Source organism: Paenibacillus sp. FSL H8-0260, assembly GCF_045040625.1.
Taxonomy (GTDB): Bacteria; Bacillota; Bacilli; order Paenibacillales; family Paenibacillaceae; genus Paenibacillus_AQ; species Paenibacillus_AQ odorifer.
In genome coordinates this window covers 3,171,929-3,229,599 of sequence record NZ_CP150298.1, presented here as the reverse complement: position 1 = coordinate 3,229,599, position 57,671 = coordinate 3,171,929, and the positions used below count along the sequence as shown (strand labels likewise).

The 57,671-nt window shown below is 41.1% G+C and carries 56 protein-coding genes and 1 pseudogene (2 of these 57 running past the window's edge); 8 read left to right on the top strand and 49 right to left on the bottom strand.

Going from position 1 to position 57,671, the window contains the following annotated elements; genetic code table 11:
- On the bottom strand, positions 1-875 hold the 5' portion of the coding sequence (locus tag MHI51_RS14460) for a cell wall-binding repeat-containing protein (RefSeq protein ID WP_405173983.1). It extends 316 nt beyond the left edge of the window; 875 of the gene's 1,191 nt are visible here — the first part of the coding sequence; it begins with the start codon at positions 873-875; its stop codon lies beyond the left edge, outside the window.
- A gap of 169 nt (positions 876-1,044) precedes the next feature.
- Positions 1,045-1,557 carry a peptide-methionine (S)-S-oxide reductase MsrA gene (msrA, locus tag MHI51_RS14455; protein WP_076219097.1) on the bottom strand — a complete coding sequence of 171 codons (513 nt, stop codon included), beginning with the start codon at positions 1,555-1,557 and terminating at the stop codon, positions 1,045-1,047.
- Positions 1,558-1,718: 161 nt separating this feature from the next.
- Between msrA and MHI51_RS14450 the strand changes: the two genes are divergently transcribed.
- Positions 1,719-2,627 carry an aldo/keto reductase gene (locus MHI51_RS14450; protein ID WP_248548207.1) on the top strand — a complete coding sequence of 303 codons (909 nt, stop codon included), beginning with the start codon at positions 1,719-1,721 and terminating at the stop codon, positions 2,625-2,627.
- Between the two features lie 336 nt (positions 2,628-2,963).
- Here the strand turns inward: MHI51_RS14450 and MHI51_RS14445 are convergent, their stop codons facing one another.
- From MHI51_RS14445 to MHI51_RS14340, 22 genes are all read right to left on the bottom strand, one after another.
- Entirely contained in the window at positions 2,964-3,656 is a 693-nt protein-coding gene (locus MHI51_RS14445) for a class I SAM-dependent methyltransferase (RefSeq protein WP_076219095.1), read from the bottom strand.
- Positions 3,657-3,764: 108 nt separating this feature from the next.
- Positions 3,765-4,163, bottom strand: coding sequence for an Rrf2 family transcriptional regulator (locus tag MHI51_RS14440; protein ID WP_036678138.1), 399 nt, complete (start codon positions 4,161-4,163; stop codon positions 3,765-3,767).
- 89 nt (positions 4,164-4,252) lie between these two features.
- Entirely contained in the window at positions 4,253-4,435 is a 183-nt protein-coding gene (locus MHI51_RS14435) for a hypothetical protein (protein WP_405173982.1), read from the bottom strand.
- 19 nt (positions 4,436-4,454) lie between these two features.
- Positions 4,455-5,537, bottom strand: a complete 1,083-nt coding sequence (locus MHI51_RS14430; RefSeq protein ID WP_405173981.1) for a CHAP domain-containing protein — start codon at positions 5,535-5,537, stop codon at positions 4,455-4,457.
- Positions 5,538-5,613: 76 nt separating this feature from the next.
- Positions 5,614-6,303, bottom strand: a complete 690-nt coding sequence (locus MHI51_RS14425; protein WP_076275686.1) for a hypothetical protein — start codon at positions 6,301-6,303, stop codon at positions 5,614-5,616.
- A 1-nt stretch (position 6,304) separates the two neighbouring features.
- Positions 6,305-7,693 carry a serine hydrolase gene (locus MHI51_RS14420; RefSeq protein WP_076219093.1) on the bottom strand — a complete coding sequence of 463 codons (1,389 nt, stop codon included), beginning with the start codon at positions 7,691-7,693 and terminating at the stop codon, positions 6,305-6,307.
- A 116-nt stretch (positions 7,694-7,809) separates the two neighbouring features.
- Positions 7,810-8,046 carry a DUF3977 family protein gene (locus tag MHI51_RS14415; protein ID WP_076219092.1) on the bottom strand — a complete coding sequence of 79 codons (237 nt, stop codon included), beginning with the start codon at positions 8,044-8,046 and terminating at the stop codon, positions 7,810-7,812.
- Positions 8,047-8,077: 31 nt separating this feature from the next.
- Positions 8,078-8,593: a GNAT family N-acetyltransferase gene (locus MHI51_RS14410; protein WP_076219091.1), complete on the bottom strand. Its 516-nt coding sequence runs from the start codon at positions 8,591-8,593 to the stop codon at positions 8,078-8,080.
- Positions 8,594-8,743: 150 nt separating this feature from the next.
- Positions 8,744-9,400 carry a CatB-related O-acetyltransferase gene (locus tag MHI51_RS14405; RefSeq protein WP_405173980.1) on the bottom strand — a complete coding sequence of 219 codons (657 nt, stop codon included), beginning with the start codon at positions 9,398-9,400 and terminating at the stop codon, positions 8,744-8,746.
- Positions 9,401-9,584: 184 nt separating this feature from the next.
- The gene (locus tag MHI51_RS14400) at positions 9,585-10,361 is read right to left on the bottom strand and encodes a DUF817 domain-containing protein (protein ID WP_405173979.1); all 777 of its coding nucleotides are present in this window, start codon (positions 10,359-10,361) and stop codon (positions 9,585-9,587) included.
- 2 nt (positions 10,362-10,363) lie between these two features.
- Positions 10,364-10,579, bottom strand: coding sequence for a helix-turn-helix transcriptional regulator (locus tag MHI51_RS14395; RefSeq protein ID WP_076129351.1), 216 nt, complete (start codon positions 10,577-10,579; stop codon positions 10,364-10,366).
- Between the two features lie 10 nt (positions 10,580-10,589).
- A complete protein-coding gene (locus tag MHI51_RS14390) occupies positions 10,590-11,072 on the bottom strand; it encodes a DUF2975 domain-containing protein (RefSeq protein WP_038570783.1) in 483 nt (160 codons plus the stop codon).
- 208 nt (positions 11,073-11,280) lie between these two features.
- Positions 11,281-12,495: a hypothetical protein gene (locus MHI51_RS14385; protein ID WP_076275689.1), complete on the bottom strand. Its 1,215-nt coding sequence runs from the start codon at positions 12,493-12,495 to the stop codon at positions 11,281-11,283.
- 24 nt (positions 12,496-12,519) lie between these two features.
- On the bottom strand, positions 12,520-13,365 hold the full coding sequence (locus tag MHI51_RS14380) for a hypothetical protein (RefSeq protein WP_341002472.1): 846 nt from the start codon (positions 13,363-13,365) through the stop codon (positions 12,520-12,522).
- Positions 13,362-14,048, bottom strand: a complete 687-nt coding sequence (locus MHI51_RS14375; RefSeq protein ID WP_076275691.1) for an ABC transporter ATP-binding protein — start codon at positions 14,046-14,048, stop codon at positions 13,362-13,364. Before MHI51_RS14375 ends, MHI51_RS14380 begins: the two co-directional genes overlap by 4 nt.
- The gene (locus tag MHI51_RS14370; protein ID WP_076129346.1) at positions 14,045-14,461 is read right to left on the bottom strand and encodes a GntR family transcriptional regulator; all 417 of its coding nucleotides are present in this window, start codon (positions 14,459-14,461) and stop codon (positions 14,045-14,047) included. Before MHI51_RS14370 ends, MHI51_RS14375 begins: the two co-directional genes overlap by 4 nt.
- Before the next feature lie 138 nt (positions 14,462-14,599).
- Positions 14,600-16,108, bottom strand: a complete 1,509-nt coding sequence (locus MHI51_RS14365; protein ID WP_076129345.1) for a malate:quinone oxidoreductase — start codon at positions 16,106-16,108, stop codon at positions 14,600-14,602.
- 216 nt (positions 16,109-16,324) lie between these two features.
- The gene (locus tag MHI51_RS14360) at positions 16,325-17,365 is read right to left on the bottom strand and encodes a hypothetical protein (RefSeq protein ID WP_076129344.1); all 1,041 of its coding nucleotides are present in this window, start codon (positions 17,363-17,365) and stop codon (positions 16,325-16,327) included.
- A 236-nt stretch (positions 17,366-17,601) separates the two neighbouring features.
- Complete coding sequence (locus MHI51_RS14355) at positions 17,602-18,603, bottom strand: Gfo/Idh/MocA family protein (protein ID WP_076275693.1); 1,002 nt, start codon at positions 18,601-18,603, stop codon at positions 17,602-17,604.
- A 19-nt stretch (positions 18,604-18,622) separates the two neighbouring features.
- Positions 18,623-19,723: a Gfo/Idh/MocA family protein gene (locus MHI51_RS14350; protein ID WP_076219692.1), complete on the bottom strand. Its 1,101-nt coding sequence runs from the start codon at positions 19,721-19,723 to the stop codon at positions 18,623-18,625.
- Between the two features lie 32 nt (positions 19,724-19,755).
- A complete protein-coding gene (locus tag MHI51_RS14345; protein WP_076219693.1) occupies positions 19,756-20,517 on the bottom strand; it encodes a sugar phosphate isomerase/epimerase in 762 nt (253 codons plus the stop codon).
- Between the two features lie 25 nt (positions 20,518-20,542).
- A complete protein-coding gene (locus MHI51_RS14340) occupies positions 20,543-21,706 on the bottom strand; it encodes a Gfo/Idh/MocA family protein (protein WP_405173978.1) in 1,164 nt (387 codons plus the stop codon).
- A gap of 154 nt (positions 21,707-21,860) precedes the next feature.
- Here MHI51_RS14340 and MHI51_RS14335 point away from each other — a divergent pair, with 154 nt between their 5' ends.
- Genes MHI51_RS14335 through MHI51_RS14320 form a run of 4 tightly spaced genes read left to right on the top strand, consistent with a single transcriptional unit; the run spans position 21,861 to position 25,005 of the window.
- The gene (locus tag MHI51_RS14335; protein ID WP_305953559.1) at positions 21,861-22,697 is read left to right on the top strand and encodes an AraC family transcriptional regulator; all 837 of its coding nucleotides are present in this window, start codon (positions 21,861-21,863) and stop codon (positions 22,695-22,697) included.
- 26 nt (positions 22,698-22,723) lie between these two features.
- Positions 22,724-23,203 (top strand): GNAT family N-acetyltransferase, encoded by a 480-nt coding sequence (locus MHI51_RS14330; RefSeq protein WP_256718899.1) that lies wholly within the window; start codon positions 22,724-22,726, stop codon positions 23,201-23,203.
- Between the two features lie 34 nt (positions 23,204-23,237).
- The gene (locus MHI51_RS14325; protein ID WP_076275697.1) at positions 23,238-24,092 is read left to right on the top strand and encodes an SDR family oxidoreductase; all 855 of its coding nucleotides are present in this window, start codon (positions 23,238-23,240) and stop codon (positions 24,090-24,092) included.
- 22 nt (positions 24,093-24,114) lie between these two features.
- Positions 24,115-25,005: a LysR family transcriptional regulator gene (locus MHI51_RS14320; RefSeq protein WP_405173977.1), complete on the top strand. Its 891-nt coding sequence runs from the start codon at positions 24,115-24,117 to the stop codon at positions 25,003-25,005.
- 24 nt (positions 25,006-25,029) lie between these two features.
- Here MHI51_RS14320 and MHI51_RS14315 read toward each other — a convergent pair whose 3' ends face one another.
- The 9 genes from MHI51_RS14315 to MHI51_RS14275 form a co-directional block, all read right to left on the bottom strand.
- Positions 25,030-25,713 carry an ABC transporter ATP-binding protein gene (locus MHI51_RS14315; protein WP_076129337.1) on the bottom strand — a complete coding sequence of 228 codons (684 nt, stop codon included), beginning with the start codon at positions 25,711-25,713 and terminating at the stop codon, positions 25,030-25,032.
- Positions 25,710-26,828: an ABC transporter permease gene (locus MHI51_RS14310; RefSeq protein WP_076275698.1), complete on the bottom strand. Its 1,119-nt coding sequence runs from the start codon at positions 26,826-26,828 to the stop codon at positions 25,710-25,712. The genes MHI51_RS14315 and MHI51_RS14310 overlap by 4 nt, the downstream gene beginning before the upstream one ends.
- Before the next feature lie 69 nt (positions 26,829-26,897).
- The gene (locus MHI51_RS14305) at positions 26,898-28,274 is read right to left on the bottom strand and encodes a cell wall metabolism sensor histidine kinase WalK (RefSeq protein WP_076185929.1); all 1,377 of its coding nucleotides are present in this window, start codon (positions 28,272-28,274) and stop codon (positions 26,898-26,900) included.
- Entirely contained in the window at positions 28,271-28,948 is a 678-nt protein-coding gene (locus MHI51_RS14300) for a response regulator transcription factor (RefSeq protein WP_076129334.1), read from the bottom strand. Before MHI51_RS14300 ends, MHI51_RS14305 begins: the two co-directional genes overlap by 4 nt.
- Before the next feature lie 71 nt (positions 28,949-29,019).
- Positions 29,020-29,826: an NmrA family NAD(P)-binding protein gene (locus tag MHI51_RS14295; protein ID WP_405173976.1), complete on the bottom strand. Its 807-nt coding sequence runs from the start codon at positions 29,824-29,826 to the stop codon at positions 29,020-29,022.
- Between the two features lie 17 nt (positions 29,827-29,843).
- A complete protein-coding gene (locus MHI51_RS14290) occupies positions 29,844-30,293 on the bottom strand; it encodes a MarR family winged helix-turn-helix transcriptional regulator (RefSeq protein ID WP_076129332.1) in 450 nt (149 codons plus the stop codon).
- 142 nt (positions 30,294-30,435) lie between these two features.
- On the bottom strand, positions 30,436-31,629 hold the full coding sequence (locus MHI51_RS14285; protein ID WP_341002458.1) for a metallophosphoesterase: 1,194 nt from the start codon (positions 31,627-31,629) through the stop codon (positions 30,436-30,438).
- Positions 31,630-31,781: 152 nt separating this feature from the next.
- Positions 31,782-32,192, bottom strand: coding sequence for a bacteriohemerythrin (locus MHI51_RS14280; RefSeq protein WP_051491008.1), 411 nt, complete (start codon positions 32,190-32,192; stop codon positions 31,782-31,784).
- A 135-nt stretch (positions 32,193-32,327) separates the two neighbouring features.
- Positions 32,328-33,197 carry a cation diffusion facilitator family transporter gene (locus tag MHI51_RS14275; RefSeq protein ID WP_076129330.1) on the bottom strand — a complete coding sequence of 290 codons (870 nt, stop codon included), beginning with the start codon at positions 33,195-33,197 and terminating at the stop codon, positions 32,328-32,330.
- A gap of 249 nt (positions 33,198-33,446) precedes the next feature.
- On the opposite strand from MHI51_RS14275, the gene MHI51_RS14270 reads away from it, so the two are divergent.
- A complete protein-coding gene (locus tag MHI51_RS14270) occupies positions 33,447-34,805 on the top strand; it encodes a PQQ-binding-like beta-propeller repeat protein (RefSeq protein WP_076275700.1) in 1,359 nt (452 codons plus the stop codon).
- Positions 34,806-34,842: 37 nt separating this feature from the next.
- Here the strand turns inward: MHI51_RS14270 and MHI51_RS14265 are convergent, their stop codons facing one another.
- Complete coding sequence (locus MHI51_RS14265) at positions 34,843-35,346, bottom strand: ferritin (protein ID WP_076129328.1); 504 nt, start codon at positions 35,344-35,346, stop codon at positions 34,843-34,845.
- A 127-nt stretch (positions 35,347-35,473) separates the two neighbouring features.
- On the opposite strand from MHI51_RS14265, the gene nagZ reads away from it, so the two are divergent.
- Positions 35,474-36,772 (top strand): beta-N-acetylhexosaminidase, encoded by a 1,299-nt coding sequence (nagZ, locus tag MHI51_RS14260; RefSeq protein WP_076275701.1) that lies wholly within the window; start codon positions 35,474-35,476, stop codon positions 36,770-36,772.
- A 19-nt stretch (positions 36,773-36,791) separates the two neighbouring features.
- Here nagZ and MHI51_RS14255 read toward each other — a convergent pair whose 3' ends face one another.
- From MHI51_RS14255 to MHI51_RS14200, 12 genes and pseudogenes are all read right to left on the bottom strand, one after another.
- Positions 36,792-37,880 carry an efflux RND transporter periplasmic adaptor subunit gene (locus MHI51_RS14255; RefSeq protein WP_076129326.1) on the bottom strand — a complete coding sequence of 363 codons (1,089 nt, stop codon included), beginning with the start codon at positions 37,878-37,880 and terminating at the stop codon, positions 36,792-36,794.
- A 30-nt stretch (positions 37,881-37,910) separates the two neighbouring features.
- A complete protein-coding gene (locus MHI51_RS14250; RefSeq protein WP_405173975.1) occupies positions 37,911-39,299 on the bottom strand; it encodes an ABC transporter permease in 1,389 nt (462 codons plus the stop codon).
- Entirely contained in the window at positions 39,289-40,008 is a 720-nt protein-coding gene (locus MHI51_RS14245) for an ABC transporter ATP-binding protein (RefSeq protein WP_076275702.1), read from the bottom strand. Before MHI51_RS14245 ends, MHI51_RS14250 begins: the two co-directional genes overlap by 11 nt.
- A gap of 39 nt (positions 40,009-40,047) precedes the next feature.
- Positions 40,048-42,645: a hypothetical protein gene (locus MHI51_RS14240; protein WP_405173974.1), complete on the bottom strand. Its 2,598-nt coding sequence runs from the start codon at positions 42,643-42,645 to the stop codon at positions 40,048-40,050.
- A 132-nt stretch (positions 42,646-42,777) separates the two neighbouring features.
- Positions 42,778-44,106: a hypothetical protein gene (locus MHI51_RS14235; protein ID WP_076217907.1), complete on the bottom strand. Its 1,329-nt coding sequence runs from the start codon at positions 44,104-44,106 to the stop codon at positions 42,778-42,780.
- Positions 44,103-45,191, bottom strand: a complete 1,089-nt coding sequence (locus MHI51_RS14230; protein WP_076217908.1) for a DUF58 domain-containing protein — start codon at positions 45,189-45,191, stop codon at positions 44,103-44,105. The genes MHI51_RS14235 and MHI51_RS14230 overlap by 4 nt, the downstream gene beginning before the upstream one ends.
- 3 nt (positions 45,192-45,194) lie before the next feature.
- A complete protein-coding gene (locus MHI51_RS14225; RefSeq protein ID WP_076217909.1) occupies positions 45,195-46,172 on the bottom strand; it encodes a MoxR family ATPase in 978 nt (325 codons plus the stop codon).
- 131 nt (positions 46,173-46,303) lie between these two features.
- Positions 46,304-47,392: a GerAB/ArcD/ProY family transporter gene (locus MHI51_RS14220; protein WP_076217910.1), complete on the bottom strand. Its 1,089-nt coding sequence runs from the start codon at positions 47,390-47,392 to the stop codon at positions 46,304-46,306.
- Positions 47,393-47,413: 21 nt separating this feature from the next.
- Positions 47,414-48,565, bottom strand: coding sequence for a Ger(x)C family spore germination protein (locus MHI51_RS14215; protein WP_076217911.1), 1,152 nt, complete (start codon positions 48,563-48,565; stop codon positions 47,414-47,416).
- A complete protein-coding gene (locus tag MHI51_RS14210) occupies positions 48,562-50,004 on the bottom strand; it encodes a spore germination protein (protein ID WP_405173973.1) in 1,443 nt (480 codons plus the stop codon). Before MHI51_RS14210 ends, MHI51_RS14215 begins: the two co-directional genes overlap by 4 nt.
- Positions 50,005-50,203: 199 nt before the next feature.
- Positions 50,204-51,382, bottom strand: a pseudogene (locus tag MHI51_RS14205) (right-handed parallel beta-helix repeat-containing protein); the annotation flags it as partial.
- A gap of 911 nt (positions 51,383-52,293) precedes the next feature.
- On the bottom strand, positions 52,294-53,154 hold the full coding sequence (locus MHI51_RS14200; protein ID WP_076217913.1) for a DUF421 domain-containing protein: 861 nt from the start codon (positions 53,152-53,154) through the stop codon (positions 52,294-52,296).
- Between the two features lie 212 nt (positions 53,155-53,366).
- Here MHI51_RS14200 and MHI51_RS14195 point away from each other — a divergent pair, with 212 nt between their 5' ends.
- On the top strand, positions 53,367-53,573 hold the full coding sequence (locus tag MHI51_RS14195; protein WP_036678243.1) for a DUF1657 domain-containing protein: 207 nt from the start codon (positions 53,367-53,369) through the stop codon (positions 53,571-53,573).
- Positions 53,574-53,610: 37 nt separating this feature from the next.
- Here the strand turns inward: MHI51_RS14195 and MHI51_RS14190 are convergent, their stop codons facing one another.
- From MHI51_RS14190 to MHI51_RS14180, 3 genes are all read right to left on the bottom strand, one after another.
- On the bottom strand, positions 53,611-55,404 hold the full coding sequence (locus tag MHI51_RS14190) for a sensor histidine kinase (RefSeq protein ID WP_076217914.1): 1,794 nt from the start codon (positions 55,402-55,404) through the stop codon (positions 53,611-53,613).
- A 16-nt stretch (positions 55,405-55,420) separates the two neighbouring features.
- Positions 55,421-57,001: a response regulator gene (locus MHI51_RS14185; RefSeq protein WP_076217915.1), complete on the bottom strand. Its 1,581-nt coding sequence runs from the start codon at positions 56,999-57,001 to the stop codon at positions 55,421-55,423.
- 171 nt (positions 57,002-57,172) lie between these two features.
- Positions 57,173-57,671 carry the 3' end of an extracellular solute-binding protein gene (locus MHI51_RS14180; RefSeq protein WP_179087440.1) on the bottom strand. 1,187 nt of this gene lie beyond the right edge of the window, so only the last 499 of its 1,686 coding nucleotides appear in the window; the start codon falls outside the window, past its right edge; the stop codon is at positions 57,173-57,175.

Below are 57,671 nucleotides of genomic sequence, written 5' to 3'. Positions count from 1 at the left end.
CCCCAGCCGAATCCGTTATTGGCATCCTTAAAACTTGCAAAAGCTATAGCGTTCTTAAAAACATCTTCTCCAGCTATACGGGTAACTGTTCCGTATTCTTTTAATTGCTTTTCTACATCTGCTGAGACAATGTCTTCTGGTCCGAGGATGTAAATGGTTGCGCTACCTCCACGTTCTTTTAAAGCCTCGACCGTTGAATTAGGAATTTCGTCTTTGGTTACAAAGAGAAGAGGTTCAGGCATATGTGCGATCCAATTCACTGCTGGCAACGTGTACTCAGGGCTATCCATAGAACCAATAATGACCGACTTTGGAAGTTCACCCGCTGCTTTGGCGTAATAAGTATCTATAGCCTGAGCTACTGCCGCTGGCTCATCCCCTTCTATCCGGTCTACTTTTAAATCAATGGCCTTTAATTGTTGTTCGACATTGGATGCCATAAGCCCAACAAGCACTACCTGAACCCCTTTATTGCCTTCAGCACCTATTGGATTCAGTCGCTTAAGTTCAGCGAGAGTAACCTCAGGAACCCCTTCTTTTGTGGTATACAGTACAGGCCCATTACTGGGATGATGAATCAAATCTGCACTAACTGCGGCGATCTGCCAATTACTCACATCCGTCAAAACTACACTTGAAGGTCTATTATTCTTTGTTTGCGCAGTCCATAAAGTCTGAGAAACTAACACTGCGGCTTGAATCGGATCTGAAGTGTTAATACGAGTAGTATTCTTCGTAGCTATCCATGGTTGCTCCACCGTTGCAGAACTAGCTTGCGAATTAACCTTAGATGGAACATTATTGCCTGATTGGCAGCTTGTTAACACTGTACTCAAAAGCAAACTAACGGCAACAAATGGTATGATTTTTTTCATCCTAAACCCTCCTGTGTGATGTTCTCGCTTGATTTAGAGTAGTTTAGTCTACAAATGTGTGGAAAGTATGTAGAATTTAAAATAAATAAAATTTGTATATAATGCAAAAAGAGCATCCCGTAAGCCATGAATGACTCAGGATGCTCTTGGTTTAAAGTTTTTTCAACACTTACCAGTGTTTAGCGATAAAAGTATCCCGACCGGATTGCTCCCGATCTTCTTTGTAGTGCTTGGGATTCTTATGATGATAATCCTGATGATACTCTTCTGCACGATAAAAAGTTGGCGCCGGAAGAATTTCCGTAATGACTGGACCGGAGAATCTGCCACTGCCCGCAACCTGTTCCTTCGAGGCAAGAGCTGCTAAACGCTGTTCTTCATTATAATAGAAGATCGCTGTCCGGTACTGAGTTCCTCGATCCTGAAATTGCCCACCATCATCGGTAGGGTCAATCTGAGGCCAATATAATTCAAGCAGCTTCTCGTATGAAAAAAGCGCTGGATCAAACGTAATCTGCACAACCTCGTAATGCCCCGTTGTTCCGGTTTTGACTTCTTCGTAGGTTGGATTCTCAGTTATCCCTCCCGCATATCCCGATACAATTCCATGAATGCCTGGTAATTCCTCAAACGGTGTCACCATGCACCAAAAACATCCGCCTGCAAACATCGCTTGTTCCATATGATCCAATCTCTCCCTATCTATCTTCATCTAATTAAGAATATATGCTATGACGATAAAGCCAAAAGATCATAAAGTCAATGGAAGTCCGAAGCACCATTAGAATTCAATTCTCCAAAACGTTATAATATAACAACAACAGAAGTAGAAAGGAATGCGCTATGAGAAAAAATCGTTTAGGACAATCTGATTTATATGTTAGTGAGATAGGACTTGGCTGTATGTCTTTGGGTACGGATGAGGCGAAAGCCATTTCCATTGTTCATGAAGCACTCGATCAAGGAATCAATTTTGTTGATACAGCAGATCTTTATGATGAGGGCCGTAATGAAGAAATTATTGGCAAAGCCATTCGTCAACGTCGACAGGATGTAATCCTGACCACAAAAGTTGGCAACCGCAGAATTCCCGGCCAAGAAGGCTGGAGCTGGGACCCTTCAAAAGCCTATATTAAAAATGCAGTCAAAGATAGTCTTAAACGGCTGCAAACCGATTACATCGATCTATACCAGCTGCATGGCGGCACTATTGAAGATCCAATTGACGAAACGATTGAAGCTTTTGAAGAACTTAAGCAAGAGGGTCTTATCCGCTATTATGGGATCTCTTCTATTCGTCCTAATGTAATTAGAGAATATGTGAAAAAATCAAATATCGTAAGTGTTATGAGCCAATATAGCATTTTAGATCGACGTCCTGAGGAAGAAATCCTTCCTCTGCTAGCTAAGCATGGAATTAGCATGATTGCACGCGGACCTTTAGCAGGGGGCATACTGTCAGAGCGTGGTCGCAGCAAGGCGGAGAAGAATTACTTAGATTACAGTAGTGAGGAACTTCTGAATTTGCATGATCAGCTTTCGCAGGAAACTAGTGACTCTCGCAATCTTGCACAAACAGCGCTTCATTATCCACTAGCTAATCCATCTGTAGCCGTTATTATTCCTGGGGCAAGCAGTCTGGAGCAATTAAAAAGCAATGTAATGGCTGCTGATGTAGCTCCACTCACTTCGGAGGAACTTGCAGACATTCAGCGGATAAGCAAAGCAAATCGTTACAAGCTTCATGTATAGATTAGTCACTTTCGTTAAAAACAATGGGGTGTCCATAGCCATACAATGGCTGTTGGGCACCCCCTCCTTTTTGAAGCTACCTGATCGCTGATCTAATCCTTAAACTTGGTTTAATTAAGTACTAATCACACTTATGAATCGCACTATAGGACACAGTTGACCTTATACGCTACTTTTTCCTATATTAAGGGTGCTCGCGGACTCCATAGCCGCTATGAGCATGATAATCACCATATATCATCCTCTATTTAAGGAATAGCAGCACTGGAGTCCGAAATCATGCTCCAACGCCTAAATATATACAAATAATGTCATCTGGGTCCGAAAGTATTCAAGTCACTCCGCGTGACACATCCAGCCTGCCATAATTCCAGTAGAATAAAATCGAGTGATTCTTGTGAAGCCTGATTCTTTCAATAACTCTTCAATTTGTTTTTCAGGAAGGAAAGAGATTTTCGTAATATTGCTACTTACATTATCAAACGCTTCGGGAGATTCATATCCTGCAACCCAAAAGCTTTTCCATACGTTTATTCTGTCGTGGAGTTCAGGATCATCCAAATCTCCATATGCACTTACGAGAACAAATGGAGCACCCGGTTTCAGATTATCCTTTATGGAGCGAAGTAATTTCAATTTTTCTTGAACATCATGGATGAAATGAAGGACCAAAATACAACTTGCCACATCGAACTTTGAGTCCTGCTGAGGAAGATCATCGATTGTCCCAGGAATCAGACTGACACGGCTCTCTAAGTCCAGTTCATCTATCTTTAATTTCGCGATCTTAAGCATATCTTCCGAAGGATCCACTCCAGTAAATGTCCAGTTTGGGTTAGATGGCCCCCATGCCGAAAATTCATTTCCTCCGCCCGCACCGACCACGAGCATAGATACAGGGATGTCACCTAACTCGAAGCGAAAATAAGATTGGATCATCGAAAATAATGAATCATAAGATGGAATCGAAATATGAGTGGTTTTTTCATAGGTCGCCCTCTTGGCATTTAATTTTTGCTCTTCAGTCATTGTAATCATCCTCCATTGTTTTAAACTTCACATTTTAGTATCAAAACCCACAATAAAGTCATTACGGATTTATATTGTCTCTAATAACCCCGAAAAAAGAACGGATCTTTACTCCGTCTTCATCGTTTTTGCCAAATCTGCAATTTTCGTGTTCTCTAAGTACTGCTCCATCTGTCGCTCAGCGTCAATCACAACCTGTTGAATCAGACACTCACTTCCGTGATCTAGACTGCATTCAAAAAAGGAAGCCGTTCCTTCGATTGCATGGATAATATCCAAAAAAGAGATTTCTTCCGACTTGCGTCTGAGACGATAACCACCATTAGCACCAGGTGCAGATTGAATCAATCCAGCCTTCACTAGCTTAGTCATCATTTTGGACAGATAGGTTTGGGAAACACCTAACTTCTCAGCAAGCAATTGAACACCCACCGGCTTATCAGACGCCACCGTCACCATATAGAGCATTGCATGAAGTGCATAATCTGTCGCTTGGGAATATTTCATTCAGCACCTCCATTAACGACTTTAGAAATCTATGATAACTCTAACATTGCTAAAAGGCAAGTTTGTTCGCTTTTTAAAAGAGAAGAAGCTCAAGAACCTTTGTCCCAAGCTGGCTCATTTTTCCTTTCAAAAGTAACGATAAAAACCGGAGTTTTATATAGATGTTTTTGCTGTTGCAGCGTATTTTTTTCCAGAACTTGTTCTGAAAATAATTCAAAATTAGGGTTAGACATTAATAAATACTCAGCCATAATATTCTTAACTGTGATCATCCGAATGAACTCCCCTCAACTAAATTGGAGTATACTCACCACTAAACTCAAATTCATAGTCATTAGCGATACGGATATAGCCATATACGCAATGCCAGCGATCTCTGTAGAAAACACTGGAATAATTCTGATTATCCCTATTTCCTTCAGCAACTAAGATCTCCTTGTCATCGCATGCTAAAACAATACCTGTATGATCGTGAGGGTCATTAGTTAGCAATTTTTCATAAATCACAATATCACCACGCTGAGGAGTAAACCCCTCTTGCCCGTCAAAATAAAAAAATGCGGTCTCAGGTAGTTGCGCCCACTCTAACCAAGCCCCTACGCCAGCTAATCGAAAATCAGCATTCGGATATCGAATCGGCAGCAGAAATCCAGCTTGCATACAGCAGTAATATACAAATGCTGCGCACCAATTGTTTTGTAATACTTTATAAATCCCTTGGTCAGGCCAATATTTACAGATTTTTCGATATCGTTCGTTTCCTGGTATTCCAACAATGTTTTCTTTTCCAAATGCTTCAGCAATATTAGCTAACTTGCCACGTTTATCCGTAGGCTGGAGAACTTCAGCCCCGCTGCTGTAATCTATCTCTTCCAAAAAATCCTCTGGAATCGTCATTTCACGAAGTACATTCCGAAGCCTATTCGTGTCCTGTAGTGTTACATTACATCCCCTATTCTGCAAGTGTAATTGTAGAACTTGAGCATCCTTTAGAATCTCTTCATAGGGACCCTGAACTTTATTCCTGTCCCCTTGATGGAAGATTGCCCTTAGAATTTGAGTCAGCTCTTCTTTGGTAAACATATTCAAGTCTTTTAATAAAGGCCTTACGGTATCAGCACTGTTGGGACCTGGAAATTCCTTGACTCCGGTTTTGAAGAAATAATAATTATGAAGCAGTCCTATAATGGCTGCCAATTCCTGATTTTGTTCTCTTTTCATGGCAAGCAATGAAGCGAAACTAGACACTCCGTACAGATGAACACACGCTTCCTGTTTCCGTTGTTCGCTACCTATAGACATGATCATATCTTGAACAAGCACACGCACACTATCAAGGCGCTGGTTTACTTTTGTTATCAGGCGTTGAGTCACTGGAAACCTTCCCTTCCGTTACTACTCAGCTGTAATAATATTAAAGCAAATAACTCACATATTTATTTTTATCAATTCATTCCCTAAAGACTACCTTTTTCTGTCCATCCTTGACGAACTCCACACCAAAATAATCGGTATTACCGTCCGCCCCGAATTCAGCGATCCGAGCATCAGGCTTACTCTCAAAATAAATGTGATGTCTAATATTAGATCTTGGTAACAAGGTGATTTCTTGCGGCTGAACCTCTGCGAATGACCAGATCCCTTGAGGATTAACATACTCTCGAAAAATTGGACGAATCTTAATGGTTTCATTTTGCCCGCCATAGTTGATTAGCCTGATTGTACATTGAACCTGCACAATATCCTCTTGAGTACCGTACATACAGTGCGAATCTTTTTCCAGGAAATCCACAACTTCAATTCCATCATTGTTCATATTCACAAGATAATACAATCGTTCTGTTAGAAATGGATACAAATAATAAAAAATTATAAAAAAAAGAATAACCGTTCTGCCTACATATTTTTTATAGCGCTGCTTAAAGTGCATTATAGTTAAATTCCCACTGAAAATTAACAAAATGATCCCGAATATTGCTGAATAATGTAAACCATGGTTTGTCGCAGGCTCGCTCCAAGGTGGAATTCCAATAGTTCTGAAGAGGTAATCCCCCAACATAGTTCCCTGATGTGTGATTCCCACAAAAACTAATGAAAACAGCAAAAATAAAACAGTTATCCAAGCTTTACCCTTGGTCATTTCATCCCTCCCAACCAATAACAGTTATGTCTTCTCTAACCTCCAAGGAAAGATTCCTATGCATATACAGTTCAATTTTTTTACCGCTAAAGCTCAAGGTGTAATCAACTACGTAAGGGGTTTCAATGTAATATACCGTGAGGATTAATTTGGAATCATCATATTGCCAGCTTGCAGATGTACAAACTTCCTGCTCACTAAGGGATAAGTCTTTAATAAATAAACTTTTTGCATGGGTAGTCCTTGAAAAATCGAACGGAAATTCATCTAAATGATCGTCGTAAAGTAAAGAAAAACTAAGGTGCTCATCTTCAAACTTCAATGTTAATTCTTTGATTTTATGCTTATTGTCTTCAAAGATATAGGTTCCACCATACGATCTATAATCTACTTTAACTATCCTGTCTACTAAGGAGGTAAATGTAGGAGGTTTAATAATGTTAGATGCAACCGTTGGCCAATCAAAGTTCAGTAAATTTGCATATATGATATCTAAAAAATCCTGTAACTTCTTCATCTCGGTAAAACTTGAAGTTGCAGCAATCACAATCTCTTGACTCGGATCAATGAAACACAATTGACCAAAAGCTCCATTCCCCATCTTACATCCATTCCTGCACATAAAGAACTGATAACCATATCCGTTTGACCAGTCAGCCTTATTTTGTCCCCAACGATTATCGCTTTGTTCATTTAGCGCCAGCTTTAAATAATCTTTCGAAACAATTCTACGACTATTGTAAACCCCTTGATTGAGGAGCATCTGGCCAAATTTCGCGATTCCATCTGTTGGTATGCTTAGTCCCATTCCACCAGCAACAATTCCTAACGGGCAAGTCTCCCATTCCGGTCTTTCTATGTCCAACGGGGCAAATAATCTTGGCATTAGAAAATCAACAAGATTTTCTCCAGTCGTCTTTTCGATAATAGCCGAAACCATATAAGTGGCGTGTGTATTGTAATTGTAATAACTTCCCGGTTCATCTTCTAGGTCCAAAGCTAAAAAGGCACGAACCCAATCATTTTGCTTGGCTATCGCACCATATATATTATTGTTATGTCCTGTATTCATGGAAAGAAGATGATGTATCGTCATCTTCTCTAAATTAGGTGAAATTGAGCTAGGAAGCTGATCCGGGAAAAAAGAAACCACTTTATCCGTTAATTCAAAATAACCGTTATCCCATGCTATGCCTGCTGCAATAGATGTAAAGCTCTTACTTAGAGAAAATAAAACCTGGGGAACGTTTTTGCGGTACGGTTGACGATAAAACTCGGTAATAACTTCTCCCTTACGCAATAGCATAAAAGTATTAACCGGTAAATCAGATCGTTCAAGTTCTTCATAAAACTTAGACAGCGCTTGGGTCAAATTCTCTGGATTATCCATTTAAACCTCGCTTGTCGTTATATTTTGAGTTTTTAATAATTCTCAGGTAGAGCACTAAGTCTCGTGTCAGGTCTCCTCCATTTGTTCATTTAGACGGCAACCTTGTCATACTTAACCTAAAGACTTGTTATACCAAAAATAATCTTCAACGTTTTACGACTCTTCTTACATATTTTCAAGCCTTGTTTTAAGTCTAGAATGATTACAGTTTTGCCAATCCAAATCCTAAAATATAACGAGCGGAACTTTACCGGTGTCACTATGCCTTTTTCTTCATATTCCGTTCCATCCTCTAACTCCGTTTCAGTTCTAATAAGCCATGTATTGCCGATACCAAATTCGATATACTTCAGAATCTATCTCCCCCCCGTACAAGAGCTGCTTTTATTGCTCAATAGTTTTTATAAGATAAAGGCAGAGATCATCGTCCACACAAACATGTGCCCCAGGCTCAATAGGCTTATTATCGTACATGATTCCCCGCCCATCAGGGATAAAACCACGCTTTATATACATCCGTTGTGCGGTTCCATAGTCAGCGTATAATCCAAATCCAATACCAATAGTATTAGATATAGTAAAAGCATCTTTTTCAAGAGCTTCAATTAATACACTTCCTACCCCACGTTTCCTAAATGGCGGGATGACGTCAAAGTTTTGAATTTCAGGTATATTATTCTCTGCAAAATAAGGATATTCCGACCTGTATACCACATGTCCCCATCCAACAAACTCATTTTCACAAAAAGCTAAAAGTGTAACTCGCTTTTCATTTTGATTTTCTTGCCAACAACGTTGGACATAATCAAGAGGTTGGCTTACGTCATGCTCAGATAACCCCATATGTATAATATCAATATCGTTTTGTGTCATTCGACGGATTTGTAAAGGTAAGGCCATAATATAATTTCCTCCTAACTTATTAAATGAGTCCATTCCTATATTAACATACTAATTAGGATTAATCTGGTAAAAAACAATTATTGTTAAACTAACCTGTCAGATAAAAGAACAGGCTGCCGAATATACCGGCAGCCTGTTCTGATTTTGTTATTTTTTTATTTCTTTAAGGTAAAAGTCATATAATTGATCAATAGATGAACTGGAAAAGATAGACGTGGCTTGTTCAATTTTCTCACGTTTCCAATCGAACCAGCGCATTTCCTTTAACTTTTCGATTTCTTGATCTGTAAACCGTTGCTTGATCACTTTAGCAGGATTGCCGCCTACTATCGTATACGCTGGGACATCCTTTACAACAACTGATCCTGCCGCAACAATAGCACCTTCGCCTATTTTCACACCGGGCATAATCATTGCATTCATCCCAATCCAGGCATCACTAGCAATGATTGTATCCCCTTTGGATTCGTAAGAGTTTGCAATCTGGTCTACAAAAGGATACACGGTAATCCATTCAGGATGATGATTGTGATTCCCACCCATGAGAATAATTACACCACTAGCAATACAAACATAATTTCCTATAATCAATTTATCTAAATGCCAGCCATAATCTTCACTGGGATTAAACAACTTTCTTGATTGTTCATCACCCCAAAGGTATCTGACACACCCATCTTCAAAATCAAGATTATCGTAATAACCAGAGTAGTATGAGTACTCTCCTACCTCTATCATTGGGTTGGTGACAATATCCTTTAAATACTTAGTTTCAGACCAGTGGCTAAACTGATGTTGTTTCATTTTCTTTCCCTCGCTTCTAAGTAATGTAATTCATTTATACTTAGAAGCTTGATGCAGTAGCGACATTCTTAAACCTTTTCAAACGACGAACCATCGTCCTCATCCTTTTCCTAATTGATGCCGTCATTGTAACAAACGAATGATTTATTCGTCAAATCAACCGTATTGTCCGAACTCAGCTCAATTATGAATTTATCGGATTACGGCTAGCCTTAACATGTTTAAGCTGGGCAACTATAATGACGCTAATGATCACTAGAAGGAACCACGAACTGATCTTACTGAAACTAACCAGTTGCCACGTTTGATATTGATCAGGATATTTCCATGCATTAAAAAATGTAGCGATATTTTCAGCTAACCAGATAAAAAATCCTACAATAAAAAAGGCCAGTGTCAAGGGCATTCGATAGGTAACCGTCCGTACCCTATAAATGATCCATGTTTTCCAGAAGACAACAACCACAAGCGCTGTCAGCCACCAACGAAAATCAGGAATGAAATGATGTGTGAAAAAATTTAAATAGATGGCTCCTCCCAACAATCCCGCTGAAGCAAACCCCGGCCAACCGGTCATATCCATTTTCAATCTTCGCCATATCTGGCACATAAAGCTTGCGACACTTGCATACATAAATCCACTATATAGGGGTACACCAAACACCTTCGTAAACCCTGGCTCAGGGTATGCCCATGAACCCATCTTTACCTTATAGATTTCCAGCAATAAACCAATAACGTGGAACACACAGATTACTTTTATTTCATCCAGTGTCTCTAATCCAGTACGGTACATGAGGTACTGCACTGTAAGCAGTATTAGAAGAATGGCATCATAACGGTAAAGAAAAGGCATTTCTATTATGTTAGAAAGAGCTAAAGTCCCAAAAATCGCAACAGGAAATATGCAACTCATCGCCTGATGATATCCGAAATGCAGTAATTGTGTTATTGACTTCATTCTTATGTTTCCTCATCATTTTTGTATTCTAATAGATCTCCAGGCTGACATTCCAAAGCCTTACAAATTGCCTCTAACGTTGATAATCGCACCGCTTTTGCTTTTCCATTTTTTAATATAGAAAGATTAGCCATTGTTATTCCAACTCTCTCCGAAAGCTCAGTAACACTCATTTTTCTTTTAGCCAGCATCACGTCGATATTAATTATAATCGCCATTGTTTTCACCTCAGACAGTTAAGTCATTTTCTGATTTTATATCAATAGCTTCTTTTAAAAGCTTTTGTAGAACTGCAGCAAAAACGGCAATCACCATGGAGGCAAAAATGATAATCAAGCCGATGACTATAATCCCTGGGGCATCATCTTTCTCCGCCATGAGGTAAAAGAGTGGCATACCAACTACATACAAGCAACTGATGATGATTGCACAATATTTTATTTTCTTTAAAACCTGCACAGACATTTCCGAGAAAGCATTGTTTTTGTCAATATAGCCTAACAGTTTAAAAGCTTGATACAGTGCAAAGTAAAAAGGTATCGCCGAGGCATACAAATCAATGGCAATGAGATATTTCAATAAACTATAATCCGGATACAGTTCTGCTGCGAAACTCGCTATTTCCGGCACCACAAATATGCACAAAGCAAGCACCGGGATACCAATAAGAATAACCGCTGCCCTTAAAAAAAGTGTTGATCCTCTTTCCATAAAAAACACACCTCACAGATTTATTGTGAATTGAATTTATCACATTATTTATCGTTTTACAATATATTTTAATCGATATACAGTGATTATTGGTTGTTTTATAATTTTCGACTAAAAGGCCGAGCTAATTGACTATTAGAAGTCATTAGCTCGGCCTTGGTACCTTTTCATATCTCTTTATCTCTATTTTTCTATTCTACAAGTAATTCTAATACTGACCGAGATCGATAAAATTCAAATCCATGTTAGCTTCATCTTCAGCCTGATTTGTAACCTCTGTTGATACTGCTTTTCCTTCGTATTCAAGGTTACCGCTTGTCAAATTGAATACATACAGACGATTACCTTTGAAGTACTTATTACCCATATTCTTATAACCCACAATATAGAGATAGTCTTGTTTAAAATCATAGGTAATGTTTTCACTTAAATCTATATTTGTATTCTTCAGAGTAGTCTCATATTCTTTACTCACGAGATCGTAAGAAATCACAGTAAATCCTATATTCTCCTTACCCGATACAGCTTTTTGCAGGAAATAAATTTTCTGTCCATACGCATTCATAATATTATTCAATAACATTTCATGCCCTTGGAACGCGAGCGGCGAGATTTGTCCTGTTGCAACATCTACTTGATATGCCTTTTTATGATTATCTTTACTAACCGTTAAAATCCATTGATCCGAGTGATCCAGATTTTGATTGGCTAACCTAACGAATTGATTATCCCCATTTGCTGCTTCAGATTTAGCTCCTGGTAATACGAGCGGCTCATTCGTAATCTCCTTTGTTGTTAGATTAACACGGATAATCTGCGGTTCAGTTACATAACCTTTGGCGCCGTGATTCAAAAACACCATTGCAACAAGCTCTTGATCAACAAGCTGTACATTTTGTACATAGATATCTGAAATATCATGATCCACATTGATATCGGATCTGATTTCCTGCGTATTATCCTTCTGCTTATTAAGCACAGAAATACTGAGTCTAGCATTTTTCTTCGCTGATGAATCATTTGATTGCTGCTTATCTACGGTCCAATTCACGTAAGCAAGCATATCCTGATTTTCATAGAACCCAGCTAAGTTCTTCTTTCCACGCATGAACTGACGATGCTGATCCCTCCATTTATCCAATTGTGTATTCACTGGTCTTCGGTTTAAGCTTTGGCTGATCGTTAACTTTTCATCTGGATAATCTGTACCATTTGTAGTGATATTAGCTCGTTTGATGCCAAAAACACTATCCTTAGTCAGATAATTTCCGTATAAGGCTATACCTTCAACGAGAGAAGCATCCCCTTGAACCATCGTCAGCTTATAATTAGGTAGTGTCTCTTGTGAGGCTTGTACATAATACGTCCCGATTGTAACAACCGAGAACACTACAAGAACGGCGGTAACCATATATTTTCTCATTCCCTAACCTCCATACCCCTTCAATTATACCGATATTTTCTTACGCAATAGATACAAGCTGTACCAAAGCGAACCTCCAGCAATAATCACTATTAATCCGAGACAAGCACCTATGATTTCTCCGGGATAAAAGTAGCTATCATATCTGCTATAACCCATAAGATAGGGTATTGAGGCTAATCCAGCTAGAACCGCTAAGTATAATAAGATAAAGCCGATCCCTTTCAGTCTGTAGCTCCGCTCCATTAGAATCGCTGTGAACAAGACGATCAAGCCCGTAATGCCCAGTCCATAATATAGAACAAACTCAGAAAAGTAGGGCGGAACCAGAACTTTAAGCACAGTAGAATACTTCAAATAATCAAATACCGAGATGTTCCGATATAGTTCAGCAGGAAGAATCGACTGTGCTATCAAACGCTCCAGTGGCACAAGGACAATTTGCAGGGCAACAAGTCCAAATGCGAATAGCAAGATCGTAACCAGCTTGGCAAAATACAAATTCGCCCGATTGGATGGCAAGGTGAGCAGGCGATATACTATCGTATTTTTACCTCTCCAGTCACGGTACCAGATGAAGCAGCTATATATTAGCAACACTGTTATGCTCAAAAATATGGGTCCGAAATATAGAAGTCCATTATAGCGAGCATACAGCATACTGTTTAGCTGAATATATCCAGTCACATTGTGATATTGCTCAAGCGTCCACTGATTCACTCTCATTGCCTCATTCGCAGAATCCAGCCAATGATTAGCACCGATGGTGACTGCTGCAAGCTGCAAGGCAACTGTCAGCACCATGAGTCCAATATATATTTTGGCAAATCGGTTCATTTCAAAATTCAATAGCTTCACAAAAGCTCTCATTTCATGTACACCTCTCTCATTACGTCCGTAATGGACTTACCTTCCTGCTCGCGAACTTCTTCACAGTAGAATTCACTTTCTACCTTCCCGTGCTGTAGCAAGACCGCTTTATCAATTAAATGCTCAATATCGTTAATTTCATGAGTTGTAATAATCACACCACGATCCTCGATCAATTCACTCGTGAACACATCAGTAATTTGCTCGCGGCTGAACATATCAATTCCCGAGAACGGCTCGTCCATTAGAATGTAATCACAATCCAAGGCAAGTCCCAGCAACAAATTCACCTTCGCAGCCATCCCTTTCGACAATGAGGATACGCGATCTGAAGAGCTCAGTCGGAAGAACTTAAGCATTTCCTTTGCACGTTCAGCGTTCCAATTCCGATAAAAGTCAGCCATAAAGCTCAAGCAATCAGCAATTCGCATATTAGAGGGCATCGTTAACGAATCTGGAATGAAAGTGATTTTCTCATACATCGCAGGTGTTAGTGATACATTATCGATTAAGACTTCCCCTTTGAATGGTGTCAGTCCCATGATAGACTTCAGCACTGTTGACTTCCCGGCACCATTGATTCCGATCAGGCAGGTAATCTCTCCCTTGGCAGCAGTGAAGCTAACGCCATTTAGTACCTTCTTGAAACCATAATTCTTTACCATCTGATTCACTTGGATCATCTTGTGTCACCACCCTCTGGAGATAACTTGCGCTCGGATGTATATTTTGTCTTTATGATCTCTACCAGTTCTTCAACTGGAATTTGAATATTCTGAATGGAGCTGATGAATATATCCACTGCACTTTCGATTAATTCAGCTCGAATCGAGTTTAGGATTTGCTGATCCTGTGTAATTCGGCTCGGGGAATTCCCTTCTGTTACGATCAAACCCTGTTCCTCCATTTCCTTATATGCCTTCTGCGCCGTGTTCGCATTAATCTTCATTACTGATGCCAGTTCACGCCGTGAAGGAATTTTGTCTCCCGCTCCGATTTGCCCTGTGGCGATCTGTTCCTTGAAATGACGCACAACTTGAATATATACCGGCTCACGAATATTAAAGCTGACGCCTGATTTCTGTTCTTCTGTCATACAACCAACTCCATATACTAAGTGTGTGTACTAAGTGGTTCATACATCTCATTTATGTACTATACGTGTAATACACTTTTGTGTCAATAGTTCAGATTTGAGCAAAAAAAAAACTGCCTCTCGGCAGCTCTTTTATTACTAAAACACCTTTTGATTAAAAACATGTTCTTTTCCACCTAAACCCAGTGTATCTGCTGTTGTAGTGTGAATTTTCTGCAGAAGCACGGGATTATCCATTAGTGACAAACCATAAGAAGGAATCATTTCTTTAATTTTGGGTTCCCATTCTTTTATATATTGAGGGAAACATTTGTTAAGCACTTCAAGCATCACGTGAACAGCCGTAGAAGCTCCAGGGGAAGCCCCTAACAATGCGGCGACCGAACCATCAGCGGCACTAATAACCTCCGTACCAAATTGAAGTGTGCCTTTGCCAGCTTCTGTATCTTTGATAACTTGCACACGCTGACCAGCTACAACAAGATCCCAATCTTCAATTTTGGCATTGGGGATAAACTCTTTCAGTTCTTCCAGACGTTTTTCTTTCGATAACAGCACTTGTTCGATCAGGTATTTTGTTAATGACATATTTTTAGCACCTGCCGACAGCATTGTTATGAGGTTATCCGGTTTCACAGAAGTTATTAAATCAAACATTGAGCCCGTTTTTAAAAATTTAGGTGAGAAGCCGGCAAATGGTCCAAATAGCAGTGATTTTTTATTGTCGATAAATCTTGTGTCTAAGTGCGGTACGGACATTGGAGGGGCTCCAACTTTAGCTTTGCCGTATACTTTGGCATGATGCTGCGCAATAACTTCCGGATTATTACACACCATAAAAATACCGCTTACTGGGAATCCACCGATATGTTTTCCTTCAGGAATACCGGATTTCTGCAGTAAGTGCAGGCTTCCTCCCCCGCCACCAATGAACACAAATTTCGCTGTATGTTGTTCAATGTTACCGCTGGCATTTCTGATTTTTAGATCCCATAAGCCAGCACTATTGCGTTTCATACTATTGACACTATGTTTGTAGTGAAGATCGACGTTTTTACTCTTTAAATGCTCAAATAAGATACGCGTTAAAGCACCAAAGTTAACATCCGTTCCAGAGTCAATTTTTGTAGCCGCAATGGATTCGTTCGCAGGACGATTTTGTATAATAAGCGGAATCCATTCCATCAGTTTTTTAGAGTCAGCAGAAAATTCCATCCCTTGGAATAATGGGTTTTTTGAGAGCGCTTCAAATCTTTTCTTTAAAAAAGCTATATCCTTCTCCCCTTGCACCAAACTCATATGAGGTAACGGCATAATAAAGTCCTGGGGAGTATGTATCAGCTTGCGATTTACAAGATAAGACCAAAACTGCATCGAAAGCTGAAACTGTTCATTAATCTGAATAGCTTTGCTAATATCTATAGATCCGTCTGGCTTTTCAACAGTATAATTAAGCTCACAGAGCGCCGCATGCCCGGTTCCTGCATTATTCCATTCATTAGAGCTTTCTTCCCCTGCTTTTTCAAGCTTTTCAAATACTTTAATTTTCCATTCCGGTACTAATTCCTTCAAAAGTGTTCCTAAAGTCGCACTCATGATTCCGGCACCAATTAAAATGACGTCTGTATCAGTTGCACTTTTGCCCATTATTACCATCCTTATCCCCTGAATTTTGCAGAAAGGATGTGGGCGCTCCTTCTTAGGCGTCACACCTTTTCTGTATCAATTATAACCTTATCATGGTGTATTACAATTATTTATAAATTTAATATCTACTATTATATGAAAAAAATAAAATATTTAAAAGCTTGTAAAAAAGATAGAAATAAGTCCTCAAGATTTATGGAACAAAAAAAGGCTGCATCATGCCCTGTTCTCATTGTAGACAATTCCGTTTTGATAGCCCAACCCCACTATTGTTTTTTGAATTTCCTGATCTACTTTTCTTTTAAAAGTTGCAAACTCTATTGTGGTTAAGCCGATTGGAAGCTCTTGTTCTATAAATGAATCAAAATCGATCGCCGTTTTGAAAATACGAAGCTTATGCAGAAAAGGTAATTGCTCCATTCCCGTCAAATGAGCCAATGTTTTGCAATTCATAATCGTTAGCTCTTCCAGTGCCTTCATCTGCTGATCAAAGTTAATCTCACGTAGCTGGATTTGATCTTCAATCACAAGCTTTTTTAACGCACGAAAAACCGAAATATTACTCAGGTCATGAAAGCCACGGACTCTACAAATTTCCAGGCTCTCGATTTCATTTTCTTCGATGTCCTGAATATGTTCTCTGCCTCCAAGTAAAATACGTAGGTCTTTCAATTTCTTTAGCCGATTAATAAAATGTAAGGGTTTGTTGCTGATGGAGTGCAGCGCGAGATAGGTAAGATCCTCCAGATCTCCAATAGCATCAAGGTTTTTAACCTTACCTATAACATGCAACTGTTCTAAACGGGAGAATTCTTTTAGGTATTCCAGATTAAGCATCTTTTTCTCCGAGCTAATATTTAAAATACTTAGAGACCGTAACGTATCTATACTCAGAATTTCCGGATTTTCAAGCTCATATATCCCCACGCTCAGACTATACAGGTTATTCAGCTTAGCCAATACGTTCGTGTTATGTGCCTGGTGAAGACAATTCAGCAGCAGCATTTTAACATTTGGAATCTGCAGGAGTGTCTCACAATCAAAGGATACAGAATAGTGGCCATAAAAACGCACTCCAAAATTTTCATCAAAACGCGCGCAAAGCTCATTTACTTCATCCAGAATCGAACCATAGGTCGATGGATCAGAGAACTGGACAATAACTTGGTTGCCGCTGTACAAGTCTTGCTGAATCTGAACTGGATCTAGTGAAATAGGATCATTGATCAGAATCCTTCTTTTCCATGTAACACTCATTCCTAATCCCTCCTACTTGCCGTTAATCATCAGTGTATATTTATTGTAAATCTACGAATTACTTACCCAAGAACATAATTACATAAATCACCCCCATGGACAAGCTACCAAGGAAGGTTACAGGTTATTTAGAGTTTCGTTGATTTAGGAGGATTGAGTACAAGTGTTTTACATTAAAATACAATAAGCTGTATCATTCGTAGATTACTCTACTTTTGATACAGCTTATTTATCATTTATTCAGCCTTCTGCGATGAACTATAAATCCCCGCCACCAACTCCAGCGCTTTTATCCCTTCAGCACCATCCAACCAAAACTTTTGACCCCTGGCGACATGCTCATAGAAGTCCTCAATCAGTCTCTTATGCCCGGTGCCCCAATAGGATTTACCTTCCGTGGCACTGAAACTAGGCTCGCACAGCAAGGTTTCCTTTCCATCCTTCCAAAGATATAAATGATCTCTGCGGAGGTTGATAGTACCCTTTTCAAAAACTAGCTCCAGCTCCACTGGAGAATTCTCCAGATAGGTATTTGTACCATAAAAAAGCCCTCTGACATTACTAGTGAAATCGATGCAGGCATGGGCGGTATCTTCTACCTCTATGACCCCATTTAGCACATCCGTGGTAATACTCCCTTTCACCGATGCCACCTCTCCACCAAACCACTGAAGTAAATCCAGTGTATGAATGGTTTGGTTAATTAGCAGACCTCCACCTTCCGTAGACCAGCGTCCTCTCCAGTTACTATCGCTATAATAACTTTCGCTACGGTGCCAGGTCACGATTCCTTTCATACAGAGCAGCTTCCCATATATTCCTGAGTCAATCACCTGCTTAATATACATCGAGGCATCATTATAACGGTTCTGAAACACCACACCAAGCTGACCTGTGCTTTGCTGTGCGGCTTCAAGTATTCGTCTGGCTGAAGGAAGATCTGCCGCCATAGGCTTTTCGGTAAGGACATGTTTTCCTGCTTGTAACAACTCCGTAGCCATCTCTGCATGTAAATAATGAGGCGTACAGAGATGTACAACATGAATACGGTCATCCTTTAAAATTTCTCTATAATCATTAGTGGCTTGGCAGTCATATTCATTAGACGTCTGCAATGCTTTAACAGCATCAATATCTGCAACCGCAAGTAGTCTCACACCATCGATGCCTGTTAATGTTTTTGCATGAAGAGGGAAAATGGCTCCGCATCCAATAATGGCTGCTCCAAGTTCTTTCATCTATATTACCCTCCGTTCATCATTCCATCGTTATCTGAGTATTGCTGGGGGTTAGATTGATCGCTTGCTCTTGAGCCTTCAGACATAGCTCGGCAGCTTTGAACACATGGGTCTGTGTCATCGCCAGCTCTGTCCGATTCAGACAGTCAAGGATTAGCTCACCAAAGAAAGGAAAACCAACCTTCCCTGCTACATGCTCATAATGTTCCCCTTCCCCATTGACCCAGTACACATGATCCGGTGTATTTGAACGACTTATATCAGTATATTTACGCAGTTCAATGTATCCTTCAGTCCCCATAATCATCGTGCGCCCGTCTCCCCAAGTGCCCAGCCCATCAGGGGTAAACCAATCCACGCGAAAATATTGTGTTGCCCCATTGTCCCCTACAAGAGTAGCATCACCAAAATCCTCTAATTCGGGATAAGTCGGATGATTGTAATTGGCCACTTTACTATGAATAACCGAAGCATCCTGACAATCTGCATAATACAAAAATTGTTCTATTTGATGACTGCCTATGTCACATAGAATCCCACCATATTTCTCCCTTTGGAAAAACCATTCCGGCCGGTTAGGAGCATTTAGACGATGTGGCCCTAATCCAATGACTTGCAGGACACGGCCAATAGCGCCTTGTTGAATCAGCTGCCCCGCATAGATAGCGCTTTCAACGTGAAGGCGTTCACTATAGTAGACCATATATTTCTTATTGGTTGCAGCTGCCATTGCTCTAGCGGTTTCAAGCTGTTCCAGGGTCGTAAAGGGGGCTTTATCCGTAAAATAGTCCTTACCGTGAGCCATTACTCTATTGCCTAAAGGTCCTCGTTCAGATGGAATTGCGGCCGCTGCAATTAATTGTACTTCGGGATCTTCCAGAACTTCTTCCATTGATCCGGCAGCTTTGACACCGGGATATTTACTAATAAAACTTCTGACCTTTTCCTCGTCCGGATCATATACCCATTTCAGCTCTGCCCCTGCCTCAACCAGTCCGTTACACATCCCGTAAATATGACCGTGATCTAGGGCAATAGCGGCAATGATGAATTCCCCCGCCTTCACTACGGGTTTGGATTCATACGTTGGTGCATAGGTCATCCCATTTTTTCGATTCATAGAAACCCTCCTTCTATTAGTATTACTCCATTCTATAAGGTATCAAGAAGATACCGCAGACTGATCTCCAAGCTTTCAAAAGGATCACGGCGGCAAACATCCTGCTCCACTACGAACCATTCAACACCCGTTTCGCGACAGACATTGATAATTTCTTTATAGTTCATATTCCCTTCACCGATTTCAGCAAAAATCTGTTTTCTATTAACAATCGCCATATCTTTTAAATGCACAACCTGCATTCGACCTGCAACTTTGCGTATCCATTCGGCTGGACTCCCTCCGCCCGCTTGAACCCAATATAAATCCAGCTCAAAACCAACGGCAGGATCAGACTCAGTGAGCAGAATTTCCATGCCAGTCAATCCATCAAACCGTTCAAATTCAAAATCGTGATTATGATAAACAAATTGCAGATCATGTTGTTCTTTTAGTGTAACTGCAATGCCTGACATCAGCTTGGCGAATTCACGGTAACCTTCTTGCCCCGTACGGAATTTTTCCGGTAAACTTCCTAGTCCAATATTTTTGCAGTTCCACAGCTTATGTTCAGCGGCTAAAGCATCCAAATCGCTCACTAGCCGATCCCAAGACACATGGGTTGCACATATTGCCAGACCTGCTTCATCCGCATACTCTTTTACGAGCTTCGGATCGATTGGCCCGATGCCTGAAATCTGAATAGCTTCATAACCCATAGCAGAGACCTTTTGAAAAGTGGATCTTAAATCCTCCGCAGTTTTAGTAAAATCACGTAATGTGTACATTTGAGCAGCAATGGTTGAACGATTCATAGGATCTTTCCTCTCTGATTAAAATTTAATGAGTTCCCTTAACATCAAAGGTTTGGGCGGCTGTGGTTTCTTTGTTGAAGTTAGAATTCTCCACCTTTTCCATGAGCTTCTCATAAAATAAATCTTCATCAATCGGTAACTCCACCCAATCGTCGGTCCAAGCCGATAAATACATCCCATTAGATAGCGTTAGACCGTGAATGCCTTCCTCACCCGGAGCTAACAATTTCTCATCGTGTAGAATGGCATTCGTAAAGTTCCGCAAAATTCCTTTATGCTGTTCCCCGCCACCCTCTTCTACAGGAATCTCACATTTCCAACATTCTGGACTGCCGAATCCTCCCGTAAACTCTGCATTGAATTGCGGCTCCGGCGTGCGTAGACGCCAAAAGGTTAATTTCCCGTCTTCCACTACGATTTTTCCATGATCACCAGTAATTTCGAAACGGTTAGTTCCCGGTGCTTCACCTGTTGTGGTGATAAAAAGCCCTGTCGCACCATTTTCATATTCCACATAAGCGGTTACATCATCTTCAACCTCAATATTGCGATATTTACCAAAATGACAAAACGCTCTGATCCGCTTAGGCATCATACCTGTCGTCCACTGCCATAAATCTAGTTGATGAGGATCTTGATTCAGCAGCACCCCACCACCTTCGCCTGCCCATGTAGCCCGCCAACCACCGGAGTTATAGTAACTTTGTGATCTGTACCAGTTGGTGATAATCCAATTTGTGCGGCGGATTTCGCCTAGTTCACCAGACTGTATGAGATCCCTAAGCTTTTGATACAAAGGATTCGTCCGCTGGTTATACATGATTCCGAATTTACGATCAGACTTTGCTGCAGCTTCGTTCATCTGCTTAACAGCTTTGGTATAGACCCCAGCCGGTTTCTCTACCAATACATGATAGCCATATTGAAAAGCCCCGATAGCTAAAGTTGGATGATCATAATGTGGAGTACAGATTAATACTGCATCTATGAGATGAGACTCATATAACTCTTGGGGTGTTGCAAATTTCTGTACACTTTCCGGTAAATGCTCTTCTGCCCATTTCAAACGTTCTTCCCTTACATCACATACAGCTGCAAGCTCAGCATCTTTAATATGATTCAACAGACTTTGTGCATGTGCACTCCCCATATTCCCAATTCCAATAATGCCATACCGTACTTTATTCAATCAGATCACTTCCCTATTTGAGGTTATGTTATGAGAATATACTTAATTAATAGACATGAACATGAGCGAAACTAAGCATTATTTGCATAATAATAAGATGATTTAGTTAAATTAATTCGTTATAATAAGGATAATCAAGTCATAGAGGAGCTAGATGATGAATAATCCAGGTAACCTTACCGGCAGATTCCTCCAGAATCTTACCGTAAAAGTGACCCATGCCCAACTTAGAAGCGGATATAGCGGGTGGAATCGTACGTTGGAAACTCCAACCTTTAATCGGCTGTATTTTATTGACCGCGGTGAGGGAAAAGTTATCATTAACGGTGTTACTTATTATCCGAGAGCAGGTCAGCTAATGATCATGCCCGCAGGAAGCACTCAAACTACAGAGACGTCAATGAATGATCCCTATACACGCTATTTCTGCCATTTTGATGCTGATATTGGGGAGTGGCCCTTATTCCATTCGGCAAACAAACTGTTTATCTGTGATGCGCCCAACCCAGATTCCGTACGGGTTATTTTCACAGAAATGATCGAACAGTTTCAAAAAGATGATGTATTGTCCATTCTGCGTACTCAGGCGAACGTCCTCAATCTAATTGCTACTTGTCTTGAATCGAACGAGAATATCAAAACAGACTTTATGCAAGAATTTATACATACGGGGGATCAAGGAAAGCTCGCCTATGTGCTTCAATATATTGATGAGCGGCTGGATAAACCCATAGAAATAGAAGAGTTAGCAGAAATTGTCCACTTACATCCGAACTATTTCATCCCCTACTTCAAGAAATTTATAGGGGTTCCCCCCATGCATTATGTACAATTGAAAAGAATGGAGCATGCTAAAAGACAGCTTTCTTATAGCAATTTCAGCATTTCAGATATCGCGGAGCAAGTAAGTATGGAATTAGCCCATTTCTCTAAATATTTCAAAAAGACAATAGGAATCTCCCCTTCTGCCTATCGTAACAGCACTAAGTAAATTTATTAGGGAATGTCCTAATCTATGTGTTGAACTATAATAAAAAGGCTCTAACCTACAATTTTGAGGTGGTGAACGATATTCTTATCAGAACAGCATCTATAAGCGACATTCAAGAGATAGCAAGACTCTCAAGCCAGCTTGGATATCCTTTGAATATCGAACAATTAGGAGAAAGACTACAAGAAATCGGAACACACAAAGATCATACTGTATATGTAGCTGAATCAAATCACCAATTGGTAGGATGGATACATGCGACCGTTCGAATCTTACTTGAATCTCCTTCATTTATTGAAATCGGAGGTCTTGTTGTTGATCAGACTTGCCGCGGAGAAGGAATTGGCAGACAGCTTGTAGAAACCTGTGAACGATGGGCAATCCAAACAGGGTTTAGCAAAATTAGAGTACGTACCAATCAAACCAGAGAAGATGCTGTACAGTTCTATAATCATATAGGATTTTCGCAAAAAAAATCACAGCATGTACTTGATAAGGAACTTTAATCACACTCAGGACTTTTAGGGAGGTTCAATGGTTATGCTAGAATTAAATTTGCATCCAGCATTAGAAGGAAAAATCGCTGTGATTACCGGAGGAGCCGGTGTATTATGCCGGGTTATGGCGCTAGAGTTAGGTCGGCAAGGAGCTAAAGTCGCGATTCTAAATCGCACCGCAGCTAAGGGAGATTTGGTTGCCGCTGAAATTACAGCCGCAGGCGGTCAAGCGATTTCACTCTCCTGTGATGTTACAGATCAACAGAGTGTTGTGAAAGCCGCAGAAGCTGTTAAGAATCACTGGGGTCCTTGCGATCTATTAATTAACGGTGCTGGCGGAAATGATTCCTCAGCAAATACGACCCAAGAGATTTTCAAAAATGATGACCTGGAGAACCCGGACATATTCACTTTTTTTGACCTTAGTGTAGATGGATTTCGCAATGTGATGGACCTAAATCTGATTGGAACATTGATTCCAACCCAAGTTTTTGCCAAGCAGATGCTCGGCAGAACGGGCACATCTGTTATTAATATTTCATCCATGAGTGCACCTTCTCCAATGACCAAAGTACCTGCCTACAGCGCTGCCAAAGCAGGAATTAATAATCTCACCCAGTGGCTCTCCGTTCATTTCGCTGAGTCTGGTATACGTGTGAATGCCATTGCCCCTGGCTTTTTCCTTACTAAACAAAATGAGAAGCTGTTGGTTCGTGAAGATGGCGAGCTTACAGACCGTTCCCAAAAAATCATCTCTCATACTCCAATGCGCCGCTTTGGAAAGCCGGAGGATCTGCTTGGCACACTACTCTGGTTAGCAGATGAAGCAATGTCCAGCTTTGTGACCGGAGTTACCGTCCCCGTTGACGGTGGATTCTTGGCTTATTCGGGAGTATAGACTAATCTAATGAGGGATTACAATGATTGTAGATCCATTACGCGTATTCGTTACTGTAACTGAACTGAGTCATTTTTCCAAAGCAGGAGAAGCGCTGAATTTATCTCAACCCGGTGTCAGTCTGCATATCCGGAATCTTGAGAATGAGCTCGGTGCTAAACTCCTGCATCGTTCTTCTAAACAGGTTAGATTAACAGAAGCGGGCAGTATTCTTTATAAACACGCCAAACAAATATTGGCTCATTTCGATGAAGCAAGTCAGGAAATCCATATGCTTCAGGACGAAGTCACTGGGAGTATACATATCGGCGCTAGTTTTACTATAGGTGAATATATTTTGCCGGCAAGACTTGCTGATTTTGCCAATCAATATCCGCAGGTCAAGCTGCAAGTGACGATAGGCAATACTGAGGAGATTATTGGAGGCGTTAAATCCAACGAACTGGACATAGGGTTTATTGAAGGTGAGGTCCATGAGAATGATCTGAATGTCACTCCTTATATGAAAGACGAGATGATTATGGTCGCTCCTGCTACCCACCCTCTGTCAAAAGCGATTTCTGTGGAGCAGAGTATGTTGCAGGATCAGGTTTGGGTGCTTCGCGAACACGGCTCAGGTACACGAGCTTTCAGTGATCATTTCCTACAGGAGGAAGATATTTCTGTTAAAAGATCCTATGTCTTCAACAGCTCTCAAGGTGTTAAAGAAGCTGTGGCCTCTGGCCTCGGAATCGCCATGCTCTCCAGATGGATTGTACGGAAGGAACTAGAAAGCGGTGAGATCAAAGAGCTGCCAATCAGGCAACATCATCTGGAAAGGCAATTCTCAATCATCCGACATCAAGAATGTTCTTCTTCCTTAGCTACCGATGTCTTTATAAAAAAGCTACTTGTCTTTAGAAAAGACAAGTAGCTTTTTTTCTTCCACACTATGAAATTATACTTGATGTTCAACCAAATGCCCGTCTTCCAGATGCAGAACCCGGTCACACCATTCGAGCATCCGTTCATCATGAGTGACCATTACCGCTGCTTTACCTTCACTCTTCACCTCATCAGCGATCATTCGTACAACTTCTCTTCCGCGTTTGAAGTCCAGACTGGCTGTCGGCTCGTCTGCAAAGAGAATCGCTGGTTTATTCATCCACGCTCTAGCGATAGCTACACGCTGCTTCTCCCCACCGGAGAGCTGTTCCGGATAATGATTACGCCGTTTCCAGATATCCAGCCGCTTCATCAAATCAGCAGCCCGTTCCTTCGCTTCCTTAGCACTCATTTTCGCCTGCTTGGCTACAAAAAGGAGTTGCTCCTCCACCTTCAAATAAGGCAACAACTGAGCGCTTTGGAACATAAAACCTATCTTCTCTAAACGGAGCTCTGTCAGCTCACTTTTACTTTTATCTGTAAGTGATTCCCCATCTATAAAAATTTCACCACTAGTAGGTGTTAGAAGTGCACCAGCCGCTGAAAGGAATGTACTTTTCCCTGTTCCCGAAGGTCCAAGGACAGCAACGAATTCCCCTTCATTAACGATCAGATTCAAATTGTTCAGCACAGACACCGTTGTATCGCCATCACCGTAGTTTTTGGTTACTTGCTTCATGATTAGTTTCGCACTCATGCTCCCGCCCTCCCAATAGCTTCTAATGCATCTACTTTTGCCACTTTAGCGACAGAAATTAGTGATCCTAAAAGAGACATCCCAACGAATAAACAGCTGGTTAAAAGAATGGTGGAAGGCTCCAGTTGGAATGGCATCGAATCAGGCAGAACCTTATTCATCCCAAAGGTAAGCAGTAGGCTAATGCAAAGACTTGAAATAGCTAAAATCATAACCTGCCCTACCACACTCCAAGCCAAGTAAGACATTTTGGTACCCATCGCCTTCAGAATACCAAACTGGCTAGTTTTCTGAATCGTAATGACATAGAAGAATACTGCCAGAACAAACGCTGCGATCACAAACAGGAAAACAATCATCATTAGCAGAGAACCCTGCTCTGCCGAGTAGCCCGGAACATTGGATATAGCTACTTTTTGCGTAATGACCTCTACATCTTTTACATTCGTTGAAATCTTATTTACTTGATCAGCATTCGCATTAAGGGCAATCACATTAAACGGTACCGACGAAGAGGTTTCTTCTCCTTGGTTAACCCCCTGCTTCATAGCTTGCCAATCCTGATTGTTGATATAAACTACTGGGGTATGGCTGTAAGAGCTATCCTCAACAAAACCTGCGACAGTAAATTCCATCCCGGTTGCCTGATCACGAATGATACTGCCAAGTTTGATTCCTGACTGTTCCAGGTCACGATCAACAAGGACTTTACCGTTTGTCTCGTTTGTAATCTTGTCACCTTCAACTACTTTAGGAGCTAATAACCCATTCATATCTACTGCAAAAAAAGTAATATCTGCTTTTACGTCTGCCTCGTTAGCAGTGACAGTGCTCATCTGCATTGCAAGTGAAGATGCATTATTGTCTCCAACTACTGCACGTACATTCTGGAGCTCCGTATCTGTTAACTGAGAACGTCTAAAGGTCTGATCCGCATCACCTTGCACTACAAAATAATTCGCCGGCATGTTCTCTACTGCAGAGATATTTGCATAAGCTAATCCTCTGGCTAGTCCCGTGACGAAAAGTACAAGAAAGGAAACCAATAACATGATAACCATAATTAATAGGTATCTGGCTTTAGAATGTCGCATTTCCCTTAAGGCTAAAAACATATTACCACTCCTTCTAATCTGTATAGTCACAGTTTAGAAGATGAAAATGAACGGAGTATGAATAATGAATTACAAAAGCGGAAGTGTAACTGTAAAGGTAGTCCCTTCACCCAAAGTACTGGTTACTTCAATGGTTCCGTTATGCGCTTCTACGATTTTTTGAGAAATCGCAAGTCCAAGTCCGCTGCTATGGGTTTCATGTGTTCGTGCTCGATCTACTTTATAGAAACGATCAAAGATTAACGGTAACTCCTCGGCTGAAATACCTTCACCCGTATCAGACACAGAAACAATACAGTTCTGTTCCATTAGCTTCGCGGAAATCATAATGGAACCCTCAGCAGGTGTGTATTTTATGGCGTTGGAGAGCAGGTTCATCCATACCTGGAACAATAGATTTGGATCACCTAGAACGCTGATATCTGCAAGATTCAAACGCACGGCCAGTTGTTTCTCTGTTAATCTCCATTCCATGATTTGTACGACCTGTCTTAGTTGTGCACGTAAGTCTGTCGACTTTTTCTGTATGGAATTAGGATCATAATCAAGCGAAGACAAGGTAAGCAGCTGTTTGCTTAGCAATGAAAGACGATGGCTTTCTTGGTCAATGATATTGAGATACTGTAACCGTTCATCCTCAGGTAAGGTTGAATCTTGTAACGCTTGGGCAAATCCCTGAATAGATGTTAATGGCGACTCAATTTCATGTGATACATTAGCGACAAATTCCTGACGTGCCCGATTTGTTCGTTCCAGCTCCCGGCTCATAATCATAAAATGGGAAGCTAACTGACCAATCTCATCACGCCGCCACGTATTCAATTTGATATCGTATCTGCCTTTTGAGATCCGTTTAGTGGCCGTCGTCAAACGTGTAATAGGTCTAACTACATGCAGTACGCTAATCATTACAAAGCCTAAGCTAAACAACACGGTGAACCCAATGATCACAGCAAAAAAGACGCGCAGCTCACCGAATTGTACTTCAGCATCCGGACGCATAAACAAAGCATACGTCTCATTGTTTACTTTTACAGGAACACCAATTGAATTACGCAGTTGATTATCAAAAAATCCGGTAATAAATGCACTGTCCGGGAAATCCGCAACCCCATGATAAATTTGCCCATTCAGAACCTTCTCTAGTTGCTGCTCATCCAAATCTTCTTTTCTAAAGGGCTTCCCGTAGAATCTTGATTCCCCTTCAGCATCTGTTAAATAGATTTTATAACCCAGCTTGGCTATACTCCGCAAATAATCCTCCATTGTCTCCGGATGTGATTCTGCGAATTGTTGAACCTCGATAGCCATTCCGGTAAGTTTGGCATCGTTCTGAGATTTAATCTGGGCTTGATAGTAAATATTAGACACCAAAAATCCAAGAAGGCTACTCACCACAATTACTGAACAGAAGACAATACACATCCGGACATACAAGGATCTCATACGTTAACCATCTCCAATTTATAGCCAATGCCTCGAACGGTTCGGATCACAAAATCTTCCTGATAATCTACGAAGCGCTGACGCAATCGTTTGATATGTACATCGACTGTTCGCTCATCCCCTTCATAATCCATGCCCCATACCAGTTCAATTAACTCACTACGTGTATATAACCTGCCTGGATATTGTGCGAGTTGAGCCAGAAGCTCAAACTCTTTTACCGGTAGCAGCAGAACCTCATCACCATCGGTTATTTCATAATTTTTGCGGTCAATAACTAGAGAATTTAATCGAATCCGATCATCTGAAGCAATGGAATAGCGGCGAAATAACGCTTTGATCCGAAATAGCAACTCTTCAGGCTCAAAAGGTTTCGTTAGATAATCATCCGTCCCCCGCAAATAACCTTGCTCTTTATCACTCAGCTGCTGGCGTGCTGTCAATAAAATGATCGGAATATCATACGTTTCTCTAATATGCTGACATAGCTCTAACCCATCTACATGTGGCATCATTACATCTACGACCGCTAAATCCGCAATACTGTCCTGCAATTTATGTATCGCATCTCGGCCATCACTGGCCTCCATCACCTGATATCCTTCCCTTGTTAGTACATGTTTTAATAATGTTCGAATATTCACATCGTCATCTGCTACTAAAATCTTCTTCATCATTTACACTCCCTGAATAATGGATGAACTCATAGTAACAACTTTATAACGATAGAACAACTAAAGTCAGCTCAAACAAAAGGCTTGATACTCTCTCTAAGTGTGGTAACCGGCCGCTCCATCAGTCTCTCCAGATCTTTTGATGTAGAAGCAGTATCTATCTTCGCTAAAAACGAATAAATCCAATGCTGAATACTTGAATCCTGGCGAAACGTAATTTTTTCCCCTGATAACTCTGATAATACATCAACTAATTCGTTGAAGTCCCAAACATTTGGTGCAGCTAGTTCGTAGACTTGGTTCATATGTCCATTCGTTGTAAGAACCTTTGCCGTAGCTAAAGCGAGGTCCTCACGAGTGACTGAATTAAACTGCCAGTTCCCTGGATAAGTGGGTAGCTCGCCGCTTTCCATCGCTTCCTTCAACCCAAGCACACCCACAAAATCTATGTACAAAGCGTTACGTAGAAACGTATAATCTATCCCTGATTCAAGAATCATCTGCTCAGTTAGTAAATGGACATGATAAGAAGGAATCGGACCTTTGGGTGGAAAGGCAAATCCAGTATAAAGCAGATGCTTCACATTGGTTTTTTTTGCTGCATGAATGACCTGAGCATGCTGATGTAATCTGATCTTATCATCGGTATGAGAGCTGGAGATTAAAAGTAACGTTGTGACCCCAGTAAAAGCTTCAATTAGCGTATCTAACTGGTCATAATCGCCAAAACGGACTTCGAACCCTTTTTCTAAATAATTAACAGCTTTCTCTGGCTGACGAACACAAGCAATAACTTGACTAGCCGGAACGTACTTCTCAAGCTTCTCCATAATTAAGCTGCCTAATTGACCTGTGGCTCCTGTAACCATAATCGACATACATAACACCCTTTCTGTTATTCGAATGTACTCAGTTTTTGTAATAAAAAGATAAGTTGATGAAGCTCCTGATCATTCAGATTCTTCATTCTCTCTGCGACAGCCTGACGATTCTCTGGAAGATGCTCCAGAAGTAATTGCTGGCCTTCAGTCGTAATCGAAATGACGCTTTTTCTGCCATCCTTGGTATCATTCGAACGGGTTATTAATCCATCTCGCTCCAATGGTGTTAACAGCATGCTTATATTAGCTTTGGTAACTCCAATAATGTGAGCCAATGTAGAAGGCAGAATCGCACCTCCCTGTTTAGAGATCTCCACCAAGATACGAATTCTTGCTCCATTCAATCCTTTCGACTGCCAATATTTCTCAGAAACAGAAACTAAATTTGCAGTAGCTTCAACTAATGTAAAAAATGCTTTGGTATGCAATGGCTGATTCAGCACAAACTGTTGTAAATGATCCATATTCTATAATTCAGCTCCAATATAGTTAAGTCCTTAACTAATTTTAAACATACTACACTCCCCATGAGTTGTCAAAAAAAAAGAAGCTGCCTCACCTGGCAGAATAAATCTGCTGATGAAACAGCCTCTAAATAAACTCACCTTAGATTAACACCGTTTTTGTGGAAAGAGGCTCTTCACTGTATTTTTTAGAACCCTCCAGCATAACCTCCAGCTTAATGATCTCCGACCGGCTAGCTAAACGAATTGGGGGTCCCCATGTTCCATATCCTGACGACACCACTACATGCAAATTGTCCTTACGAAGATATCCCCAGTCCAGCTCGAACAAACGTTTAGTGATCCAGTGATTAGGAGCAATCTGTCCTCGGTGCGTATGACCCGAGAGTAGAACGTCTACCCCAGCTTGAGCGGCTACGTCGAAGCCTGTAGGCTGATGATCCATCATAATCACAGGACGTGTAAGATCAAGTCCTTCGAGCAAGGTGCTTACACTTTGTCTGCCACCAGCTTCCATCGTCTCGGCTGTCTTGTCTTTTCGGCCTACAATATACGTTCCTGCGACTTCTTCAACCTCATCTTGCAGGACCTTGATCCCAATACTACTCATCAAATCGGTATATTCCTTAATTGATCCACCATAATATTCGTGATTGCCCAGTACTGCGTAGACACCATAACGAGCTTTTAACTGTTTAATCTGTTCACTCATACTATTGCGGATAAAAGGTTCAATGCTGTCATCCAAGACATCTCCAGCCAGCAAAATCACATCGGGTTGCATCGCGTTCATTTGTGCCACCATTTTTTTGAGATGACGATTGCCCACGATATTCCCTAAGTGCAGGTCTGAAGCAACCGCGATCGTTAATGGCGTGCTGGTGCCAATAGATTTATCAATAGGTATGGAATGTGTGCGGATCACGGTACTCCAGGCGTTGATTGAACCCCAGACCAGAAAGACTGCCAGTAATATCAGAATTGTCCCGCCCGCTTCTGCAATGTAATAGGTACGATTGATTCCTGACCATCCCAGTATCACATATAATAGGTCTGCCAAAGGTAACATAATGATTGCAAATTCCATACACGCTAAATAATACGATCCAATCACTTTAAAGAATCTGGCGATCGGTTTAACCGATTTTGGCCATGGGATCATTCCAATGACATACGCAAAAGCGATCAGCATAAATAATGTCCAGAATACTGCTGACGAAACACCTGAAAACCATTCATGAATAAGTAACCAGCCGTGATAGCCAATGTAGAAATTAACAAGACCCAGAATGAGCAGCATAGCAAATCCTGAAGCTAACATTCGTAATGTTTTCATCGTTTCTCTCCCCTTTACCTAACTACTTCTCTACTTCTTATCTCAAATCATAACACAAACCGTTAACCCAGTATAAACTGCAATGCGGTGTTCGGAAAACATCGGAACTAAAAAAAGAAAATGCCCATCGGCATCTTCTTTGGAGGTTTATCTTATATCGCTTTATCACGTGTGGCCATACATTGACCAATCAGCTTATCGCATTTATTGATGTGATTTATCAGCCAGTCTGTTAACGTTCGATTAAGCTTGATGGTTGAGAGTACGGATACTCCCTTTGTTTTGACCGTTTCTTCCAATTCGAGAACTGCCTTCACGAAATCAGCATGCGTCTGACGATGTTCAGCTAGTTCAGGGAAGTTGATCTCCTCCATCAGTTGCTCTTCATTACTGAAATGTTCAATCGTGTATTCTTTTAAGAATTTCAGTGTTTCCTCAATCTTTTCTTTCCCTTGCTGATTACTGCATGCTTCAAAGAATTCGTTCAATTTCGCTAACAACTGTCTGTGCTGGCAGTCAATTTTTTCTACACCGATATCATATGAATCTTTCCAAGCGATCATGAAATCACCATTCCGTTTCTTGAAAATTACATTTTAATTTTATTTTCCACCTTTCTCCACAAAAGAACTATTAACAACATCACAGGTGCTTATATTCAACCATTAGCTGTACATATGGCACCTACTGATAAATCTCTACTTCATCACGGGTTCGATATGTACAAGTACATTGGAAACTTGGTGCCGGTCTTTTAACTGTTCTTCAATTTCTTCCGTAATATCATGACTCTGCACTACACTTAGCTGAGAATCCACTAGCACAGTTGTGTCTACTAATACGTTATTCCCATGGATACGGGCTTTGATATCTTTTATGGATTGTACACCATCAATTTCTGCCACAGTTTCTTTCATATGTTCAAGCTCTTCCGCATCAAATCCGTCCGTCAGATCATGCGTAGCTTTGCTAAAGATATCCCATGCCGTCTTACAGATAATTAGTCCGACAATGATGGCTGTAAGCGGGTCAAGCCAAGGAACGCCCAAGGAGGAAGCCACAATTCCGATAAAAGCGCCCACGCTAACTATAGCATCTGATCGATTATCCAGTGCTACTGCCCGCATTGCGTTACTGTTAATGGCACGGGCCAGCCTAATATTATACATATAGACAGCCATCATAACTACAGCACAGCCCACTGCCGTCCACGCCGCTATGAGATCAGGACTTTCCAGTGCTGGTTGAATAAATTTGTTCACAGCTTGGTACAAAACTTGAAGCCCTACCGCAATCATAATGAATGAAGCAATTAATGAAGCCACGGTCTCCGCTCTAAAATGCCCGTAGCTGTGGTTCGAATCCGGCGGTCTTCTGGAAATCTTCAGGCCAATTAGTACCGCGATAGAAGCAATAATATCTGTACTGTTATTCAATCCATCTGCAAGCAACGCTTGAGATCCTGAGACCGTACCTATGAACAGCTTGATAGCTGATAAAAAGATATAAGCAACGATGCTTAGCCAAGCTCCTTTTTCGCCTTGTTTAATGTCGTTATAAGTTTCCAAAAAAAGAACCCCCAAAGAATAGTATTGTTCTATACTACACTTTGAGAATCGGGTGGGTCTAGAGAAACAGTGTTGCTACGGGGCGCAATAGTTCCCTCTGTCAAATAGAGTTGCAAGGTCGTAACTGTTTTGCAGGACGCAACATAGTTTGCCCCCGTTCAACTTTGCTTCCATTCTTCTGGAATAGTAACTTTTTGCTATTTTTATTGTCTAATTATAGTAATGACTAATTCAAAGGAGCGTGGAGTGATGATTCAGTCTTTGCCGAAGAAAATTGTTACATGTTTAGCTATAGGGAGTATTTTAATTCCAATAACAAACAGTGGATCAATGTCAGTCATTTCTGCAGAAAAAGCAATTGTAAGCCTAAGTAACACTTATTACAGTGAAGTCACAGCCCCGATCCTAAAACCTGTTTGGTCAGCACAACTCGCCATTTTAAAAAAAGACAGAATCACCGGACAGGACATTACAGCACTCGCGGAAAACGGGAAGATCTTTGCGTTGCAGCGCAATGAAAAATTAACCGCAATGAATGCGGCAACAGGCAAAAAAATATGGGAGTTCGGAAGTGGATTAGCGCCGCTATTCACGTACAGCAATGGATTTATCTACGGTCTAACCCGAAGCGGCTCCCTATATGCCGTTAATGAGGCAGGTAAAAAAGCATGGTCGGCTTCCATAACACTCCCCAAAGCTACAAATATACAGCGTTTAGGATCTACTATTTATGTTACTCAAGAGGAACAATTAGCAGCAGTTGACGCCGTAACCGGAAAGATCAAATGGAAGGCTGTAGAGAAAAGCAATAACTTTACAGGCTTATCAGAGGTCATGGAATCAGACGGGGTCGTTATTCGCAGCTATCTGTCTCAAGGGGCCTTAACAACTGCTGGACTCGCCGCTTATGACAGTCTGACAGGAAAAAAACTATGGGACCAGACCCGGCAGTGGATGCCGTTAGCAGTGAAGGATGGGCTCCTCTACTCTATCACGAATACATTTATGATGGATGATGACCCGGTAAATCGAAAAGTCAAAGTATCCGTGTTCAACATAAAGACAGGTGAATTAAAAGGAGAACGATTATATAAATGGACAGATACCGAGAATAAAGATGGTGTGTACAATTATAATGGGATGAATGGAAACGCGTTTTTGGATGGAAAGGACTTTTACATCTTTCAGGGCAGTAAGTTTGTGAAATATGATTTCTGGAATTATTCTGCAGAGGGTAAACCGGTGCAAACCTGGGCCTCGATGGTTAAAGAAAAAGACTCTCCATTGAACCAAGTTTATCAACAAAGAATGTTATTTCAAAATCAAGATAAAGGTACTTTATCCGCACTTAAGCTAGGAACCGGCCAGCTTGTCGACCTCAATATTGGAGAGAATCCAGTGGTACAGACGGATCTGTTCGGAAACGTGGTTTATAGTGGACAATCTGATGGCCTATTTCACGCTTATGACATGTTAACTCTAAAGCCTATTTTCACTGTGAACACAGGCTCTCGTAACTTTGCCCCTTCCCTTAAAACTGGAGGGATGCTGATGATTCGGACGGATAATAAGCTGCTCGCGATTAAACTTCCTACATCTATAAAATAAAAAAGCCTGATTTCTCAGGCTGTTGGGCTTCAATAACTTATTCAGCCGGAGCTGTAAAAGTACGTGCAGCAAACTCGGCATCCAGCATGTAGAAGGCGTTGCTATCTTTTTCAATTCGTTTCAGTTTACTGATGATGTTGCTAAAGAGTGCTTCTTCTTCTACTTGCTCGTCTATAAACCATTTCAAGAAATAAATCGTCGCATGTTCACGCTCATCCAGAGCAAGGTCAGCCAAATGATAGAACCGTTTAGTGTTCTGCTGTTCATGCGCGAAGGCATGTTCAAAAGCATCTAACATCGAGTTATATTCGTTCTTCGGCTCTGGCAGTGCTTCTAGCGTAGCACGGTTATCCCGGTCGTTAAGGAATTTATAAATCTTCATGGCATGGAACCGTTCTTCTTCGGCTTGAATTAGAAAAAAGTTTGCAAATCCATCCAGACTTTCGCCGGAACAATAAGCAGCCATCGCCAGATAAACATGAGCGGAATAAAACTCGAAATTCATCTGTTCATTAAGTGCTTGTACTAATCCATCTTTCATTGGACCGTCACCTCATTATTCAAATTTAATATGTAAATATTTAAGTTTATCTTATCACCGTGCTTCTAAGTCAGCAAGGATTCCTCTCCCAATATCTAATTTAGCTAACGAAAGGACGACTATTCAGATGATTAGATTCACCCGTCACAGCCTAAAGCCTAAGATTTCCGGTACACTCTTCATTATTGCAGCTATGGTGTCACTGTTCCTCATTGCTGGCTGTTCTAATAGCAGCAGTAATTCACAGTCCGAAGCTACCGATTCACCGACCTCCCAATCCACACCTGCACCAACCACCAGCTTGGCTCCCACCCCCTCAGCAGTCAGCGATCCAATTGCTCTTCAGGTTGCTGAGATGACTTTGGAAGAAAAAATCGGACAAATGCTCCTAGTTGGAATTGATGGAACTGTCCTTGATGAGCAAGCTAAAAAGATGATTACCGAAGACAAAATAGGTGGAATCATCCTCTATAAGGACAATATTAAAAGCCTGAAAGGGATGATCAGTCTTATCAATTCTATGAAAAAGAGTAACACTGGCAACCCTGCCCCACTATTCATGAGTGTTGATCAGGAGGGTGGAAAAGTCAGCCGGATGCCTAAAGAATATGCTACATTCCCTTCTAACGGAACAGTGGGTGCAAGTAATGACGCTGCTGCTGCCGAGAAAATGGGAAAACTGCTCGCAAGAGAAGTACGTTCAGCCGGATTTAATATGAACTTTGCTCCCGTTCTCGATATCAATAGCAATCCAGACAATCCAGTCATCGGAGACCGGTCGTTCGGCAATGCTGCTGACCAAGTCATTCAACTAGGGATTGCCGAAATGAAGGGAATTGAGAGCGAAGGCGTCGTTCCTGTTGTCAAGCATTTCCCAGGACACGGAGATACTTCTGTCGACTCCCATCTGGATCTGCCGATTGTGAACAAAACAGCCGGTCAGCTAGCTGACTTAGAATGGCTCCCCTTCCAAGCAGCCATTAAAGAGGGGACGGACGCCGTAATGGTCGCTCATATTTTGTTTCCAAAATTAGATCCAGACAAACCCGCATCCTTATCGCGTACCATTATTGGTGAACAGCTTCGAGATGAAATGGGCTACCAAGGAATCGTAATTACAGACGATCTAACCATGGGAGCCATTATGAAGAACTACGATCTGACTACAGCAGCAGTAGATACTGTGAATGCAGGTAGTGATATTCTCCTTGTCGCTCACGGCTATGATAATGAAAAACGGGTCATGGACTCCCTCCTGCAAAACGTAAAAAACGGTAAGATTCAAGAAACACGGATTGATGAAAGCGTCTATCGGATCTTAGCCTTAAAAGCCAAATATAACCTTTCCGATGAGCAAATCCCGGTTCCTGATCTTACCGATCTTAATAAAGAGATTAACGTTTGGCGTCAAACGATTGAGAAGTAAATCTAAGCGTTAGTCATTGTTACTGAAGAACAACAACATCTCCAACCTTCAACCCAGAGAGAACCTCTGTTTTGTCCGTAGTTTCCAGACCCACTTCGATGTCTTTTCGTTCATATTGCCCGTCCCCTTTATCCAGCATAACGTAGGAGAGGTCTCCTTCATGCATTACAGCTATGCTGGATACAACGGTGGCATTTTCTTTGCGAACTGTTTCAATTTCTCCGTTTAAGCTTAAACCACCGATCAAATGCTCGTCAGGCTGCAGCGTGATAACCACTTCGAATTGAGGAACCGAACTGGCAGTAGCATTCTGCCCTGAAGCTGTCTTTGCAAATTTCGCTACCTTCGTAACTTCTCCAGATAACTTTAAATCTTTTATAGCTGTCATTTTTACGTCGACCTTCATGCCTGTCTTTATACGGAAGACGTCTTGTTCACCTACAAGAGCAATGAATTCTAGCTTGTTCATATCTACTATTTTTCCGATATATTGATTATCTGTCACTGTCTGTGGAATTTCGCTTGCACTGTCAAATAAGAAAATGCCGGTTGCCGGAGCATAATAAAGTGCTGTTTTGAGTTTGGCTTTTTTCTCTGTTAATTCGCGTGCCTGTATTTCGGCATTGACCTGATTAAGCTCGTCCCCTAGCCGTGTTGCTTCTTGGGCTGTGAGTGCTTTAATCCGTTCTGCTTCAGTTGCACCAAGGGCTGCATTCTCCTCGTCTTGCTGGCTCACAAATGCATTCAGCTCTGCTTCCAGCTTTGCTTTACGGATGGTCGCCTCTTGTGTAGCAATCTCATTCTTCAAGGCTTCCTGATCGAGAGTAAACAGTAAATCACCTTTTTTGACCTGTCCACCATTTTCAACCTTCCACTTTGTCACCTTTGAAGCATATGGAGCATAAACAAGCGTTTCTTTCTCATAATTAGAATTACCTTTAACTTGTATGGAATTGGTAATGGTCTCCTGTGTGACCTCAAAAGTTATGGCTTGCGGGGGTTCAACAGGCTCTAACTGCGCTTCAGGCTTATACATCTTACTATATAGAAAATAACCTGCTGCAATTATAATCAGTACCAATACAATCCACTTGATTCTCCTCTTCATCACTTTGGCTTCCTTTCAACTTAAAAATAGCTAATCCCGTTTAATCGCCGTGAGTGCATTCGTTCTGGATGCACTGATCGCCGGATAAATACCCGATAATACCCCTGTCATTACCGCAAATGCGATCCCTACCGGAAGAGTCATCAGAGGAATATAAATCACCAAAGGCTCGCCTCCACCCATTCCTGAAGAGTTACCGATGAGCTTATTAATTCCTAATACAATCAAGTATGAAAAGGCTATGCCGAGCAGTCCGCCCAACATCCCGAGCAATGCCGCTTCTGTAATGAACATATTGCGGATCTGGCCCATATTGGCGCCCAACACTTTCATAATACCGATCTGCCGTCGTCGTTGATGAGTGGACATAGTCATCGCAACGATAATGGAGATCGAAGCAATAATCAGAATAAATACACCTATACCGAGAGCTGCTTTCTTGACCATGCTGAAGGTATCAGCGAGTGCCTCTTTTTGATACAAATTTGTGCTTGTTGTTAAGGTAAGTTTCTGAATAAGCTTCTCTAGTTCCACGATATTCTCAGTGCTGCCTACCTTTACAATCGCTGAGTTATAGACACCCTTTTGCCCAGCGGTTCCACTCGATAGCTTCATTTGTTCTACAAGCCGCTCGCCAGTCTCTAGTGACACATAGATCTTCTTGTCGTACATAGCCATATCCTCGTTCGTTCCACTCGGGTTGTCGAGGATTCCCACCACTTGAATCGGTGAGCTAACTAACATCCCTCCGGTTTGAGAGGCGGGATCAAAAGACTGTAATTGAACCTGTTGCTTGTACATATCTGTTGGAAGCATGCTTAAGCTGTTGTACTGTTCCATCAACTTATTGTTATATGGATCTGTACTCAGTTGTTCAAAAAGACGCTGCCGAGTTTCGTTATCAATCAGTCCAACGGTTGCACCATAGTTCAGTACAGCCATTCCTACCAAATCAGAAGCTCCGCCTTGTTTGAATTTCTTATCATATTTCGTTAACAAGCGTAGATCCGTTCCAATAAGCTGTACATCTGTTATTTTATTATCGATAGTCAACATCTGTATGTACCCTAGCTCTTGAAAGGGAGCTGCTGCAGTTACATGCCGCAAGCCTTTAATAATCTCCAGCTTTTGTGCTGTCAGCCTGCCGGGATCAAGCTTTTCATTGGCCGCAGACGATCCGCTGCCACCGCTGCCTCCTCCTTGGGAGGGTATTCCTCCGTTGGGAGACACCGTAATTTCATCCATTTTGAAATTGCGGTTGATTTCCCGCTCCGTGTAGCTCTGTGCGGAGTCTCCTATACTTAATGCAACTATGATTGCAGCACATCCAATGGATATGCCAGCCATACAAAGACCTGTGACAACTTTCCGCCGTTTGACCTGTTCCCAAGCCAAGCGGGAAATATCACTAATCCTCAATGAGTATACCCCCTTCGAGTTCAGTATTCGAAGAAGTTTGGTTTTCAGTAATCATATATCCGTCCCGAAGCGTGAATATCCGCTGCATTTGCTCCGCGACTTTTAGCTCGTGAGTTACAACTATGAAGGTGGTCTTCATCTTCTTGTTCAGGTTAAGCAGGATATTGATAATTTCTTCTTCTGTCTTCGAATCTAGGTTTCCGGTTGGTTCATCTGCAAAGATAACAGACGGTTCCGTAATCAAGGAGCGTGCAATACTGACACGCTGCTGCTGTCCGCCAGACAGCTGGGAAGGGAACAAGTCGGCTTTATCAGGAATGCCGACTCCTTCCAACAATGCTAAAGCTTTTTGTTTACGTATAGAGGGTGCAACGGATTGAAAAACCAGCGGCAGCTCTACATTTTCACGGACTGTCATGCTAGTAATCAGCTCATAAGCTTGAAAGATAAACCCGATATTTTTTCTGCGAAATTCCGATAGCTTATTCTCACTCATCTTCACGATATCTTGATCGGCAATATAAATATGGCCTTCAGTAGGCTTCATTAGACCTGCCATCAGATTTAGCATCGTTGACTTACCGGAACCCGAGCTCCCCAGCAGTGCTACCATCTCCCCCTCTTTCACAGAAAAGTCAATTTGATGAAGCACTGCTGTAGTTTCATTACCGTTTTTATAAGAATGCGTTACATTTTCCACTCGCAACATTGGAGCTGCTCCTCTTCGTACAATAATAGATATGAAATGCTATTTCTCAGTTACAACTGCTTTATCAATCTTGATGTTATAAGCTTGACTAGCCAGCTCGATCCGTTCGCCTTGGAATTCATCGTACAGCGTGATCCGATAGGTTCCTCCTGACAAATTCTTATACATATTATTGCTAAAGCTTGCTGTATACGAGTTGTTGGTCCCTTCAAGAATATCGGTGCCGATGTTCAAGCTTCGTTCCTGAGAAAGACCATATGGATCCGTCATTTTGAGGACTAGTTTATGTGTGAAGGTTCCCATATCATAGCTACTGTCACGAAGAAGATTGTAATTCATAACTATATTTATAGAGTCACTGCCTTGTAGTGAGCGTCCTTCTGAACTTAGAACGGACATGGTATACGGATAAATGGCCACCTTCGTCAAATTCTTCTCTGGTGGAGTGGTGACCGGATTTAATGACAGTGAAGCCATATTAATAAATCCTGTGGATTCCTGACCCGGTTCCGTCAGCTTATTCCCAGTAATCCCTGGCCCTAGGAACAGGTTTACATCAGAAGTATTAACGGTCTTCGGAACCTTCGCCCAGAAGGTGATTAATTGCTTACCACCTGGAGTCGCAGACGTATCGGGCTGATTGGCTGTAGCTTCGAATAGCTGACCATCTTCCGTTTTGTAATAAGCTTGGAGGCGTGCCATTTTGCTTTGTCTTTTCTCTTCACTGCTCAGAAGCAGCTCTGTGTATACGAGATTGGAGTTAAGCCCTTCATAAATAATGGTTTTGTTCTCTTGCACTTTAGCGTTCTTTCCTTTACCAGAGATAACATAACTTCCTCCAGTTTCAATTGAAGCAACAGCATTCATCATGCTGTTCGTAGTAACTGACAGGAACGAGCTTTTCTCTTCTTTTACCACAGAATAAAGATCTAATTTTAATTTATCGAACTCTTGTGTATAAGGAATTTTGGCAAACACATAGATTTCAGCATTTTTACCTGGTCCAATCGTTGAAGTTTCCTTATCCATAAACAATTCCGTTGAAGATAACATGTCTTCATTGTCTACCTGAACAGCTCCCTTTAATTCCGGCAGAGACATGGCAATCGTTTGGGTATTCGTAATATTTAATCTGGCAACAACGATATCATCGTCTTTCCATGGAAAACGCTGCAAGGAAACTAAACTATAAGTAAACGTCCCATATTCATTTGTTGCTCTATATTCCATCCCTTTCTGTATATCAGGACGCAAGGTATAGGAGATTGTAAAGTAAGCAACCGGAACAGTTAGTTTAGCTGTGTTGCTCGTAGCGACATTGGTTCCACCAATGCTTCCAGTTCCTGCACCTTCCCCTGTAGTTCCCGTCTCACTATTATCTGGAGCAGAAACAGCCTCAATCATCTGCAATTGCAGTGAATTTTGTTCTACTTCAAGGGGTACCTGTGCGGTAAGCGGGATGATTTTTTCCTCCAGCGGTTTTATGGTTAATCCGCTCAAGCCCTTAGAATTGATCGGAAAGGTTGTCCCAGTTGAGGATTTGACGGCAAGCTCATAAGAAGGTAACGTAACGGCTGTCTTTCCTGTATTCTTCACTCGCAGCTGAAAAGTCCAGAATCCCTTATTGTTCTCTGCGTATACGGTTGCGTTATTTAATTGGGTTTCAACCGTATTGTTATTGATGGCAATTTTCTTGATTACACCTTTGCCAACCACCAAATTTGGTGTTGTAGCCGCAGGCAGCTTGTACGAAGATTTGGCAATCTCCAGCTTCAGCGCCTCATCCTTTTGGGTGAATTGCAGTTTCATATTCTCTGTCTTCATATACGAAGGAATTTCTGTAAGATAATAAATGGTCTTTTTCTCTTGCGGCTGAATTTTATAACTAAGCTGAGATCGGTCAAGGGCCAATTCATACGAGCTTCCCCCTGCCGAGACCAAATATGCTGCGTAACCAGGATCACTTAAGACTTTGCTGCCTTTATTGGTCAAGCTTATGCCCACCTTGGCATAAACCTTTCCACTGTATTTGTAGAGCTCCAAGGATTCACTTTTAGCAACAACCGGAATGTCATTCATTGTAGTACTTACATTTTTACCGTTTACAGCAGTTGGCGAATAGTTGGCGGGTATATTAAAAGTTCCTACTTGCTTGAGATACCCCTTGGTTTTGGAATCCCAAACGTACATTGGAATCTTGATACCTTTTAACGAATTTACCTGGCCGACATTAACATAATATGTAACGCGCAAGCTTTCGTTAGAACCCACTTTTTTCTTAGTAGCGTCCGCACTTAGTGGATTCCCTGGAATAACAGAGCCGCCAGAGGTCATAACTCTCGAAAAATAATACAGCAGGCTAGCACTTTTGTTGCTGCCATTCGAATAGTTAATTGTATAAGTTAAAATATTGCCTCCAGGCTGTGACCAAATATTCACATCTTCCAGTGTAGCTTTGATATTAGCTCCTAAAGAAACGGAACCCAGATTACTAGGAGCTGTTACAGTTGCAGCAGCTACCACCGATTTTGGCTGAACAGAACTAACTGCGGCAGCCGAAGCGGTATGCCCTGTCAACTGGCTTATGACAAAGGTGCTTAAGAGTAAAACAACATATGTACTGCTATGCTTTCTCATTGACTTCCCTCCACGAGTATTTTACTAGAATTATTATAGTGGTTAGCACAGATCCAATTGTATCCATGTTGTAACTCTTACAGGTCTTTTGTAACCTATTTGTTCCAATTTGCATATATTCTGAAAATGATTCTATAATTTCAGTTGATTTTTCAAAGCTGCAATATCAGAAGCGGCAGGCTCGTCTTCTCCGTATCTAACTTTTTCATATATTTCAATCAATTGATCTGCTGCTAAAGAATCATCATCACCCTTACGTTTATGCTTGCTACGATCTCCCCATAGCAAAACATCCCTTTTTGTTTCCTGCGGCGTAAGATAACTTTTCATTTCATAACCGTTATCGCGCTTTATATTAAGCCACCGCCGATAAAGCCAACGGACACGTTCCTGCTCGCCATTCATCTGATCCCAGCGATCCTTACGATGTTTTGAAGGAAGACGAGAGCTCCAGAAATCCTTTAACCCTCGAACGGTTTGTTCCCAAGTAAAGACGCTTTTCTCCTCGTCAAGATATGCTGTATTATTCTTAGGGGTATGTTCCCTACGTAACATCGATAACAATGCATCTATGACTTTCCGCCACTTTTCTCCAGCATTTCTGTACAACCAGAGAAGTGCATAATAGGCTACAAACCCCAATAATACCGCCGCCAAAATATAAAACCCGTATTCTAGTATAATAGCTAGCCAGCCACGCTTTTGCTCGCCAACAGGTGGTAACATCGGCGTTGCTGGCGGCAATTCTGCTGGCGGAGGCTCTGGTTCTTTTGTGCCAGAAAATAACTGATTAATAAAATTGAAAAATGAGCGTAAGAGTCTCCATACCAATGATCCTATAGCTTTACCGACACCTGCCGCTAGTACAGCTGCAATAACTCCAATCACAATGACATATATACGATTATTCCGTTGTATCCCTTTGGGCAGCGTTTCATTCTCTTCAGTAAGTGCGCTGTATCGTATATAGCTGCTATTAGAAATAAGTAAAGTCAGTATTAAATACAGACTGCCGCACCAGGTCAATAACGGCACACTTGGCTCCAATTCAGGAACTCTATGAAACGCTATAGTTGCCACAAAATAGATTATTATACCTATCCAAAACATTCTGAATCTATTATTTCTAGAGTCTACCGTCATCCCTAAGAATGTACATATAATTCCAGCCACACCTAAGGGAAGGCTTTCGATGGATAAACTCCCTGAAGCCACACCTAATAATGCCCCGAGGATTAAGGCGGCAAGTAATTGCTTCCATCTTACATTGCAAAAATTGCGCAAAAGAATGCCTGCTAAAGCTAGTATAGGCAGCGCAATCAACCATATTTGTTCATCTTGTTGGGGCAACAAATAAATCTGAAATAGAACCCAAACCGGTAGAAATAGCAACAATTCAATAATAGACCACAACCAGAGTTTCACTGTTTCCCTTACATAGCCAGACAACGTAAGCTTCATGCGCTCTCTCTCCCTTGTTCCGGAATATCCAGCCATTCCACACCATTGCCTTGCTGCATTAGAAGATCCGTCGCCTTTTGCAATTCTGCTCCCCTATGGCAGCTTATGATTAGAAAGTCTGTGTCACTAATTCCACTCTCAACCTGCAATTCCAATAGTCGACTCATAGGAAGTGTTCTATCCAGCTTCAGCCTTGCCAGGAGCTCTAACATATCTTCGAGCTGAGCCATCGGCTCTGCTTCAATTGGATCTCTTTCGCCAGCATCGTCCAATCTGCCATTACAGATTAATCCGGTCTCAATTCCATGCTGCATTGCGTATTCAGCTATAGTCGCTGCATATCTTATTCCTTGCTCGATTCGTTCCACATCAGTCACCGTTCTCCACATGGAATCACTGTCCTCTATATTCAGACAGATGACGAGCCGGGAATCAGCCGTGTAATCTTTTTTATGAACCTGCATAACACCAGTACGTGCTGTAGCCTTCCAGTTTACCAATCCCATAGAATCTCCTGAGCTATATTCACGAATGCCAGCAGTCAGAAAAGGGTCTTCAACGATCCATCTTTTCACAGGAAGCTCACCCAGCCAGCTATGAATGGGCAATGGAAGCTCGTCTAGATTCAGCAGAACGGGATAGATCAACAACTCTAACTCGAGTGGATATGTTTTGTTTTTTCGAGTCAAACCAAATGGATCTCCCGTTGTCATAGTCACGGATTCCAAACGATATAAACCACGGCGCTCACATGTAACATGATGCCGTCTTTTAATATGACGATAAGATTTTAAATAGAATAAACTAATATGATTCTGAGAGATTTCTCCTGTACTAATCCCAAGATTATCCTGACTTCCAAATTCCAGACCTCTCGCAATACTAGACTCCAATCGGAGCCACGGCAAAGGAAGAAGCTTCGCATTAATGATCTCCTCGATCATCTCAATACGTTCTCCTTCATAAGCAGTCTTACGTGAAAAATAGCGAGAATAACTAAGCGCTTTCAGACCATTCCGTTTATAAATGTCAGCAAGAAGTAACACCAACGCCACTGTAATGAAAATGAACCAAGGCAAAGCCATAGGTCATTCCACCTTTCCGCCTCTTAAGGACGTCACGGGTTCAGCAGGCACCTCAACTTCACGAAGCACTTGCAATACAATATCCGCGGCTTGTCCCTCTCTTGAGCCTAATCCCCGATGAAGCAGCAGACGATGTGCAAGCACGGAAACAGCCACGGCTTTGATATCATCCGGTGTTACATAGGATCTGCCTTGAATAAGTGCATATCCCTGAGCTGATCTAAGCAACGCGCCACTAGCACGTGGACTCGCACCCAGTTTTACTGCCGTAGATTTACGGGTAGCTTCCGTTATCCGTACGATATAACCTAATAAATCATCACTGATGCTTACCGATGCGGCTAAACGCTGTGCGGCTTGAATATCTTGTGCCGTTGCTACTGGAAAAGACTCTTCGAGCGGATTATTCTCACGAAAACGCTGCAAAATATGTATCCCTTCATCAAAGGTAGGATAACCCGTAGTAATCCGCATCAAAAATCGATCTAATTGAGCCTCAGGCAGTGGGAAGGTCCCTTGGTTGTCTATCGGATTCTGAGTAGCAATGACAAGAAACGGTGCCTCTAATCCGTGCGTTACCCCATCGATAGTAATTTGCCGTTCCTCCATACACTCCAGTAGGCTGGATTGGGTTCTAGGGGTTGCACGATTAATTTCGTCAGCCAGCAGTATATTAGCAAATACCGGACCTGGTCTGAACTGAAACTCTCCCGTCTTCTGATTGTAATAGTTGATCCCGCTTAAATCGGAAGGCAATAAATCCGGCGTAAATTGTATGCGCTTAAATGAACAATCCAATGATTTGGCAAGCACCTTTGCCAGCAAGGTTTTACCCGTACCAGGTACATCTTCCAGCAAGACATGTCCATTCGCAAGTAATGCGGTCAGCAGCAGGTCTACTCCCTCCTCTTTTCCTACAATGACTTTGGCGAGATTAGCCCTAATAGATTTGATAAGTTCAGTTACTTCTTGAAGATTCATGTGAATACACCATCCAATCTGAGGATAATTATGTAATAAGTGCTTTAATCATAACAGAAAGCGTACCCGATTTATAATTCACAAAAAAAGCACTGTCCATAATTAGACAGCACCCGTCTTCCATTCGATTTTCATTTCGCAGTCTTATGCCGATATCGAAAGAAGGCTACAATCCCGTAATAGATGGGTATGCTTTCAACGATTAGCCAAATGATCACAATGGCAAAGCTTTTGTAGTGTTCGTAATATCTGCCGACGTCGCGTGAATATAAGTACGCTATTGTCACTGAAGCCAGTGTTAAAAGGGGAACGTAAATTTTTTTACTATTAGTATTAAACAAACCTGCTACACATTTTGAAGCTATATAGATAAGGAAAGCGCTGTGAATAAACATCGAAGACGACCATATTCCAATCAAAAGCGGGTCTGTATTACCTAATAAATTATCTTCTTTCGAACTACGCACCATCTCAAGAAAAGGATATTGGAGTTGCTGGCCTAAATGTGGACCAAAACTCATCATTGTCAATAACCATCCTATTAAGACCGTAATTGAAACATAGAACTGCGCAAATACTAATCTTTTTATCATTTTCGCTTCAATTTTTAAATCAGGTGCAATGAACAAAAGGACAATCCATTCTCCAAACCATGACATGACCACAATAGAATCTTTCAGGGCGATTCCAGGATCATGATAATGAAAGAAAGCAGGTACCATATTAAAGTCCGCGTTTGGAAGGAATAAATTAAATAAAATGATCACGGTAATAAAGAAAATAATAAATAATCCATCGGCCATATATGTAATTGTTGCAAATCCTAGACTTGCCGTGTACATGATCACCAGACCAACGACACACTGGATAAATAGAGGTGGAGTTCCTCTTAAATAATTCGAGCCGAAAAATAGTACGAAATTCTCTATATCAAAAGAAACATAATAAACACACCAGCATAGTAGGAGCAGAATCATAAATTTATGTGGCCATTTGCCAATGATCTCTTTTCCAAAGTGAACCCAAGCTTGATTAGGTCGCAGCTTACCAACATAGATTGTAAACCACAATAATATCAATCCTAATAAGGAGCCAACGATTAATGCAATCCAGCCTTGATAAGAGGAAGTAGCAATAATAGCTGGTATCAAAAAAATGGTGGTTTGTGAGCTAAAAAAAATGGTGATAAACCGGAACAGCTGCCACTTTGTTGTACGCATAACTTCTCCTTCCTCAGTTCTTTATTTTGCTGTTCCAAAATCCACAATCCGAAAGTCCGTCTTCACCTTAATATCTGCCTCATGAGCGTAGTAATTATCCCAACGTTCTCTTAATTGCTTCCAAAGTTTCGGATCATTCCATTCCAGCAACATGCCGAGCTGTAGAACATCCGCACCTGCTTTTTGGGATAAACGTATAGCTTCGGTCAGATTAGCAGTTACTTTATCGCTTAGTTTCTCTGTAATGATATTACTGATCTCTTCTAGATTTCTTTTCTTAGGATCCCTTAAATAAATCACACTAGCTTTTCCCTTTAATTTCACTGTAAAAACCGGACCCTTATCCGTTATTTTTACTTTTTTTGAAGATTTGGTGCTAACAAATACAACACTTGCTGCACTTTCTCCACCATCCCAGGTAACAGAATAAACCGACAGCTTAAGCTTGCCTGCAGCCCATGCCAATGCCCTCCCCTCTTTAAGCTTTAGTATTCCCTTCATTTTCTCATTCTGAAACAACATAGCTCCTTGAATGCCTGCCCAATATTGCGGTTTACCTTCTTTTGTAGTTTCCTCTTTTTTACCAAATGAAAGATTATTTATAGCAAATCCAACGCCCGATGCCTCAGCGTATATGCAGTCCTTAATTGTAGTCGAAAACATGTATTTTTCTGTTCCAAAGCTCCTCAGTACATCAGAAGGTAATTGTTCATAGATAGGTGTTAATGTATTCATCTCTTTTGCACTGCCGGGACTAGCCATAACATAGGTTCCAAGGGGTAGACTTGGCTCTCTTCTGATCCATAATAGGAGTTCACCAATCCCTTGTTCTGCATAAGCTTTCCCTAAGACAATTATTTTCAATTGGGAAAGACTAAGTTGACGTGTCAGATCTTTTTGAACTAGTAACATGGCGTCTGCGATCGTATCTGCGGTCTTAGAAACTGTAGAATAACTATTCCCATCACCGCCACCACTAGAGGGCTGGCTTCCCGAGTTGAGACGATTGGGCAAAGGAGAGTTAATCGTAATTTCAACGGTGCCTGCTTCTTTGCCTACATCTATAAATAAGCCGTACACAAAGGTTAATTCGTCCAGTTCCACCTTTGAAGACCAACAGCCTGTTAAATTTAGGAGTAGAAGTATAACAACTCCTATCTTTAGAGTTCTCATTTTTGATTCTGTCTCCTTAGATTCCTGTTGCTATAAAGTTTGCTGCGTTTCTTCATATAGTTAGAGGGAAAGCGAGATAACGTGTCCTTCCAATCTTCTAACACCAAAGGGGCAACGGGTTGTAAATACGGTGAGCCTAACGGTCTAAGATTAGCTAAATGCCCGTAAATCAAAAAAGCTGTAATATATACCCCGAGCAATCCCATTGTTCCTCCCATAATCAATAAAGGGAAACGAAGTAAGCGAAAAGTCAGACCGAGCTCATAATGGGGAATAATGTAGGTGGCAATTCCTGTAATGGAAACAACAATAACCATAGGAGCGGATACAATTCCCGCTTGCACCGCAGCCTGACCGATGACTATACCCCCAATAATAGAAACAGTCTGACCCACAGGCTTTGGTATTCGGGTTCCAGCTTCTCTAAGGGCTTCAAAGGTAAGTTCCATAATCAAAGCCTCAGTCAATGCTGAGAAAGGAATGTTCTCTCTGGCAGATGCTATTGTAATTAACAGGTTTGAGGGAATGATCTGAGGATGAAAGGTTGTAATCGCAACATAAAGCGATGGAAGAATCATCGATATGATGGAGAACACAAATCGAACGATTCGAATCCAGCTTGCGGCATAGAAGCTTTGATAATAATCCTCAGAGGATTGTAGCATTGTAAAAAAAGAGGTAGGGGCAATCATTGCAGTGGGTGTGCCATCCTGTAATATTCCGATCCGGCCTTCCATTAAAGAAGCTGCCACCGAGTCGGGGCGTTCTGTATATTGAAATACCGGAAATGGTGTCAAGTTCCCCTTCCGTAATTGTTCCGATATATAACTAATGCCCAATATGCCATCAATATCTATTTCATTTAGTTGCTTTTCAATTTCAGCAAGAACTTCTTTTTTATAAAGTCCTTCAATATATACAACATACACATCAGTTTTTGTATATTTACCAATCGTATAATGAATAGTCTTTAGATCCGGATGTTTAATTTTGTGTCGGAGCAGGGACAGATTTGTTTCAATATCTTCAATAAATGCTTCTTGTGGTCCAATCACCACAAGTTCATTTTGTGATTCCGTAACCGATCTTTTCTGATATTGCGTGATCTCAAAATAATAAACATAAGGAAGCTCTTCAAAATAAAGCACTACTTTTCCAGCGACAATCAAATCCACAGCCTTGTTTATGTCAAACTCCTTAAGATACGGGATGGGAAAAACAGCTCCTCGATCCAGTCGTTCTAAAAAATCCGGCCATTTGTGCTCTGAATTTGCTTCATTTTTTAGCGGCAATGCAATATCTTTATGAAGACTCAGGGAATTTACGATGAATGGGATATAGATCAAGTCACAGGAATGCCCATGAAGGCGAATGTTTTGAAAAACTGCATCACTAGATCCTTCCAGTTGTTCTTTTATTGTTTCAATAGTTCCAGACATCTGCAGACTACCTCCAAAATTGTGACTTGTTAATCTGGCTTAGTTTGCCAACGTGATGGAAGGTTTATACTTAAAACAAACCAAATAGGCACAAATCCGGTATAGTACCGGACTCATGCCCATCAAAATATCGAATAAAATGACCTATCTAATCCTACAGAGTCAATTAAATAAGGAGCTCAAACCCCTAGCTTTCAAATCACGGAAAAGTTGCACCAATATTAGTTCCGCTAGGTGTTCCAGATCCGGTTAGATCGCTACCCCCAGTTAATTTGAGGAAACTGCCCAGACTAAAAGAACCATCTGCATTTCGCACCACTGAAGGTGTAAGACTTACAAAATCAGCGGCACTGGCCACCAAACCCTTGGCATTGGTACTTGCATTACTTTTCCACCACACATTAGTACTTAGAATATCGGTTCCACTTGTTTTGTCACTCGATCCTCCAGCAAAAGACAAGTTGTTCGTAAATTGGTGAGTACCGGCATCAAAAGCAAAGTTACTCTGTCCGTTACTCCAAGAAGTATTATTTGTTAGTTGAATGGAACCTGGATTACTATTGTAAGTGAATCCGTGTTTTTTATTTTGAAATGCTATGCTATTCAGCACAATATGGTTTACTGCAATTTTTTCACCACCTAGTTTGAATCCATTCCCATCACTGTTTTCCGTTGAATTTCCATCTGAGGTCTGTCCGTTCTTATAGGAGATACTATTCTTGATCGTCACCACTCCGATGGGGCCTGTTTCTGATTTACTGTAAAGATCCCAGCCGTCATCTGTATTCCATGCAGCTATACATTTATCGAATACGTTACCAGGACCTATGGTCAGCTTAGCAGCAAAACCATCAGCGTCTTCCCCGTTATCCGGATCATAATTATCATGAGAATACACTCCAATGATCTGATTATAGCTCGGCCATTGACTCATGCTGGTCAGTGATGAAGCATAACGGCTGATTTGCAGTCCCGAATCCCGATTATGGTGGGTTTCAACATTCTCAATAATGTTATAGTTCCCGCCAATAAAGATCCCATTGTCTCCTGAGCCTCTTATCTCTAATCCTTTTACCTTCCAGTAGTTACCGTATATCTGCAAACCACGTTGAGCTGGGTCAAATGGCTGGGCGTAAAAATCCAGTATAGGCTTCTCAGTCCCATATGCAGCGATGTTCTTTCGTAAGTTAGAGCTTCCGCTATTATCTTGTCCAACAATTATTGTTGAAGAATACGTGTAAACCCCTCCACGCATATAGATGGTTTCCCCGGGGGCTACCTTCGTAATCGCTGAGGCCAGTGTGGTTGGACTACCAAATGTTCCTGTGTTGCTGTCCAGACCATTAGGGGCTACATAAATTGAGCCTGCAACTGGTGTTGCTGTTGGAGTAGCCGTAGGAGCTACCGTTGGTGCAATTGTTGGAGCTATAGTAGGCGTTGGTGTCGGAGTGCCCGTGGTGATATCGGTGACATTGATATTGTCGAACTTCGCTGCTGTCTTATAAGCTACAAGTCCTATACCTCCTGCTGTCAAAATGTTATCGTGTGCATTTAGCTGTAAAACATCATTAACATACATTTTAAGCGAATCTCCACTAAGCTCTAGCCTAACTGTATAGGCAGTCCCTGTAGTTATAGGAAAATCAGTTTTACTAGCCAGTGTTGAACTTGAACCATTCACTTTTTTTCGTATTTCAAGCGTCCCACCATTACTGTTAGACAGAGATGCAGCATAATAGTTATTTCCGTCAACATAGCGCCCGCACACATAAGTTCGATTAGTCCCATTGAAATCATCAATCTTCACATCAGCTTGAACGCTGTAATCTGTCCACGTGTAGCTACCGGAGAACGAACGTCCTTCGTTTTGACTGGATTGGTAATACACATGATTGCCACCTTCTTCAACTACAGACCAAGTTCCTGTTGTACTCGTCCAATTGTCGGCATTTTCATTCTCAAAATCATTACTGAAGATATTTGCTGCCTGTGCGGTAGGGTTACTCCATACCAAATTACCTAGAACCAGCGAAGTTGTAAGCGTAACCATAATTCCGAATGAAAATCTTCTTTTTAGTTTCACGTGAACATCTTCCTCCTTGTTTTCTAATTTAAATAAAAACCGAGGGCATTCCTCCAATCTTATGTCATCTATAACTCCAGCCTAATCTCAACTATAATTAATATTTTGAAGTTGTACAGCTACTTTATGCCCATATTATTACATTTATTTAAATTAATATAAAAAAACACCCTCGATCTTACTCGAGAGTGCCTTTATCTTTACCCTTAGCTTTGAATTAACGGTTTCAAAACCTTCAGGGAAGCCTGCAATTGCTCCGAACATTGTTCATACATTTTTTTAGCTTTTTCGTTATCTGTTGATAAACTGAACATCTCTAAATCAGCTTCACATTTTTTCAGCAAAGCATATAATTGAGGCTTATCCTGCGGCTGTGGGACTTTAAAGTTATCGGCATACAAATCGACAGTCAGCTCACCATAAGAATCAACTTGTCCAAGAAAAACATTCTCAACCGTAAAACCCATTTTCTCAAGGGCTCCATCCAGCCAGCTTCGCGTCAGGTTTAGGGTGTCTAATGGTTTGTCGAGCACTTTACCATCCATAATGACAACTTGCGACTCTTTCTCCGGGGCAACCTTTATACCCAATTGATTAGGGGTTACCGGCTGATATTCACTCTTGAGTAAAACATTTATGGCTCCATCAGATTCCATAATCGCAAATTCCACTTCCGATATATTGAAAACGTCTTTTTTGCGTAATTCCTCCAGCAGCTCATCTGTGGTTAAACGTTCTTTTTTCATATGATCTTCGAGTATTTTTCCGTCCTTAATTAGTACGGTGGACTTGAAATCAATAAAGTCTCTTGCTTTTTTACTCTTCATCTGAAGATATTCGATCCCTAAAGAACAAGCCACCCATACAATCAGTGCAATGAGCCCTAAATGCCATAACTTATCCGTATCCAAAGAAATGTAAGCGGCTAAGCTGCCGACGGTTATCCCCGTAATATACTCGAAGAACGAGAGCTGTGATACTTGTCTCTTTCCCAGTAATTTTGTTAAAAAGAAAAGTACAACCACAGCAAAGAGCGTTCGAACTACAACCTCCAACCACTCCGGCATTACAAATACCCTCCTTTTTGAATCAAAGCTTGTTTATTTACTAACACTCATTATTTGTCAATAAAGCCGCATTCAATCCGGAATTTCACTACTTATTTATGGAAAATCATCTATTACTACAAGTATGAATTTTTTTCCTGCATAACGCTAGAAGCATTTGAGGACAATAGCATTCGTCATGCTAATAATCCAACACAGAGGAGAGAAACTCAATGACAGTAGCCTCACAAGTTAAAACATGTTTATCTTCTTTAAAAGGTGCTCAAGCCAGTCTTGAACAATTTGCATTAGAAACACAAAACGAGAGTGCAAAAACCTTGTTCACAAACGCAGCCGAGCAAACACAACAAATCGTAACTCAAGTAGAGAACCGGGTAACCGAATTGGAGTCCGAAGAGCCTCAATATAAAGGATTCTAATTAAAGTTAAAGGGGTCTTAGGCTAGAAAAACTAGCTTTAAGACCCCTTTTCATCATGTACAACATTCGAACGAATGCCACGCTTGCCCTTATTAGCAGGAATGAGTATCTGAACAGAAGTGCCAATTCCAACACGGCTAAAAATGGTTACGCCGTACTCAGATCCATATTGTAGTTTAATCCGTTGATCCACATTACGGACCCCATAACCTGTATTCGTGTGACCCTTTGGATCAAAAATTTGATCAATACGTTCCTGTCTCATGCCGATTCCATCATCAATGATGCGGAACAGAATATTATTGCCCTCTTTACGCCCAACAATGCGTAAATGAATGTGATCACCACACCAGGCGTGCTTCAGCACGTTCTCGATAAATGGTTGTAGAATGAGCTTTATGGTCTCATAAGGCCAGATTTCTGTATCAAAATCAAACATAACTTCCAAACGTTCACCGTATTTAATTTTCTGAATTTCTAAATAAGCGTTTGCCTGCTCAATTTCAGTCGGGACCGGAATCATGGTACGTCCTTCATTAAGCGTCAGGCGATAAAACTTCGCTAATTCCAGCACCATCTGCTGCAGCTTCTCATTTTGACCAAACTTGGCTAATTGAATAATAGATGACAACGTATTATATAGAAAATGAGGATTGATTTGTGATTGCAGAATTTCAAGCTCTGCTTCCTTCTTCTGGAGCTGCGTCAAATATACCTCTTTAATCAACATATCGATATTTTCGCCCATATCATTTAATGCGGTTGCAATCTGAGAGAATTCATCCTTGCCTCGATAGGAAATACGCTTGTGAAGATCACCTTCCCGATAGGCATTCAGCACGTATACGAACTTATTAATCCGAATTGAAAAATATCGGGATATAAATATGCCGACAAAACTAAAGACAACACAACAGATGAGACACATTAAAATAATAAACAGTCGTACCTTCACTGCATCCTGTTCAAGTATCGTAATTGGAACTAGCGCGTTTAATTGCCAAGCTTGGTTAGAAACCGTAACTGTTTCACTAATCGTCAGGTAATCCTTATTAAGTTCGGCTTCATTGGTATAGTGCTCTGGTAGTTCTCCCGATTGGTACATCGTTCTTCCGAACTCGTTTTTTAAAATTAGAATACTTCCTTTTCCTATCTTCGTATAATTCACACTATTGAACAGATCTGGAATGCCAACATTAATCCGCAGGAAGCCAATCTCCTTAGGTACAAGAGGATCATATGTATCTATTAATCTACGTAGCAACGAGATACGATTATTTTCTACATCGCGCTCAATCTGCCACCATTTCATAGTCTCCGCATATTTCTCGGTTGGAAAATCATAATACCAGGATTTCCCTTCAATCCGGTTCATATGATAAAGATGATAGAAGCTACTATTATCCAGATAGCCCTCTAGCGAATTCGAATAGATCTCAGGAATGGATTCATTCTTTAAAAATAGCGACATCCCAATCCTCATACCCGTTGATTGAATAGCTACATCCAGCTTTGGAAGTACCTTCATAGACATCCGGTCATAATTCTCCCAGCCTTCTTCATAGCTTCGCAGATTCCGATAGAAATCATAATCACTATATAATTGTGTTGATATCCGGGTAACTTCCCCCATTTTGTAATCAATATTATCGCGAATCTGCAACAACGTACCTTTAATATTCGAGCTTGTATGCTCGCGTAATGAATCATTGTACATAGAGTGAGAGACAAAACCGATCACAGATACTGGGATAATAATGAAAAAAATATACGTCAGCATTAATTTATACCCTATCGGCACATACTTATGTTTACTTCTTGGTTGTTTCATGCAAAATCATCCCCCATCACTTCTCCCGCTTACGATACTCCATAGGTGTCATACCATAGGCTTCTTTGAATTGTCTGCTGAAGTAAGGAAGATAACGGTAACCTACCTGGCTCGCGATTTCATAGATTTTACACTTCGGATCTTTCAAAAGCTTGCCGGCTTGTTCCATTCGCAGCTGAATGAGTACTTCGCTGAACGTTTTCCCAGTTTCCTCTTTAAATAGATATCCCAAATAGTTGGGTGAGAAAGAGAACTGCTGTGCAATATCCTTTAACGTAAAATTCTCGCTCATCTTATCCTTCATCATTTGCATAATTTCTCTAATCAGTTTATTGTTCACTGACTCTGTTTTGCTGCGTAGGTACTCGGATATCTCAAACGTTTTGAGTACAAGCCAAGAGCGTATATCACTGATCGTATCGAATTGAAGCAAAATATCTAAACTATGTAACTCCATACCTAAGATTTCAAATAAATCCTCACTAACCTCTTTCAACTGCTGATCCAGCTTCCATATAATATACATGGCTAGATTATGAATCGTGAATTTAGATCTTAAACTACTCACGGATTTAAACAGCTTATCGATCTCGTCATAAATAAGGACTAACTCATATTCTTTCATCGCTTTAAAAAGTGTATCCATACGGGCATCCAACGTACGGGCATCAATCATTCCAGGTTCGCTGCTAACCGTTTCATACATAATTAGTTTGCCCTTGCCGAGAAACATCTTTCCGTCAACGGCTTCCATAGCTTGCCGATAGGAGGTGTGGACCTGGTCCATAGCAAATGTAGGCTTCCCTACCCCTACGGTCATAGTGACAGGAAATTTTGTGCGAATTGACTCATAAATTTCTTCAATAAACTTCTCCATCTCCTGTTCGTTAATCAACAACGCGATTCGATAAGACGATACCTTATAGCAATGTGGCATACCGTGCTTCTGAGCAATTGTATTCACTTCATACAGAAAGTCCTTGGACATTAGATGTTTAGTTAGATTATCCTGTTCTTGAAACCAATTGAAATAATCCAGCTCCAAAACCGCCACACGTATAGGCCACTCCAGCTTATCCAGACCGTAAGACTTCATAAGCTTCAACATTCCAGCTTGAGTGTCCCCCTCCCATTCCCCTTCAAATAAGCGAATCAACAAATCATTTTTGGCCATAGGAATCATATGCTGATAAGCTTCTTCCACGTCACGCCGTTTACTTTCATCATCTAAATCCTGCTTTACTTTCTGTAGTGCAGCAATAAGTTCCTTGTCATCCATTGGCTTAAGGACATAGCTATATGCTTTTAGAGAAAGCGCCTGTTTCACATAGCTGAAATCCTGGTAACCGCTTACAAAAATCACACGTATATCGTTTTTTTTCTCTATGGCAATCCGAGCCAGCTCTAGACCCGACATATTCGGCATATTCACATCACTAACTATAATATCAATAACATGCTGTTCTAAAATATCGCATGCCGTAAACGCGTTATTCGCTGCCTCCACGACCTGCATACCCAGTTCATTCCAAGGAATGAATTGTCTCATGCCTTCAAGATCAAGCATCTCATCGTCTACTAATAATACGTTGTACATCAACACAATCCCCCTTTGAAATGTTTTAATCCAACCAGCTGAATTCTACTAACCAATCTTTTTCAGTATACCATTCATTCTCTTCCCTAACAGCTGATAAAACAATGAGTACAAGAAATGGGACGTAAAAACGAAGGCTTGCTAAATAGCAAACCTTCGTATTACAAATTATTATTTACCTAAAGCTTTCTTATTTTCTGTCCATACTTTTGTTACATAATCAAGGAATTTCTCATAGCCAACCTTGATAGAATCTTCATGTGCTTTATCAAGAATTGCTAATGCTTCTGCATCAGTCTTCGCATACATCGATTTTGCTCTTGCTGTTAACCAGATATCTCTGACACTTTGTCTGATAATCCCTTCTTCACTGTCTGGAGCCGGATCCCAATTCAGGAACTCCGTAAAGTCACCTTGCGAAGCCCAAGTTACTTCCATCTGCCAACGGTTACTAAAGTCAATCTTGTCAGCTGGAAGGGTTTGCAACATCATTTTCTTTGTATTATCCAAGAAAACAGTATTACCTACCCATACCAAGTCACCGGCTTTTCCGTTAATTTCGGACAGAGCTTCTGGCTCATTCAGATATTTATCTTTATTAAATTTAGGAGTAAGTCCATCTGCTTCAAATCCATCCCAATACCCTTCTGGTCCTGGAGGACCCCAGTTA

Bases quoted from the DNA above. Each gene is read 5' to 3' on its own strand.
- MHI51_RS14190 (WP_076217914.1), bottom strand. From the start codon at position 55,404: ATGAAACAACCAAGAAGTAAACATAAGTATGTGCCGATAGGGTATAAA.
- MHI51_RS14195 (WP_036678243.1), top strand. From the start codon at position 53,367: ATGACAGTAGCCTCACAAGTTAAAACATGTTTATCTTCTTTAAAAGGT.
- MHI51_RS14245 (WP_076275702.1), bottom strand. From the start codon at position 40,008: ATGTTGCGAGTGGAAAATGTAACGCATTCTTATAAAAACGGTAATGAA.
- MHI51_RS14375 (WP_076275691.1), bottom strand. From the start codon at position 14,048: ATGATCCAAGTGAATCAGATGGTAAAGAATTATGGTTTCAAGAAGGTA.
- MHI51_RS14410 (WP_076219091.1), bottom strand. From the start codon at position 8,593: ATGGCCTTACCTTTACAAATCCGTCGAATGACACAAAACGATATTGAT.
- MHI51_RS14390 (WP_038570783.1), bottom strand. From the start codon at position 11,072: ATGGAAAGAGGATCAACACTTTTTTTAAGGGCAGCGGTTATTCTTATT.
- MHI51_RS14335 (WP_305953559.1), top strand. From the start codon at position 21,861: ATGATGAATAATCCAGGTAACCTTACCGGCAGATTCCTCCAGAATCTT.
- MHI51_RS14265 (WP_076129328.1), bottom strand. From the start codon at position 35,346: ATGAAAGATGGATTAGTACAAGCACTTAATGAACAGATGAATTTCGAG.
- MHI51_RS14395 (WP_076129351.1), bottom strand. From the start codon at position 10,579: ATGGCGATTATAATTAATATCGACGTGATGCTGGCTAAAAGAAAAATG.
- MHI51_RS14295 (WP_405173976.1), bottom strand. From the start codon at position 29,826: ATGTCGATTATGGTTACAGGAGCCACAGGTCAATTAGGCAGCTTAATT.
- MHI51_RS14405 (WP_405173980.1), bottom strand. From the start codon at position 9,400: ATGAAACAACATCAGTTTAGCCACTGGTCTGAAACTAAGTATTTAAAG.
- MHI51_RS14300 (WP_076129334.1), bottom strand. From the start codon at position 28,948: ATGAAGAAGATTTTAGTAGCAGATGACGATGTGAATATTCGAACATTA.
- MHI51_RS14325 (WP_076275697.1), top strand. From the start codon at position 23,238: ATGCTAGAATTAAATTTGCATCCAGCATTAGAAGGAAAAATCGCTGTG.
- MHI51_RS14255 (WP_076129326.1), bottom strand. From the start codon at position 37,880: ATGAAGAGGAGAATCAAGTGGATTGTATTGGTACTGATTATAATTGCA.
- MHI51_RS14435 (WP_405173982.1), bottom strand. From the start codon at position 4,435: ATGATCACAGTTAAGAATATTATGGCTGAGTATTTATTAATGTCTAAC.
- MHI51_RS14315 (WP_076129337.1), bottom strand. From the start codon at position 25,713: ATGAGTGCGAAACTAATCATGAAGCAAGTAACCAAAAACTACGGTGAT.
- MHI51_RS14445 (WP_076219095.1), bottom strand. From the start codon at position 3,656: ATGACTGAAGAGCAAAAATTAAATGCCAAGAGGGCGACCTATGAAAAA.
- MHI51_RS14360 (WP_076129344.1), bottom strand. From the start codon at position 17,365: ATGAGTGTTACATGGAAAAGAAGGATTCTGATCAATGATCCTATTTCA.
- MHI51_RS14450 (WP_248548207.1), top strand. From the start codon at position 1,719: ATGAGAAAAAATCGTTTAGGACAATCTGATTTATATGTTAGTGAGATA.
- MHI51_RS14310 (WP_076275698.1), bottom strand. From the start codon at position 26,828: ATGTTTTTAGCCTTAAGGGAAATGCGACATTCTAAAGCCAGATACCTA.
- MHI51_RS14370 (WP_076129346.1), bottom strand. From the start codon at position 14,461: ATGACAGAAGAACAGAAATCAGGCGTCAGCTTTAATATTCGTGAGCCG.
- MHI51_RS14380 (WP_341002472.1), bottom strand. From the start codon at position 13,365: ATGAGAGCTTTTGTGAAGCTATTGAATTTTGAAATGAACCGATTTGCC.
- MHI51_RS14280 (WP_051491008.1), bottom strand. From the start codon at position 32,192: ATGATCGCTTGGAAAGATTCATATGATATCGGTGTAGAAAAAATTGAC.
- msrA (WP_076219097.1), bottom strand. From the start codon at position 1,557: ATGGAACAAGCGATGTTTGCAGGCGGATGTTTTTGGTGCATGGTGACA.
- MHI51_RS14350 (WP_076219692.1), bottom strand. From the start codon at position 19,723: ATGAATCGAAAAAATGGGATGACCTATGCACCAACGTATGAATCCAAA.
- MHI51_RS14365 (WP_076129345.1), bottom strand. From the start codon at position 16,108: ATGGGCAAAAGTGCAACTGATACAGACGTCATTTTAATTGGTGCCGGA.
- MHI51_RS14355 (WP_076275693.1), bottom strand. From the start codon at position 18,603: ATGAAAGAACTTGGAGCAGCCATTATTGGATGCGGAGCCATTTTCCCT.
- nagZ (WP_076275701.1), top strand. From the start codon at position 35,474: ATGATTAGATTCACCCGTCACAGCCTAAAGCCTAAGATTTCCGGTACA.
- MHI51_RS14440 (WP_036678138.1), bottom strand. From the start codon at position 4,163: ATGAAATATTCCCAAGCGACAGATTATGCACTTCATGCAATGCTCTAT.
- MHI51_RS14305 (WP_076185929.1), bottom strand. From the start codon at position 28,274: ATGAGATCCTTGTATGTCCGGATGTGTATTGTCTTCTGTTCAGTAATT.
- MHI51_RS14200 (WP_076217913.1), bottom strand. From the start codon at position 53,154: ATGCCGGAGTGGTTGGAGGTTGTAGTTCGAACGCTCTTTGCTGTGGTT.
- MHI51_RS14345 (WP_076219693.1), bottom strand. From the start codon at position 20,517: ATGAATCGTTCAACCATTGCTGCTCAAATGTACACATTACGTGATTTT.
- MHI51_RS14425 (WP_076275686.1), bottom strand. From the start codon at position 6,303: ATGACCAAGGGTAAAGCTTGGATAACTGTTTTATTTTTGCTGTTTTCA.
- MHI51_RS14385 (WP_076275689.1), bottom strand. From the start codon at position 12,495: ATGAGAAAATATATGGTTACCGCCGTTCTTGTAGTGTTCTCGGTTGTT.
- MHI51_RS14225 (WP_076217909.1), bottom strand. From the start codon at position 46,172: ATGAATCTTCAAGAAGTAACTGAACTTATCAAATCTATTAGGGCTAAT.
- MHI51_RS14320 (WP_405173977.1), top strand. From the start codon at position 24,115: ATGATTGTAGATCCATTACGCGTATTCGTTACTGTAACTGAACTGAGT.
- MHI51_RS14285 (WP_341002458.1), bottom strand. From the start codon at position 31,629: ATGAAAACATTACGAATGTTAGCTTCAGGATTTGCTATGCTGCTCATT.
- MHI51_RS14185 (WP_076217915.1), bottom strand. From the start codon at position 57,001: ATGTACAACGTATTATTAGTAGACGATGAGATGCTTGATCTTGAAGGC.
- MHI51_RS14290 (WP_076129332.1), bottom strand. From the start codon at position 30,293: ATGGATCATTTACAACAGTTTGTGCTGAATCAGCCATTGCATACCAAA.
- MHI51_RS14240 (WP_405173974.1), bottom strand. From the start codon at position 42,645: ATGAGAAAGCATAGCAGTACATATGTTGTTTTACTCTTAAGCACCTTT.
- MHI51_RS14210 (WP_405173973.1), bottom strand. From the start codon at position 50,004: ATGTCTGGAACTATTGAAACAATAAAAGAACAACTGGAAGGATCTAGT.
- MHI51_RS14235 (WP_076217907.1), bottom strand. From the start codon at position 44,106: ATGAAGCTTACGTTGTCTGGCTATGTAAGGGAAACAGTGAAACTCTGG.
- MHI51_RS14230 (WP_076217908.1), bottom strand. From the start codon at position 45,191: ATGGCTTTGCCTTGGTTCATTTTCATTACAGTGGCGTTGGTGTTACTT.
- MHI51_RS14400 (WP_405173979.1), bottom strand. From the start codon at position 10,361: ATGAAGTCAATAACACAATTACTGCATTTCGGATATCATCAGGCGATG.
- MHI51_RS14270 (WP_076275700.1), top strand. From the start codon at position 33,447: ATGATTCAGTCTTTGCCGAAGAAAATTGTTACATGTTTAGCTATAGGG.
- MHI51_RS14215 (WP_076217911.1), bottom strand. From the start codon at position 48,565: ATGAGAACTCTAAAGATAGGAGTTGTTATACTTCTACTCCTAAATTTA.
- MHI51_RS14220 (WP_076217910.1), bottom strand. From the start codon at position 47,392: ATGCGTACAACAAAGTGGCAGCTGTTCCGGTTTATCACCATTTTTTTT.
- MHI51_RS14420 (WP_076219093.1), bottom strand. From the start codon at position 7,693: ATGGATAATCCAGAGAATTTGACCCAAGCGCTGTCTAAGTTTTATGAA.